Below are 56,753 nucleotides of genomic sequence, written 5' to 3' on the forward strand. Positions count from 1 at the left end.
GATCTCGGCAGAAGAGATCAACCAGAAACTGGATGAATTAGCCGAGCGCATCAATGCGCATTATGCCAATGCCGACAAGTTGCTGATGGTCGGCCTGCTCAAGGGCTCAGTGGTCTTTATGGCCGATCTCTGCCGTCGGATTAAGGGCCATGTAGAGATCGACTTTATGTCTGTTTCCAGCTATGGCAATGCCATGACCAGCTCCAGAGACGTGAAGATACTCAAAGATGTTCAGTCGGAAATCGCCGATCGTGATGTGTTGATCGTCGAAGATCTGATTGACTCGGGCAACACGCTCAACAAGGTACGCGAAATGCTGCTGCTGCGTGAGCCAAAGAGCCTGACTCTCTGTACTCTGCTGGACAAGCCGGACCGCCGTGAAGTCGACGTACCGGTAGACTTTGTCGGTTTTACTATTCCTGATGAATTCGTGGTCGGTTATGGTATCGACTACGCCGAGCAGTACCGCAACCTGCCTTATATCGCCAAGGTGATCCCGCAGGAGTAAGCAAGCTGTGATTTCGGCTTTGTTTGTATAGTAAGACGGACTCCCGCCACGGCGGGAGTCTTGCTTTTTGCGTCCCGGGCCGCTGCCGATACCTCAGGTATTGGAGGCTCTTTAGGAGAAACATCTATGACGACCAAAGCTCTGGCGTTGGAGCTGGACAATCTTAAGAAGACCTATAAGGGCGGTGTCGAAGCCGTCAAAGGGATTAGCCTGAATGTGGCTCAGGGCGACTTTTTTGCCTTGCTCGGCCCCAACGGTGCCGGTAAGTCCACCACTATCGGTATCATAAGCTCGCTGGTGCACAAGAGTGGCGGCAGTGTGCGGGTCTTTGGCCATGATCTGGATAAAGAGCTGGAGCAGGCCAAATTGTGTATCGGCCTGGTGCCGCAGGAATTCAACTTCAATCAGTTCGAGACAGTGCTGCAAATCGTGGTTAACCAGGCCGGTTATTACGGTGTGCCCAGAGACGAAGCCCACAAGCGGGCCGAGAAATACCTCAGGCAACTGGATCTCTGGGACAAGCGCAATAGCCAATCCCGGCAGCTTTCCGGCGGCATGAAGCGGCGTTTGATGATAGCCAGGGCACTGATGCACGAGCCCAAACTTTTGATCCTCGATGAGCCCACCGCCGGGGTGGATATAGAACTGCGGCGCTCCATGTGGGAGTTTCTCAAAAAAATCAACGCTGAAGGCGTCACCATCATACTGACGACCCACTATCTGGAAGAAGCGGAAATGCTCTGCCGCAACATAGGCATTATCGATAAGGGCGTGCTGGTGGAGTGCACCAGTATGAAATCCCTGCTGTCGAAACTGGATATGGAAACCTTTGTGTTGGATATCAAGCAGCCGCTTGTTGAGGTACCCAAACTTGGCGATATCACAGTCAGGCTTACCGATCCTGCGACCCTAGAAGTGGACTTGGTGAAGTCCCACAGCCTGAACGCCGTCTTCGGTTTACTGAGCGAGCAGGGGGTTGAGGTGCTATCCATGCGTAACAAGGCCAATCGATTGGAGGAGTTGTTTGTGAAACTGGTTGAAAATGCCCAAGGAGGCAAGGCATGAGAGGTCTGTATCTGGTTGCCTTCAAGAGTATTTTAATCAAGGAAATTACCCGTTTTACCCGCATTTGGGTACAGACACTGGTACCGCCGGCGATCACCATGACACTGTATTTCCTGATCTTCGGTAATCTGGTGGGCAGTCGCATCGGTGAGATGGGCGGGGTGTCCTATATGGAGTTTATTGCCCCGGGCCTTATCATGATGTCGGTGATTACCAACTCCTATTCCAATGTGGCATCTTCCTTTTTCAGCGCCAAGTTTCAACGTAACCTGGAAGAGTTGATAGTGGCGCCTGTGCCCCACTATGTGATGATAGCCGGCTATGTCGGTGGCGGTGTCGCCCGTGGATTGCTGGTGGGCCTGATAGTGACCCTGGTGGCCATGTTCTTTGTCGATCTCAGTGTGCAGCACTTGGGATTGGTGATAGTCACAGTGTTTCTGACCTCAGTGCTGTTTGCCCTTGGCGGCCTTATCAATGCCGTGTTTGCCAAGAGTTTCGATGATATCAGCATTATCCCCACCTTTGTGTTGACGCCGTTGACCTATCTTGGCGGGGTGTTTTACTCGCTGTCGCTGTTGCCTGACTTTTGGCGTGGCGTATCGGCGCTGAACCCTGTGGTGTATATGATCAACGTGTTCCGCTACGGTTTCCTGGGATTTGCCGATATGAGCGTGCCGCTGTCCATTGGTGTGATGTTGGGGTTCTGTGCGGGTCTGTGGTTGCTGGCTTATTACCTGATCTCCCGTGGGATAGGGCTGCGCAGCTGATTCAGGGCTGAGCCTCGGTTTTTTGCTGCAGCAACTGTCTGTGTTGCTGCAGCTTGGCTATCTTGTCATCATTGACGCGTTTGAGCTCATCAAAATGGGCGTTTATCTTGCCGCGTTGCTTAACAAAAGCGGGGTCTTCCCGCTCCAGTTTCTGCCAATAGCGTTGCCGCTCCTGCTTTTGTAGCTCGCTGGCCCGCAATATTTCCAGATAGCTGTTTTCCTGCTGCAGCCGATAGACTTCGGCTTCCAGTCGCTGCAATAGCTTGTCTTCTGGCAGGCTGTCGTTCTCCAAAAGGGATTGCAGCGGATCAACTCTTTCTCCCTCGGCCGTTTCCGTGGTCACGCCATACTGATATTCAATCTTGTGCTGTTTGAAGGCTTGCGGGCAGGGAAGCTGGCTGAATACTACCTTGTCCTCTTTGATACATTTATAGACGGTACCTGCCTGAACTTGCGAAGCGAGCAGCAGTGCAGCAAAGAGCCAGAGTCTGGGCTGTCCGGGCAACATTGGGGCGGGAATCCTTTCGTTACATATCTAAAACAAGTGTAACCAATATGACTCAAACCTTTATTGAAGACCAGTTTTTGACTAAGGAAATTTTTTTGGCGACCTGGAAAAAGGTCTTCGGAAGAAAGAGGGGGGAATATTTCCCCCTCCCTAAAGAAAGGATATCAGCGTGACAGCGTCATATTGTCTATGAGGCGAGCCTTGCCAAGATAAGCGGCGGCCAGGATCACCAGCGACTTGTCATCGCTGCTCACAGGTTTGAGGCTTGAAGCCTCACGCACTTCCAGATAGTCAGGCTCAAGCCCGGCGGCGCGCAGGAGCTCCTTGGCATTGCTGATGGCCTGGTCGATATCCTGCCCCAGTACAATCGCCTCGGCCAGTTTATCCATGCTTGCCTTGAGCTTGGGCGCCAGCGCCTTTTCGGCCTCGGTGAGATAACCATTGCGCGAACTCAGTGCCAGGCCGGAATCCTCGCGAACGGTTTCTACCCCTATGACCTCGATGGGCAGCGACAGGTCGGTCACCATGGTCTTGATTACCAGAAGCTGCTGGTAGTCCTTACGGCCAAACAGGGCGATGTCAGGCTGCACTATATTGAACAGCTTGCAGACTATGGTCGCGACCCCGCGAAAGTGCCCTGGACGGCTGGCGCCGCAAAGCTCATCGGAGATCCCTGGGACTTCCACAAAGGTCTGGGCATCCAGCCCTTTGGGGTAGATAAGCTCGGGTGTTGGGGTAAACAGCAGCTCGCAGCCGGCTTCGGTCAGTTTTTGCTGATCGGCGCCCAGGGTGCGGGGATAAGCATCGAGATCCTCATTCTTGCCAAACTGCAGTGGATTGACAAAAATCGAGGCCACCACGTGATCGGCGCGGCGCGCGGCTTCGAGGATTAAACTCACATGTCCCTGGTGCAGATTGCCCATGGTAGGGACAAAGGCTACGGTTTCCCCCTTTTGGCGCCATTCCCGTACCCGGGCACGGATCTCATCTATCTTGGCTGTGGTCAGCATAATCTGGCGAATCCCCGGCTCAGTTAAAGGTGTGCTCTTCTGCGGGGAATTGTCCCTGCTGAACTTCGTCGATATAGGCCTTCACGGCCTCACGGATTTCACCTGTCTGCTTAAGGTAGTTCTTGGAAAAGCGCGGGATATAGCCGCTGGAGATCCCGAGTACATCGTGCATCACCAGAATTTGGCCATCAGTATCCTTGCCGGCCCCTATGCCGATCACTGGAATTTGCAGCGCTTCGGTTATCTGTTGTGCCAGCGAAGCCGGTACGCACTCGAGTACCAACAACTGGGCCCCGGCACCTTCCAGCGCCTTGGCCTCATCCAGGATCCGCTGGGCGTTGTCGGCATCGCGGCCCTGTACCTTGAAACCACCGAACACGTGCACCGATTGTGGCGTCAGTCCCAGGTGGGCGCAGACAGGAATGCCGCGCTCGGTCAACATGGAAACCGTTTCCAGCAACCATTGGCCACCTTCAATCTTGACCATGTTGGCACCGGCCTGCATCAGCTTGGTAGCATTGGTCATCGCCTGCTCGGGAGTGGCATAACTCATGAAGGGCAGATCGGCCATCAACAAACTGCGGCTGATGCCGCGGCGAACACAACGGGTGTGATAGGCCATCTCCTCGACACTGACCGGCAAGGTATCATCGTGACCTTGCAGAACCATTCCCAATGAGTCTCCTACCAGCAGGACGTCTACACCTTCGCTGTCAAAAGCGGCGGCAAAACTGGCGTCATAAGCGGTCAGAGCGGTAAACTTTCTACCTTCCTGCTTGAATTTACGCAGGGTAGCTGTGGTGATTTTAGACATAATGCTCTTCTTATTAACCGAGTGAAGTGGTGTTATATGCCATGCGGCTTTGGACTGCAACGATCCGGCTCAGGTTCTCAGCCTGAGGGGTGGATCAGTTGCAGCGATTGGCGCATGGCATTGGTGATCAGCGTGGCTATGCCGGTGCCGCAGGGCAACACCAGCGAAGGATTGAGTTGTTCCAGTGGAATGAGGACAAACTCGCGGCTCTTGATGCCGTAGTGGGGCACTGTGAGCCTTGGGGTCTGTATCTGCTTATCGCCGTAGAGCAACAGGTCCAGATCCAGGGTTCTGGGGCCCCAGCGCACCAGGCGTTGTCGCCCTTGCTGCAACTCGATTTCCTGCAAGGCGTCAAGGAGTTCCAGCGGCGCCAGCTCGGTCTCGAAATAGGCCACCGCGTTGACATAGTCAGGCTGGGGAACATCGCCCATGGGAACCGAACGATAGTAGGATGAAACGCGAAAGCTGTTTTGCCGCGCCAGCTGTTGCAGCGCCAGGCAAGCACTGTCAAGCTGGCGCTCGGGAGAGTCCAGGTTGGCGCCCAGCGCCACATAGACTCCGGTCATCTTACTCGGCCGCCTGTGGTTTTTCGCTTGGGCGACGAGGCTTGCGGCGCCGGCGTTGATTGGCGTTACGGTTGCGGCTGCCGTTGGACTTACTGCCGCTGCGCACCAGTTGTTGCTTCTGTTCGTCATCAGACTCGACAAACTGTTGCCACCAACTGGCCTGCTTGGCCAGATTGCCGCCTTCGGCATTGGCTCTGAGCAGCAAGAGATCGTAGGCGGCGCGGAACTTGGGATGTTCCATCAGTTTAAAGGCGCGGCCCCCTTGAGAGCGTTCAAAGCGCATCTGTAACTGCCAGATATCCCGCGCCGGAGTGCTGAAGCGGCGGGGAATGCTTACCGAACGGCACTGCTGTTCGAGCACATCGCCCATGGCGGCAAAGAAGGCATCATAGGGGCTGAGACCGCTCTCCAAGGCGATATCCTGGGCGCGGTTTTGCAGCGGATACCAAAGGAGTGCTGCATAGAAGAAGGCCGGAGTCACAGGCTTGTCTTCACCAACGCGCACATCTGTGTTGTGCATCATTTCGCTCAGCAGTCTGGCAGCCGGGCCCTTGGGGTCGTCCCGCAGCAGGCTTTCCACCAGAGGGAAAATGGGCGCAAACAGTTGATATTCGCGCATCATCTGATAGTTGTTCAGCGCCTTACCGGCGAAAAACAGCTTGAGCACTTCTTCATACATACGCGCCGCCGGAATATCTTTCAGCAGCGGAGCCAAACTCTTGATCGGGGCCGCAGTGCGTTTTTCGATGGACATCCCAAGCTTGGTGGCAAAGCGCACGGCCCGCAGCATACGCACCGGGTCTTCCCGATAACGGGTCTCGGGATCGCCAATCAGTCGCAGGGTTCTTGCCTTAAGATCATGAATACCGCCGCCATAGCTGCGAATGGAGTAGTCGGCAATATTGTAATAGAGGGCGTTGACGGTAAAGTCGCGGCGCTCGGCGTCTTCATCTATGTCGCCATAAACATTGTCGCGCAGCAGTCGTCCGGCCGAATTGACCTTGGAAATCTTCTCTTCGCTGTTGCCGTGGTGGCCGCGGAAGGTCGCCACTTCAATAACATCCCGGCCAAAGACGATATGGGCCAGGCGGAAACGACGGCCAACCAGGCGGCAGTTGCGAAACAGCTTCTTGATCTCTTCCGGAGTGGCATTGGTGACCACGTCAAAGTCTTTCGGCTCCAGTCCCAGCAGCAGATCGCGTACGCCGCCACCAACCAGATAGGCGTGAAAGCCAGACTTATGCAGGCGGTACAAAACCTTGAGCGCATTCTCGCTAATCTGTCTGCGGGAAATGCTGTGGCCATCGCGCGGGATAACCTCCAGGCTCAAACCTGTGTCTGTGTTGTCTTCTTGTTGAGCCTTGGTTGTCTGACCATCGTCAAACAACTGCTTACAAAACTGACTGATACGGCGAAAAATGGGACACCTCGGAACGTTAACGCAAAATAAGGGTTAAAAACTGGCGGCTATGATATACCAAATAGCAGGCGATGAGTATATCAGCGGCCGATGAGGATCTCTGTCTGCTTGGGAATGCTGTCTGGATCAAACTGAGCCACCGCCTGGGCCAACATCTGAGTCATATCGGCTTGGGGCGTGACAGCCGCCTGGCCGAGAAACTCGAGTGCCGCCAGCATCGCCGGTTGTGGATGGCGTTTATCCACCGGCGTGGCATGGTTTTGCTTGGAAAGCTTGAGCCCTGCCTGGGTGCTGGCAAGTGGCAGATGAAAAAAGCCCGGTTCCTGAAATCCGAATTGGCGAAACAGGCTTATCTGTCGGCAACTGGCCTCCAAGAGGTCGGCGCCGCGGACTATCTCAGTGATGCCTTGAAAGGCGTCGTCCAGTACCACCGCTAGTTGATAGGCGTACAGGCCATCGCTGCGCTTGATAATAAAGTCTTCTGCGGCGAAGGCTGGGTCGACACAGACTTTACCCAGATGGCCATCGATAAACCGGGCAACCGCCAGTTGGTTGTGAATGCGAATGGCACCTTGCTTGAGTTGCAACTCCCGGCAGCGGCCGTCGTAAACACCACCTCTTTGCTGGATCTGTTTGCGGGTGCACTGACAATAGTAGGCCTGATTGGATTCCAGTAAGGCATCTATATGTTGCTGATAGTCTTGTAGACGTCGGCTCTGGTACAGCACTTCACCGTCCCAGTGCAGGCCGAAGGCTTCCAGGGTGCGCATTATGTCATCGGCTGCGCCGCTGACTTCTCTCGGGGGGTCGATATCTTCTATTCGCAGCAACCACTGCCCTTGCTTTGAGCGGGCGCGTAGATAACTGCCGAGGGCGGCAACAAGAGAGCCGAAATGCAAAGAGCCTGAAGGCGAGGGGGCGAAACGGCCTATGTAGGAAGTGTTGTTCATCAAGGGCTGAGTGACAAAAAAACGCGGGGCCAGTGTAACACTTGGCCCCGCGCTGCGGCAGATTAGATTAACCTGCCATCTGTTTTTCTTTGATCTCTGCCAGCGTTTTGCAGTCGATACACAGATCGGCTGTCGGTCTGGCTTCCAGACGACGGATGCCGATTTCGACGCCGCAGGATTCGCAGAAACCGAAGTCATCTTCTTCAATTTTCTGCAGTGTCTTTTCGATCTTCTTGATCAGCTTACGTTCGCGGTCGCGGGCGCGCAGTTCGAGGCTGAACTCTTCTTCCTGGGCGGCACGGTCAACCGGATCCGGGAAGTTTGCAGCTTCATCCTGCATATGGGTAAGAGTGCGATCCACCTCTTGACGCAACTGATTCCTCCATGCTTCAAGAATGGTCTTGAAGTGGCTCAGTTGTTGTGAGTTCATGTACTCCTCACCGGGTTTTTCCTGGTAAGGGTCTACACCAGCGATAGCGAGTACACCAAGTTTTTTAGTGCCTTCAGGCATAACGCATCTCCTGTTTCCATTTGCGTCGTAGGGCATTCTTATGAACGGCCGCTATCTATATCAGAATCTCTCTACCTAGGCAAATATTTCGATTTACTTATTGCTAATTATTTGAATATGTCTGCTAAACCCGATTAAATCAACTTTTTATCACTTTTTGGGGCTTGTCTGACGAACAAATTCGAGCCTTGATTCCACCCTGAAGCCTTCAGGTGAAAGGCTTGTGGCATAGGCCAGTACTTCGACCCCGGCCTCTATGGCTTCGTTCAATAAGTCGGCATATTTTGAATCTATATGGCGGGCCGCTGATACGGTTTTTATCCCTGTATGTTGCACTAAAAACACCAATACCCCACGTTGGCCACTTTTGACCACTGACATCAGTTCCCGCAAGTGTTTTTGACCACGGCTGGTGACAGCATCGGGAAAGTAACCATGACCCTCTTCCAAGAGTGTGGTGTTCTTCACTTCGATATAGCAATCAGCTTCTGCCCCTTCGCTGAGAAAGATATCGATACGGCTGTTTTCATCACCGTACTTTACTTCCCGCGTGAGGTTTTGGTACCCCTGCAGTTCCCTGATGACACCCGTTTGGATCCCTTCCTCTACCAGGGCATTGGCCCGCCCTGTGTTGACACCGATCAGGTCGCCTTCAGGGGTTTGCATCAGCTCCCAGGTGTGGGCGTATTTACGCTTGGGATTGTCCGAACAGGAGAACCAAACCCGCTCGCCGGGGAACTGGCAGTTCTTCATTGAACCCGTATTGGGGCAGTGCAGGGTAATCTCAGTGCCATCATCCAGCCTGATATCGGCCAGAAAGCGTTTATACCTTTGGATCAAAATGCCGGATTGCAGTGGCGGGATAAACTCCATCCCCATCTCCCTGAAGTTGTTGAAAACCTCAGAGCCTAGCAGGCTTTACAGTTGGCAACAATTCTCATTCGGCGCGGGGCTTCAAGTGCCGGGCAGGAATGCAGTACACTGGGACCAATTGTGGCGCGAAGGCGCTCACTGCATAAAGAAGAAGGAATCGAAATGAGTCAATCCATGAAGATAGTGCTGACCCATGAGGCCCCTGCTGCCCATTGGGGCAAGGCCGATGTAACCTACAATGCTGAGCAGGCTCAGATCCACCTGCAGGGAAACGATGTTCTGCGGCAAATCCAGATGGCCGCCCGCAAGCTGCGTAACCAGGGGATCAATCAGGTTTCTTTGGTGGGAGAGGGTTGGGACCTCAACAGTCAGTGGGCCTTTGCCCAGGGCTTTGTCACTGCCAAAGGCGGACATGAGATCCAGTGGGCCGGTGATGAGGCGCTCAAGGGCGCGCTGACCAGCAGGGCTTACAGCGCATCGTTTGCCCGCAGTCTTATCAATGAAACCCCGGAAAACCTGCCACCACTGAAACTGGCGCAGCAGGCTGCCAATTGGCTGGCCGAACTCGGCGGTGACAAGGTCAGCTACCGGATAGTTGAAGGGGAAGCCTTGTTGCAGGAGCAGTGGATAGGCATTCATGCGGTTGGCCGCGGCAGCGAAAGGCCACCTGCATTGCTGGAACTGGACTTCAACCCTCTGGGTGAAGATGCTCCCGTGTCCGTCGCGCTGGTAGGTAAGGGGATCACCTTTGACTCAGGCGGTTACAGCATCAAGGCTTCCGAAGGCATGCTGGGCATGAAGGCGGATATGGGCGGCGCGGCAACTGTTACTGCGGCGCTGGGGCTGGCGATTCAGAACGGTCTCGACAAGCGGGTCAAACTCTATCTCTGCTGCGCCGAGAACCTGATCAGTGGTCGTGCCTATAAGCTGGGAGACATACTGACCTACAAGAACGGCACCACGGTTGAAGTGGTCAATACCGATGCCGAGGGACGCCTGGTGCTGGCCGATGGTCTGCAGGCCGCCTGCGCCAGCGGTGCGACTCGGGTTATCGATGCCGCCACCCTGACCGGCGCCGCCGTGATGGCCGTTGGTCGCAACTATAACGCCATCTTCTCCCCCAGCCAGCCACTGCTGGCGTTGACGCAGCAAAAGGCGGCTCTAGTGGCCGAAAATGTTTGGCCTTTGCCGCTGGAGCCTTGGCATAAAGAGATGTGCCCTTCTGCCTATGCCGATACCGCCAACAGCCGCCCTGTAAAAGGTGGCGGCGCCGGTGGCGCTTCCAATGCCGCCGGTTTCCTGTGGCGTTTTGTCAATGAAGGTGTGGATTGGCTGCATATCGATCTGGCCGCCGCATTTGAAGACAACGCTTCGGCCCTTTGGGCTGCAGGCGCCACGACTCATGGTATGTTGACCATAGCCGAACTGTTGGCGGACTGAGTCATAGGGAATTAATGCCCAAACCAAGCCGCCCACTGGGCGGCTTTTTAATGCCGGTGTATCGCTATTTTTTCAACAAAGGGAAGTGCAGGATGAAGTTACGCAAGGCAAGAAAGGAAGACGCACAAACTGCCTGGGATATCCGTAATCTGGCTATTCAAGCCGGTTGCCGGGGATTTTACGCAGATGAAGAGCTCAGAATTTGGACCCAAGGCGAGATGCCCTATGTCTTTATCACCATGGTGGAGAGAGACTTTTATCTGCTCGAACATCAGGGAAAAATACTGGCGACCGGCATGCTGGATAACGACCGAATTGAAGCCCTGTTCGTGCATCCACAAGCCATGGGCCAAGGGCTCGGGCGTGACTTGCTCGCTCATCTCGAGTCTTTGGCGCGTGAAAGAGGCGTGACTGTGTTGACGCTGGAGTCTACCCTCAATGCCGCCGACTTCTATCGCAGTTGTGGCTTTTGCGGTGAGGGGATAAGCCAATACCACTCCCCAAGAGGTATAGTGCTCGACTGCGTGGTGATGCACAAGGCGCTTAAGTGATTCAGTCGCTTAACGGCCAACTGGCCAATATCCGGTACTCGACGCCGGTTGGAGTACTCAAAGACTCGTAGAGTTGCAGCTCGCTTGGCGTTAAATCGATAATCGGAATATGTTCGAGTTTCGGTAGGTTGCCGGCCCTTCGCATCAAGGTGATATGGGGGCGGTAATCATATTCGCTGCTATGCAGCCCAAGGTTTGTCGCCAGTTGTTGCGCCGCCCCGGCAAGCGCCATCAGTGCCGGATCCTCGGCTGTGCCGGCCAGGCAGAGTATTTTCGGCCCGGGCCAGAAACAGAGATGCTCGAGCCGCACCCGAAAGCGTTTCAAGGGCAAGCCGGGAATGGCAGCGAGTAAATCCCCATGCTGTTCTGCCGTCACCTGGCCGAGAAACGCCAGGGTAAGGTGCAGATTGGCCTCAGTCATTTTCTTGAGACCGGGGGCTGACGGTTCATCAGCTTGTTCACAAGCTTGCTGCAACGTCAGCAAGCTCGCTCTTTCTGCCGTGGTTGGCGCGAATCCCAGAAATAGCCTTTTAGGCGTAATTGAGCTCATTTTTCGTTCCCGGTTAAGACCTTGGCCTATACTGTGACTTGTACCATTGTACACAGGAGTCGATTCACTCGGTGAGAATGAAAAGCAATGGTATCGGATGGATTCTTCGGATCAAAAAACAGTCGTAAGGAAATGACCCCATTATGCCCGCGAGTCTTGCCAATCAATTACAACATGCTCTGGTGGATGTCTTCAGCGATTCTCCGCTGATCACCCTGGAGCAGAATGTTGATCGCGCCCTGGAGATCATCACCCGACAACTGGATTGTGACGGGGTGTTTGTGCTGGCGGCCGGTAAGACACCGGGGCGACTCAAGACCCGCAATCTCTACCTCAAACCCCAATTCAAGACTCAGCAAGCTTCCCGGGAGTGGGGGCTGGGGAACATGCCTTTTTTTCGCAATCTGTTACGCCACCCCAAACTCCTGACCTTGGACAGTATTGAAGAGCTTCCCAAGGAAGCTCAGGAAGAGAAACGTTTCTTACGCCAATGGCAGGTGCGCAGCCTGTTGGTGCTGCCGCCACTGCATCTGGGGGATACCCATATCGCCGTTGGCGCCCTGCAATGCGGCGGCGAAAAGCGCTGGCAGGAAGACTTTGTCAATGAACTCAGCCATGCGGCGGCCATGATAGGCTCGGCAATGGAGCTGACCCGTATCGCCTTGGCGCTGCTGGCCAGTGAGCGCAAGTATCAGGAGCTGTTCCAACAGTTACCCCTGGCTTGCGGGCAGTTGGACAGCAGTAACCAACTGACCATGATGAACCGGATAGCCAAGCAGACACTGGTGGCCGGTGACAGCAAGGATCTGCTGGCGTTGGTGCGTGAGGATGACAAGGGGATTTTGCTTGATACCCTGGCCGTGGTACGCGATGGGGTATTGAATCAGGCCTGGTGTGAGGTTGGTTTTCTGCATGGACAGGAGCTCTCTTGGCAAAAACTCAGTTTCAGCCGCAGTAAGGCTGATAAGCGTACCCTGGTGCTGATGGCTGAGGATGTCAGTGAACGCCACAGATTGGCCAGCGAGCTGTCATTTCACGCCAATTATGATGCGCTGACCGGCCTGCCCAACCGGGTGCATTTCGAAGCCCTGCTGGCCAAAGTGCTCGGCGAGGAACAGGCGCCGCCTGTGTGTATTGCCTTTGTGGATCTGGACCAGTTTCGGGTGATCAACAATGTCAGCGGTCATATCGCGGGTGACAGGCTCTTGTGTCAGGTGGCGCAGCGGCTCAAGCAGCTGGTGCGCAAGGGGGACGTGGTGGCTAGGCTCGGCGGCGATGAGTTCGGGATCCTGATGCATTTTTGCAACCCAGAGTCGGCTAAACATATCGCCGAGCGTATCTGTCAGCAGCTGTTCAATCACGAATTCAACTGGGAAAACCGCAAACACGGGGTCTCGGCCAGCATAGGCATAGCCCAGTTGGATCCGGCAGCCCAGGACATTTATACCGTCATGGGCCAGGCCGATGCCGCCTGCCGCCTGGCCAAGGAGCAGGGGCGCAACGGCTGGTTACTCTACGACAGCAGCGATCCCCGCCTCAAGCGGCTCTACAGCGAAATGACCGCCTCTGTCGATGTCCTCGGGGCTCTTGCCAATGACAGATTTGAGCTCTATTTCCAGGAGATCCGCCCGCTGGAGGCTACAGATAGCGGCATGCATCTGGAGATCTTGCTGCGTATGTATCAGGAGGAGGGAGAGATGTTGTCTCCGGCGATATTTCTGCCAGCGGCCGAGCGTTATAACCTGGCATCCAGGGTGGATCGCTGGGTGATAGATCATCTGCTGCTCTGGGGCAATAGGCATCTTGAGTTGTGGCAATCCCTGTCTTTGGTGTCGCTGAACCTTTCGGCGTCCTCGCTCGAGGATGAGGAGTTTATGGACTGGCTTGAGATGCGCCTGCTGGCCGAACCCGAATTGGTCGATAAGCTGTGTATCGAAATCACCGAAACTTCGGTTCTCAGCCAGCTCGAGCAGGCCCACAGGTTGATTGAGCTGCTTAAACCCCTGGGTTGTAAGCTGGCGATGGATGACTTTGGTGCCGGCTTTTCCTCTTTTGCTTACCTTAAACAGTTGGCGGTGGATTATGTGAAGATTGACGGCCAGTTTGTGCTCAATCTCTGTGAAGACAAGGCGGATCAGGCGATTATTGCCGCCATGTGCCAGTTGGGAAGGCAGATGGAGTTTCAAACTATTGCCGAGTTTGTGGAAACCGAGGCCATAGTGGCGAAACTGCAGGAGCTGGGGGTGGATTATGCTCAGGGCTACGCCATAGGCAAGCCCAGGCCCTTACTTGAGCTGAGTGAGTCCAACCGCAGTTGTGCCAATGCTTATTGATTCATACAGGCTGGCACAGACTGACATCAGGATACCTGGTGTAGTTTGCAGGACATGCTCAGGGCCTTCCTGTTAGCCACGGCGGCTGAAACTGGTTACACTGAGCGCCTGTTTTTGTAAGCCATGCCCTGAATCTTGAACGACTTACCCATTCAATCCCTGTTGCCTCAACTGCGCCAAACCTTGGCCACTTGTCGGCAAGTTATCCTCGAGGCGCCTACCGGAGCCGGTAAATCCACCGCGCTGCCCTTGGCACTGCTCGACTGGCCGGAAATCGACGGCAAGATCCTCATGTTGGAGCCCCGGCGGGTTGCAGCGCGGGCCATCGCCGGCTTTTTGGCGCGCCAAAGAGGGCAGGCACTGGGGCAAGAGGTGGGGTTCAGGGTTCGCGGTGAGAGTCAGGTCAGCGGCAACACCCGACTCGAGATCATCACCGAGGGGGTACTGACCCGCATGATCCAGCAGGACCCTGAGCTCAAGGGCGTTGCCATGATCATTTTCGATGAGATCCATGAGCGCCATCTGAGCACAGATCTCGGTCTGGCGCTGGCACTGGAAGTGCAGGCCTCATTGCGGGACGATTTACACTTGCTGGCCATGTCGGCAACGCTCGAAGGCTTGCCGTTACAAACCTTGATGCCGGATGCCAAGCTGCTTGCCAGTGAGGGCCGCAGCTACCCTGTGACTATCGCCTACAGCGCCGCTTTGGCGCAGAGGCGCAGCGGTTCGGGTTCCGGCACAGGCATGGTGCCTTGGCTTGAACATATGGGGCGGCAGTTGCTGGCGCTGCTGGACCCTCAGCAGGCCTGCGCTTTGGGGGTTAGCGAAGCGCAGCAACAGGGCTCGATACTCGCCTTCCTGCCGGGACAGGGGGAAATTCAACGCCTCAAGCACTATCTGCAATCCAGAGTTGCAGCCAATGTGCGCATTTGTCCTCTCTACGGCTCATTGAGTGCAAAAGAGCAGGATGCGGCGATTGCCCCGGCCAATGCCGGTGAGCGTAAGCTGGTACTGTCCACCAACCTGGCGGAATCCAGTCTGACCATAGAGGGGATTACTCTGGTGGTGGACAGTGGTTACAAGCGCCAGGCCAGTTTCAACCCCCGCAGCGGCGTGACCCGTTTGGGACTCAAGCGTATCAGCCAGGCATCGGCCACTCAAAGAGCCGGGCGGGCTGGGCGCACCAGTGCGGGTTTTTGCTTAAGGCTTTGGGGCCAGGAGGAGCACGGCCGCTTGCCGCAGGCGGATGAACCGGAAATCTTGCATGCCGACTTGCTCTCCATGGCCCTGGATGCGGCCTGCTGGGGTGTGCGCAGCCTCAGTGACTTGCCTTTACTGACGCCACCGGCCAGAGCCAATGAGGCGGTGGCCTGGCAGCTGTTGCAGTCGCTGCAATTGGTAGACCTGCAACGTAAGCTTACCGCCCATGGCCGCGCGGCCTATGCACTGGGGGCGCAGCCGCGGCTGGCGCACATGTTGCTCCGGGCGCAAAGCCTGGGGCAGGCGCGCGGCGAACCCGAGCTCGCCGGTCTGGCTTGTCTGCTGGCAGCCTTATTGGAGGCCAGAAGCCTTGCTGGCAACGGCGCCGACATCATGGATAAACTTTCTCAGGCCACTCAAGGCCTTGAAGCCAGACAAGTCGGCAACTGGCTCAGACGCTTAGGGCTTAACGGCAAGGCGGCGGATTTTCTGAAATTGGCGAATCGTGCCGATTGCGCCCTGTTGTTGGCGCTGGCATTTCCTGACAGGATAGCCAAGGCAAGAGGCGTCGAGGGTTACCAGTTGGCCAATGGCAGTGGCGTGGTGCTCGATGCCAGTGACAGCCTCAGCGGCTGCGAGTTTCTGGTGGTGGCCGATTACCTGGAGACCGAGGGCCGCAGCGCCGGCCGCATCTATCTGGCGGCCGAATTACCGGCGGGGTTGCTGGAAAATGAGCTGGCCTTTCTCTGTACCTGGCAACAGCAGGCGGGCTGGGATGAGTCCAAGGGACGTTTCTTTGCCGAGCGCCAACTGCGTCTGGGGGAGATAGTACTCAAGCGGGAGGCCGAGAAAGAGGCGGATCCCAAGCTGAGGGCTCAGGCGATTATGGTGCTGCTGCGCAGTAAAGGCTTGGCACTGCTCAATATGGATGAGGATGTCAGGCAGCTCCAGTTCAGGCTGGCACTGGCAAGATCCAAAGATCCGAACCTATTTCCGGACAACAGCGATCCGGCGCTGCTGGATTCTCTCGAGGAGTGGTTGGAACCATTTTTGAGCGATATCAAGCAGCTAAAGGGATTAATGGCATTGGATATCAAGCAGCTGTTGCTCAATCGCCTCGAGTGGCAGGCGCAGCAGACACTGAATGAATGGCTGCCGAGTCATTGGAAAATGGCCACGGGCACCCGGGCACCGATCCGCTATGATGCCGGCGGTCGGGCGCTGCTGAGTGTGCGTCTGCAGGAAGCGCTGGGCATGGCCGAAAGCCCGCGGCTACTGCAAGGGGAGTTGACCGTAACCATGGAACTCTTGTCTCCGGCGCAGCGCCCTTTGGCGCTGACGGCCGATCTGGCCAGTTTTTGGCAAGGACCCTATGTCGAAGTGAAAAAAGAGATGCGTGGGCGCTACCCTAAACACCTGTGGCCCGACGACCCGGCCAATACTTTGCCGACTAAATTCACCAAGAAAAAGACCTTGAATATCCAGTAGTAAATTTTGGGATAAGCATGACCACCAAGAAAAGTACCACGAAAAAAAGTACCAGAAAAACCAGCAGCAAGAGCAAGCCGGCGCAGCAAAACCCCGGGCTATGTCGCAGGTTATGGTCGATAACCTGGAAGCTGGCCCTTATTCTGGTAGCGGCGTTGACTATCTATTGTATCTACCTGGATCAGATCATCGCCCGTAAGTTTGAAGGGCAGAAGTGGCACCTGCCGGCGCAGGTGTTCAGTCGCTCCATGGCACTCTATCCCGGGGCGGCGGTGAGCCATGCCCAGCTGATGGCCGAACTTAAGCTGCTGGGCTATCGCAAGGTGGCCAATCCGCGCCAGGTGGGGGAGTTTTCTGCCTCCAGTACCCGAATCGAGCTGTGGCGTCGCCCCTTCCTGCATCCTGAGGGTAGCCAGGCAGAGCAGCGGGTGATGATAAGTTTCGACTCCAACGGCGTCACTTCAGTGGCGCGCATGAGCGACAAACGCCAACTGGCGGTGTTTCATCTCGAACCTGTACTGCTGGACAGGATCATCGCCGGCGATGGTGAGGACAGGCTTTTTGTACCAACCGAACAGATCCCCGAAAACATAGTCGAAGCGCTTATTCTGGTGGAAGACCGCAGCTTCTATGAGCACCACGGGGTGAACCCCTTTGCCATCGCCCGTGCCCTGCTGGTCAATATCAGCGCCGGTCGCACGGTACAGGGCGGCTCTACCCTGACCCAGCAGCTGGCGAAGAACTTCTTCCTCTCCAGTGAGCGCTCCTTGATCCGTAAGGCCAGAGAGGCCTTGATGGCGCTGATTATCGATTTTCGTTACAGCAAGGATGAAATCCTCGAGGCCTATCTCAATGAGGTCTACATGGGACAGGACAAATCCAGAGCCGTGCATGGCATGGGGCTGGCATCGCAATTCTATTTTGGCCGCCCCGTAGGAGAGCTGACCCTGGCGCAGCAAGCCTTCCTGGTCGCCGCTATCAAGGGGCCATCTTACTACAACCCCTGGCGCTATCCTGACAGGGCTCAGGAGCGGCGCGATCTGGTGCTCCGGCTCTTGATGGAAGGCAGCAAAATTTCTGTCGACCAATACAAGGCGGCAGCGGAGTCGCCGCTGGGATTAAGGCGCTCGGACAAACCTGTGCACCAGAAACTGCCGGCCTTCTTTGCCGTGGTCAAACAGGAACTCAAGGATCGCTACGGTGCGGCGCTGCTGAAGCAGTCCGGTGTCAAGGTCTATACCACCTTGGACCCCATGGCGCAGGAAGCAGCCGAAAACGCTGTTGAGCGAACCCTGAAGGAACTTGGCAAGAAAGATAAAGAGTTGCAGGTAGGCATGGTGGTGACCGACAAGTACAGCGCCGGGATCGCCGCCATGGTGGGCGACAAGGTGCCGGGCTACGAGGGCTTCAACCGGGCGGTGGAAATTCGCCGTCCCATAGGTTCACTGGTCAAGCCCTTTGTTTATGCCACGGCGCTGGCTCAGGGCAGCAAGTTCAATCTCGCCAGCCCCCTCAGAGATGAGGCCATTACCCTCAAGAATGAGCAGGGCAAGACCTGGTCGCCACAGAATGTGGATCGTAAGTTCCGTGGCCAGGTGCCACTGTTGACGGCGTTCAAGAAATCGATGAATGTGCCGACCGTTAATTTGGGGATGAATGTCGGTGTCGATGCCGTGGCCGCGACGCTAAAAGAGGCCGGCTGGAATGAAGCTGTATCGGCTTATCCTTCCATGTTGCTCGGCGCCGTGAACGGTTCCCCCTTGATGGTGGCGCAGGTATATCAGACCCTGGCGGACGGTGGCCGTTATCGTCAGCTCAATGCGGTGACTGCCGTGCTGGACAGCGACAACCAGCCCCTGCCTGTGGCCAGTATGCCACGCCATGAGGCGATAACGCCTGCGGCCAACTATCTGGTGCAGTACGCCATGACCAAGGTGGTGGAGTCCGGCACGGCTTCGCGTCTAGGGGCGGCCTTCCCCGGCGTGATGCTGGCGGGCAAGACGGGCACCAGCAACGACCGCCGCGACTCCTGGTTTGCCGGGTTTGACGAGCGTAACGTTGCCGCCGTTTGGGTTGGCCGCGATGACAACGGCAAGACCCAGTTCTATGGCAGCAGTGGTGCCATGACGGTTTATCAACGCTTCCTCGCCGAGCGGCCGCCACTGGGGCTGAGGTTGCCGCCGGTCAACGGCGTGGTGCAGGGCTATTTCGACCGGGATACAGGCGCGGCGAAACAAGCCGATTGCCGTAATGTGGTGGCGGTACCTGCGCTGGCCGACAGTTATCACCCGGCGCCCAACTGCGGTGAACCTCTGCCTTGGTGGAAGCGGATCCTCGGTGGTTAACCGTGTAGAGGCTAATAGATACTAGATAGCAAAAAGGCCACCTCCGGGTGGCCTTTGACTTGTTTGAGAATATCGCGTTTTATCGCTATACCGTCTGATTTCAGCGGCGACGTCTGGTGACGGCGGCGACACCGGCAAAGGCCAGGAACAACCAACCCAGACTGCCGCCTTCATCTTGCTTGGCATCTTTTTCGGTAGCCAGGAAATTGATCAGATCGGTCAGTTCGCCCAAGGTGCGAATTTCTCCCAGGTTAACCAGATATTTGTCGTTTACCACGAAGCTTGGCACGCTCTGGATGGCAAATTCATTCTGCTGCTTACGCCACAGGGCGATGACATCATTGATTTTCTTGCTGTCGGCCAAGGCATCGTACTGGCTGACATCGACGCCGTTGGCGGCAAACAATTGCTTGATATCGTCGCGGCTATTGATGGCAGAGGTGTGCTTGTGTCCAGGGGCGGAATGGTCATGGCCATGGGCCCCTTCCTCGCCCTGAATGGCGGCAAACATAGGATGAACCAGCTTATCAGTCGCGCCCAGCTCCTGCATGATGGCCAGAGACTTCATCACCTCAGTGCCCAGATCGCTGTTCATAAAGTCGACATGCTTGCTGTCAAAGCTGACTTCTTTATTGAGACCAGCCTTGATGTCCGGCAGATACTGGGTTTCCATGCTGAAGCAGTTATGACAATAGAAAGAGTAGAACTCGGTGAGTTTGGGTTCTTCACTGCCTTTCTTGGCTATCTGGGTATAGTGTTTACCTTCGATAAAGTCGGCGGCGTTGGCGGCCAGCGGGATCAGGGTAAGTGCCATTGCGGCAACCAGTGGCTTGAGCAAAATAATCTCCTCAGAATTGACCGGGCGCAGCGCCCTTTGCTGTCAGGTTAATGTGACTGGCTTAATTATGACTTAAGCGTCGGCACCTTTGGCGGCCATTTCTGTGAGCGAGGCTAAGCTTTGACGGTTTGCCTGGTTATTCAACCTCGCAGGGCTTGCCAGGCTTCGCAGATCTGTCTGAATTTGGCGGCATCACCACCTTGCCTGTCCGGGTGCCACTTCAGCGCCAGTTTACGCCACTGGCGACGGATCTCCTTGTCGCTGGCGTCGGCTTCCAGCTCCAATACCCGCAGTGCCTCTCGTTGGGCAAAACGGCCGGGACGCACGCCAATATAATCCTGATAACTGTTCCAGAAGGACTCCAGCATCTCACGAACAACATTGACGCAGGTGTCGTAGTTGTTCCAGTCGAGGTAGTAGTCTCTAAGCGCTGAGTCACCCTGTTGCAGTTGCAGCACATTGGCCGGTGGGATCCGCAGCAATATGATATCCATGGCCTGTACCTGCAGCCATTGGCCCGGCAACAGCATGTGTTGCAGTTCATAGAGGGCATTCATCAACAGGAAGTTGCGTTTGAACAGATCTTTCTCGGGCAGAGGATCCAAGTCGTGCATCAGTCCCTGCTGTTGTAATTCGGTGGCGAGGTGATGCACCTTCCAGGAGCGGTTGCTGCGTTTGAGCAAGCTGAGCAGCGGCCAGATAAGCGGGTTATCGCCCTTGAGTCGGGTCGGCTTGACCTCAGTGGTCTCTGGCTGGGCCAGCGCGGGTTTGGCAAGCAGCATGGTAGCAATCATTCATCCTGAACTGACGATAAAATCTACTATGCCACAGGTGTCCGTGGGTGCAAGGTGAAAATAATGGAACCCGGCGTGGAGCCGGGTTCTGAAAGGGATGATGCAAACTCGTTCCTCGTTAGATCTTGGTAAACAGCTCTTCCTGAGGCAGGCGAGATTTGGGCAACTTGGCGTTGAAGTCAGACTCGTCATGGTAGCCAAGAGCCACAACCACGCTGGCGGTCAGGCCCTGTTCTCTCAGACCCAAAACCTGATTGAGTTTGCTGGCATCGAAGCCTTCAATAGGGGTTGCATCTATGTCCAATACGCTGGCGCCCAGCAGTAGAGTACCCAGCGCCAGATAGGTTTGTTTCTCCATCCAGTGCTGCAGATCCTTAAGTTCGAACTTGTGCATATTGGTGAAGAAAGAGCGGCCGTTGTGTTGGCCTTGCTTGGCGTTTTCGTCGGCGAAGCGGCCATCGGCATCTTCTTGCTCAAGCAGACGCAGCAGATGGGCTTCGTCCATGTTGTTGCGGGTACAGAGTACTACCACGTGGGAAGCGTTGAGGATCTTTGGCGTGTTGAAGCCATAGTCTGCGGTAGACTCGGCAATTTTGGCTTTGCCTTCATCTGTCGCGGCCAGTACAAAGTGCCATGGCTGGGAGTTCACCGAGGAGGGGCTGAACTGCAGCAGACTCTGCAGATCTTCAATTTTATCCTGGGGGATCTTCTTGTTGGGATCAAAAGCCTTGGTGGTATAGCGCTTTTTGGCAAGGTATGTCAGATCTGTCATGTCACTGCTCCGGACAAATTAGGCTGAAATTGTTTTGGCATTCTACGATCTCTGTTGCGCTTTACAACAGTGTTTCTGCTGCAAGCTATATCAAAAATAAATTGAAAGTACGCTGGTGGGGAACCACCTCTCGGTGCCAACAAGATTGCGTTTGCATGTTTTTTGGCTGTTAAATTGCGTTTGCTGTATATTTTGGTTAATATATGGACAGGTTTATGGCGGAGCAGCAAAGATGAATACCCTAGAGAAAGCCAATGCAGCCGAGGTATTATTCAAGGCGTTTTCCAATGCTTGCAGCGAGTTACAACTTACCCAGGCCGAGGCCAGCCGTATCATAGGTGTTAATCCCAGCACCTTGAGCCGTAACAGCGGCAAGGGGTTTAAACCCGATTCCAAGCAGGGGGAACTGCAGTTGCAGCTTATCCGCCTGTATCGCTCGTTGTATGCCATAGCGGGTGGTGAAAAAGCCTTTATGCGTCACTGGCTCAACAGCCCCAACAAGGCGCTGAATGGGACCCCCAAGACTTTATTGCAAACCGTGGTTGGCCTGGTGAGTGTTAACCAATATCTGGATGCGATGCGAGGCAAGGTCTGACAGCCATAGCCGGTGACAGGAGACAAATAACTGAAAATGGATTTTAGCGCGTTAGAGCCGCAGGACTTTTTCCCTCGCCCTTACCTTGGCCGCGGTTATCGCCTGGTCGAGTCCCAGGAAGAAGCCGCCACCCTGAGCCTGGTGGATGATTTTGACGAACAGATGCTGCTTGAGTCTCTGCTCGATGAGGTTAAACCGCCTTACCGAAGTGGAACAGAGCACTTGCATTATCTGCTCAAGACCCCGTTTCGTTATCCGCCGCTGCGCCATGGCTCGCGCTTTGGCAGTATCACAATGGAAAGCTTCTTTTATGCCAGTGAATCCTGGCAGACCTGTTTGGCCGAAGTTGCTTACTATCGTTTTGTCTTTATGGCCGACATGCTGGAGCCTTATCTGGAGCCGCTGCGCTCTGAGCATATGCTGTACTCTGTGGATATCAATGCCCGCGATTGTGCCGACCTGACGCTATTGCAGGGGCAGGAAGTGCAGCAGCAACTGACTCACAAGTCGAACTATACCTATACCCAGGCTATGGGGGCCTGGCTGCTGCAACAGCAGGCGCAGATGATCCGCTACACTTCGGCCAGAGCCGAAGAGGGCGTTAACCTGGCGCTGCACGATCCTTTGGTGTTGCAATCAACCGAGCCGCAGGAGTGTGAATACTGGATCTGCCAAAGCTCGGCCGACAAGGTGGCTTTCAGTCGTCGTAATAGCCGTAGCATGCCATTGACCTGGTTTTTAAAAGACTTTTTGCAGGACGGGCAGTTGCCGCGTCCCGCCTGAGTGCAGAACTTAGTCAGGATTGCGTGGTGATAAACAGCGGGTTGGAATAGAACCAGAGATCGCCGTAGTTACGCTCATTGATGTCGTTGTACCATTGTTGCACCAGCTCCCCTTCGGCCTGTGGCAGCACCTCTGAACGCAGAGGCGTGCCCTTGTTGGTCAAGCCGCTGACGTTGTAATCCAGGTTAGTACCACGCAGGCGGAAATACTGCTTGCCATCGGCGATAAAGCTGAAGCTCATGTTGTAGAAGCCATCACTGTCTTTTTGCCAGTCGGCCTGGGTAAATGACTTGATCACCCGGGTGCTGTCGTTGGTTTCCTTTTGCCAGGCAGCCGTTCCCGGCTTGGCCCGTTCACCGATATCGCCGGCAATCAAATCGATATGATGTACTCCCGGATTAATGCCGGCGTAGTGTTCATTGCCGATATCGCTTTCCTTGTTATTCAGCTCAGGGCTGCGGAACCTGATTTTGATAGTGACCTTGTCACCGGCCTTGGCGCTCAAGGTTTGTCCCATAGTGATGGTTTGATCACCTGTATTCATCTGGAAATCCAGCCCATCGATGAGATCGCCAAATACCGCAAAGCTGTTCCCCGAGCGTAGCCCTTCCAGCAGGGCCTGGGTGCATTCACCCTCAACCCAGGTGTAATTCTTGGCGTATTCGCCGGGATAATAACTGCTGGCGTAAGGTGGCCTGGTCTTGAAATGAATATCCGAGTTGCCCATGTTCCAAATCCTGCGCCCTTCGCCCAGCAGCGCATCCCACCAACCGCCGACTTCGGCCACGACGGGATCGACACCGCCGTAAACACCGCTCGATCTGTCACCATAGTCACCGCGGTTGCCACTGAACTGGCCGCCAACCATGCCTTCCACCAGGAAGAAGACCTCAGGCGCGGCATCGTGAAGCTCCCTGACTTCGGCTATGGTGTAGCTGTCGAGATAGCGTCTGGGGTGATTGAGCATGCCGTAGCTCTGTTTGGGGAAGTGTTGCTGTAGCCAGGCGAGCGCCGCTACGGCATCTGCATGGGTTTGATTCTGACGCTTGACGCCAGCGGTCTCCCAGGCGGCAAGATCTTCGGCTGCGAAATCCTCCGGCTCATTCTTGGCACTGAAGCTGTACTCGAAGGTTTTAATCGCATCCAGAGTCTGCTGTTCATCGGCCAAGATGGCGATATTGAAGTGTTCGTGAGTCGGCATATCCCACTCAAAGCCGGAGTAAACCAACTTGCCCGGGTAGTTGGGCATCAGGCTGGCGAGTCCGGGTTTTTCGTAGCGGGTGAGGGCATCATAGAAGAGAATGCCGCCTAGATCGTTATCTTCATTGTCCTGGCTGTTGTTGCGCATATGGTTGGTCAGGCTCATATAATCCAGACCAAAGTCCTCGAAGCCCCACTTGAGAATATCGGCCTGGGTCTCTCTGGCATCCTGGGAAACCGCAGTGTGAACATGAAGATCGCCTTTGAGCCAGCGACCCGTTACCGGCTCGGGAGTTTGAGTGTCGTTATCTGAGTTACAGCCGGCCAGCAGGGCCAGAGACAGCAGTGACAATGCTGCGACTTGATGGGATTGACGCACGAATAACCTCTCTATATTGGGCGTTTGGGAAAGCACCCAACATAGAGAACAAAGATGGCAGATTTATGGCACTTTTGTACTAAAAAGTTACCCTGTGATCAGCGCAGCACCTTGGCAAGGAAGCCTTGAGTACGGGGATTTTGCGGCGCATTGAAGATCTGCTCCGGCGTGCCCGCTTCCTGGATCACTCCTTCATCCATGAAGATCACCCTGTCAGACACCTCGCGGGCGAATCCCATTTCGTGAGTGACTATCACCATGGTCATGCCGTCGCGAGCCAAAGATTGCATCACGTCCAGCACATCGCCGACCATTTCCGGATCCAGCGCCGAAGTGGGTTCGTCAAACAGCATCAGTTCGGGAGACATGGTCAGGGCTCTGGCAATGGCCACCCTCTGTTTCTGGCCGCCGGACAGACTGGATGGATAGGCATCTTTCTTATCTGCCAGGCCAACCTTACCCAGCAGTCCCAAAGCCTTGGCTTCGGCCTCGGCCGAACTCATCAACCCCAGCTTGACCGGTGCCAGCGTCAGGTTGGCCAACACTGTCTTGTGGGGAAACAGGTTAAAGTGCTGGAATACCATGCCCACTTTCTGTCTGAGCTTGTCGACACAGGCCCCCGGAGCCGTTATCGATTCACCGGCTATCCGTATTTCGCCTTCAGTCGGTTGCTCCAAAAGGTTGATACAGCGAAGAAAAGTACTCTTGCCACTACCACTTGGGCCTATAATACTGACCACTTCTCCCTTGGCGATATGCTGATCTATGCCCTTGAGTACTTCCAGTTTGCCGTAGTACTTATGCAGGTTGGTTATCTCAATCACTTTGTTTCAGCCTCGCTTCAAACTTACCCAACAGCCAGGTGAAGCTGTAGGTCAACAACAGATAGATAAGGGCACAAGTCAGCAGCGGCACCACATCTTCGAAGGTTCGGCTGCGGATGATTTCACCGGCACGCATTAGATCCACACCACCGATAAAGCCGATGACGGCCGTTTCCTTCAAAAGCACGATAAATTCATTGCCGAGCGCCGGCAGAATATTCTTGATTGCCTGCGGCAACACCACCTCACGCATGGTCAGTGAATGGCTCATCCCCAGAGAGCGGGCGGCCTCGGCCTGGCCCTTGTCGACCGCCTGGATACCGGCACGGATGATCTCACTGATATAGGCGCCACTGTTGAGGCCAAAGGCGATGATGGCGGCTGTCACCTTGTCGACATCCATGGCGGCCAACACGATAAAGTAGAGGATCACCAGTTGAACCACTACAGGGGTACCGCGGATCACCCCGACATACAGCTTGGCCGGCCAGCGCAGATACCAGCGCTCGGACATACCCATCAAGGTGGTGAGCACCCCGAGAATGGCACCGAGGATCATGGCGAAGAAGGTCACAGTCAAGGTGACCTTGAGGCCGTTTAGGATCAGCAAAATACCGATCATGCCGTCTTCCCCTATGGGGGTAAACAGCGAAGAGATTATTGCATCCATCTAAGATTACTTCTGATACTTTTCAAGGAGTTGTTGGTATTCACCTGAGCTTTGCAGCCGTGACAGGGTGGCATTGATCTGGCCGAGCAGTTCGGGTTGATTCTTGGAGACTGCAATACCGTAAAACTCGGGTGAGAAGTCGATATCCAGCTGTTTGAGAGTGGGGTTCTTGGCCAGATAAGTGGCCGCCGGTTGGCTGTCGAACAGTACCAGGTCTACCTTGTGGTTTTTCAGCTCCATAAAGGCTTCAAAACCCGTATTGAATGCCACGACTTCGGCCTTGAGTTCCTTGGCCATGATGTCGCCGGTAGAGCCCAGCTGCACCGCAATCTTCTTGCCGGCAAGATCAGCCGGAGTGCTGAATATCTGGCTGTCCTGATTGACTATCACCACTTGGGTGGCTTCGTAGTAAGGCGTGGAGAAGTTGACGCTCTTTTGCCGTTCATCCGTGATTGTCATGCCGGAGGCGATAAAATCGATTTTGCCTGAGTTCAGTGCCACTATCAGAGAGTCGAACTTGAGGTTTTCTACCTTGAGGGTTTTACCGGCGTCGGCGGCAATCGCCTTGGCAATATCGATATCCAGCCCTTTTACCTCATCACCATTGGCACCCCCCATATATTCAAATGGAGGGAAGGCAGCATTGGTACCGACGACCAGTACATCTTGATCTTTACCGCAGCCGGTCAACAGCAAAGCCGTGACAGTGGCCAGAAGCAGGGATTTTTTCATCATTGAAGATACTCTTGAAGAACCGTATGGCTGGCACTATAGCCAGTTCGAACGCATCAATCAATAACTAATCATAAAAAATGACTAATTATTCATTTGTTGGTTTTGTCTTGTTAGAAAATCTTTGTTAATTAGTTTGTTATTTATTAATTGAACATGCTTAAGTGAATAAAGTAGATATTGCTCAACTAGAGCTGAGCGACTAGAGAAGATTTTTTGTCGCCTGAGACACAAGAATGTGCATTTGGCACAGCGCCAAAGAAAAATTTGTTATAAAATGCGCGCCCAAAATCCTCTGCCTGCCTACAATGGTGGAAGCCACTCCGGATTTTGGAACCGGCCTCCAATTCAGTACCTGCCAAAAGCAGACAGCGAAGCACACAAAATAGAACAAGATGGGGTCGCATACCTATGACAGAAAAACGCTTTATTACCGCACAGGAATTGCTGGAGGACTCATTTCGTCTGGCAGCACAGGTCTATGACAGTGGCTTTCGGCCACAGTTTATTGTTGGGATCTGGCGTGGCGGCGCCCCGATAGGGATTGCGGTACAGGAGTTTTTCGACTTCAAAAAAGTGGAGACCGACCATATTGCGGTGCGTACTTCATCCTACTACGGCATAGGCACAGACAAGCAGAGCAAGGAGATCAAGGTTCATGGTCTGCACTACATTGTTGAAAATGCCAATGCCGATGATGGTTTGCTGATTGTTGATGATGTTTTTGACTCCGGCCGCAGTATTTTTGCACTGAAGGAGAAACTCGGTCAGCTGATGCGACTGAACATGCCTAAGGATATCCGTATCGCTTGCCCTTACTACAAGCCACAGAACACTGCGGTGCCACTGAAGCCCGACTACTATATCCATGCCTCGGATGAATGGCTGGTATTCCCCCATGAAGTTTCCGGTTTGAGCCCGCAAGAGCTGGCTGAAGGCAAGGGCGATTTGAGAAATATCAAAGAGTTGTTCCTCTGATAATCGGTTTCTATCATCAAATACTGAAGAGGGCGCCAATGGGCGCCCTCTTTGTTGCTCACACCCGTTATATGTCCATGCAGTTGGCGTAATAAGTCACAGTTGCCGGCCAATCGGAGAAGACACCCAAGACCTCTACCTCTTTGGCCAGTACATCCAGCAGTTGATAGACATCGCCATCGTTGTTGATGCCATCGCTGATGCTCTGATAGTACCAACCACCGCCTTGCGCCAGGGGGCCAGAGCGTTCCAGTGACCAAGTGATTATTTTAAGCCCGGCTTCCTTGGCCGCCAGAGCATAGGCCGAGGGAACTATCTTGCCGCTGTCATCCAGAGCTACCAATACCCACAAGGGCGGCGCAATGATTTCGACTCCCAGTGCCTTGAGCCTTTGCATATCGGCCTGCCAATGGGCCATATCATTGGGGTTAAAGCTGCTGTCTGAGTCATACCTGTCATCCAGATAGACGGCCTGCTTGCCAAAATCGGCGTTATTGGCCAACCAGTATTGCACATCCTCCAGATTAAATGACTGGGGATAGACATCTTTTGCCGGTACCCCGGCGGCCTGATATTCGTCGATCATCTTCTGAGCATAGTCCTGTTGGCTAAAGCCATCGAAGGGCATGGTCACACTGGCGGCCTTGAGTTCAGGCGTCATCTTGACCTTGGCTTCTTTAAACAGAGCTATGCTCTCGGCGTGGGTCATCAATGTGCCACAACTGGCGTAGAGATCCGTGCGCCAGGCAGGAGTGCCCTCCATAAATTCATGCGCCGTGGTGGCCTTGGGATTAAAGCCATCCATCTTGCCGCAAAGCTGTTTGAATTCGTCCAGGGTTATATCACTGGTACAGCACTCGGCGCTGGCGTTAACACCATTGGCAGCATCGGCGGGAGAGAAAGGCTGACGGCATTTGGCTGCCAACTCAGGGATACCCAGGATATTGGTGGTTGTGGCCAGATCGCATTGGGAGTGCCGACAAACCAACTGTTTATCGGCGGTGAAGGTGACATCGCATTCCACTATTCCGGCACCGGCATCTATAGCTGCCAAATAGGCTTCTTTGGTGTGCTCAGGGAACTGCATGGAGGCGCCGCGGTGGCCTATGCTGAAGTCGGTGCGATAAAAGGGCCCCTTGCTGCATTGTGCCAGTTTATCTTTGAGCGGCCCTTCATCCATGTCATTTACCAGAAACAGGGGGCGGGGGCCCAGATTGGCGCCAACTTTCTCCTGCTGATCCTGTGTCGGGGTTGAAGTATTGGCGTTGTTGTCATTGCTGTTGCAGCCACCGAGCAACAGGCCAAACAGTACAGAGCCAAGTAATACCGACGTTGTTTTGGAGTGAAAAGCCTTCATTAAGCAGATCCTTATACTATTTCGCACAGCAGTTTACTCACTTGGCGAGAATGGTATTTAGTCATAAACAGGCCGCTTAAGCTAAAGACGGTTGATGACAGCCGGATAGCAAAATCATGACAGTTAACTTAATTAATACAGTATCTTGTTCCGGATATACTGAAGAGAAACCTATTGCGTTAGCCCTTAGAGCCGATTGATCTTGTCCTTCAGATCGTAGCTTTTGTCCGTGACTATGGTTTCCAGATTGGCAATTCGCTGCCTCAATTCATCCACTTCCCGTTGCAGTTTTTCAACTTCGCCATTTTGGTGGTATTGCTGCTTGCGGTTGTAATCCTTGATGAGTATCACGGCAAAGATGCCTATGACTATCACAAGCATCAGACTGATTAATCCCATAACGACTCCTTGGTGTTAAGCATGTTGAACATTCTGGCACAGTATAGGGGGACAGGAAAATCAAGGGCCTCATTGAGGCCCTTGTTCTGTCTTTCGGCTAAGGTTTCAGGGTATCTTTTATCAGTACGCAGCGCTGCTCTCTCTCTATGGCTTGCTTGAGATTACGCTGGGTCATGGCCGATAGCTCAGGGTTGGCCTGTAAGGCTTTTTCGAGCTGCAGCACTGAGGCGTGACTGCATTGACGCGGTAATAATGCCGGTGCGTAACTGCGCATAAATACCGGGCCTTTTTCGGCGTCCAGGGTGGCCAGCTGACTCAAGCGCTGCTCTGCGGTGCTGGCCTGGAGTTGCCCTTGGCTGCTGGGATAGAGGTTTTCCATTGCCACCCTCAGCTTGGCAAACGGCAGCGCCGAATGGTTGATTTTCTCCAGCCAGCGGCGTTTACCGGCGGTGTCCGGGCGCACCACTTCGGCAGCGATGGCTGCCTTTTGCCCCGAATCGCTGTTATCAAGTTTGGCTTCTTGCTGCAGCAGATATTTGCTGGTGGGATAATCGTAACGGTTCAACTGATAGATAAGTTGCCAGCGGGTATCCTGATCCAGCTCTATTCCCTTTATTTTACTGTAGCCCTGCAGCAGTGACAGCAGGTGATCCAGCGAGTCACCGTCGCGGGCAAAGTCCACATAGGCTTCGAACCAGCGCCGCTGCAGATCTTTATTATCCGCGTTTTGCATGGTCAGACGCAGGCTCATCTGCGCCAGCGCTCTGATGGCGCGCTCGGCATAGGCCGAGTGAATGGGAGCCATCGATTCGAGCAAGGCCTTGCTGTAGCGCATATTGCCGAGAATTTGCCCCAGCAGGGTGTAATCCTTCTCTTGGGGAGCATTGATAAGCACTGTTTCCAGATACTTGTTCAAGGGCAAGTTACCGCTCTGGACACTGTCCCATAGGCTTTGCCAGAGCATGGCACGCAGAAGGGGATCTTCTACCTTGGCCAGGTGATTGAAGGCGGTATCGAACGAGCGTGGGTCGAGCTCGACTTTGACATAGCCCCAGTCCTGATAGTTGGGATAAACCAAATCAGGACAGGACGCGCCTTTAAGTTGCGGCACCAAGGTCTTTTCACCTTGGTAGGTAACGGCCAGAGTTTGCAGCAGGTGCATCTCATGGCGGCCCTTGCTCAGTAAGGCCAACTGAACTTTTTGCTCTCTGAGCGTCGGATAGGCGGGATCGCTTGCCGACTGCAACAGGGCAAATTCACTAATGCGGCCATCTTGGCACTGGAACTCGGCCTTGAGGCTGTTGACACCGGCGCTATAGAGCCAATCCCGGGTCCATTGGCTCAGATCCCGCTTGGCGGCCTGGCCGAGACTGGTAATGAAGTCTTCCAGTGTGGCGTTTTGCCAGGAGTACCGTTTGAGGTATTCACTGACGCCACGGCGGAAGGTTTGCTCCCCAAGCAGGTGGCGCAGTTGAATGAGAACCGCGGCCCCTTTCTGGTAAGTGATGGCATCGATATTATCGAAGGCGTTGGCACTGCTGGCCACTGGCACTTCTATGGGGTGGGTGGTAACGCCAGAGTCCTGTTGATAGGCACTCTGTTTGCCCCTGGCGTAAAAACTGCGCCAGGTATTGTCAAACTCAGTGGCTTCGGCGCTCGCCAGCATGCCCATGAAGGAGGCGAAGCTTTCATTGAGCCACAGACCGTTCCACCATTTCATGGTCACCAGATCGCCAAACCACTGGTGCGCCATTTCATGCATGATCACCGACGCCAAGCGCTGGCGCTGATTGGCTGTCATCTCACCACTGCCAAGAAAACGCCCTTCGGCAAAGGTGATGGCGGCGGCATTTTCCATGGCACCATAGAGGAAGTCAGGCACCAGCAGTTGATCGTATTTTTTAAAGGGGTAGTCGATACCGAAATAGTCGTCAAAAAACTTAAGCCCGGCGTCTGTGTATCTGAACCAGTCGGCGGCATTGACCTGGGCCGCCACTGATTGGCGGGCAAACAGGCGCATGGGGTATTTGCCGCTGTTGTCTTGCCAGACATGGTAAGGGCCTGCATGCATGGAAAAGTTGTAGGGGCTCAACTTGGGTGTTGCCGGAAACTGCCATAGCTGGCTGTCACCCTCCGGGGTCACACTCAATTCTTGGGTGGCGCTGATCACCTGCCAGTCTTTGGGGGCTCTGACAGTTAACTTGTAGCTGGCCTTGAGATCCGGTTGGTCGAATACGGCAAACATCTGCTGCGCGGCGGCGGGCTCAAAGTGGGAGTAGAGATAGACCTTGCCATCGACGGGATCCACAAAGCGGTGCAGCCCTTCACCATTGCTGGAATGCTGGCGTGTGAAGCTGACTTCTATCTCATTGTCGCCTTTGAGCAGCAACTTGGCACTGATCTCCAGATAGGCGCCATTGTATTTGGGATAGAGCCTGTGGCCGTTGATCTTAAGGCTGGTGATCTGCGCCTTGCTCAAGTCCAGTGTCAGGGGCTGTTGGTTATCGCTGAGACTGAAACGTACCAGGGTGCGGTTGGCAAATCGCTCGCTGCCATCCAAGGTAAAGTCCAGTTCATAGCTGACATTGCTGACTCTGGTAGAGCGAGCCATCGCCTGTTGCTCACTGATATAACCGCTGCCATCCCGCACACCTGCAGAGGATTGAGTGCTGCTGCAGCCGCTGAGTGATAGCAGTCCGGCAGCCAACAGGCTGAGACCAAACAACCGGGGAAGAGATTTCACAAACAGATTCCTTGCTTTTTATTGTTTTACCATTGGGTGTCGGTGTTTTCCCTCACAACAGGAATGAAAGGGGAGGGATACACCTAGAGTTAATACCCTCTCAGGCTTGGCGCCCGCGGCATAAATTACGCTATTTGCCGACAAAGAACAAAGGAGAAATGTTACAAAAAAGCCGCTGTGACAGCGGCTTTTGGGAAGGAGTGTGGTGCTTGGTTAGAGCCCGAGGAAGGACTTGGACTTCACTTTGCGGATCTCTTTTTCATCGGACCATTCGATCAAGCCGGTTTCCAGGTCCATCAGGCGCATGGTCATCTTGTAGTAGACATCACGGGTGCTGCCATCTTGTTTGACTATGCTGGAAAGGTTGCCGTAGAGCATGTATTGAGCGCCTATCTGACGACCGAACTTGATGGCGGTGGATGGGTCAACCATGCCGGCGTTGTTCTGGTAGTCCAGTTGCTTGCGCACTGAATCCACCTTGGTCATATCGATAAAACGGAACTTGCCTGAGCGCAGCAGCTTGTTGCTGATGGAGTCGGTCACTGACTCAGTATCTATATGCTCAGAGGTCTTGTTCTTGATCTTGTCGACAAAGATGATAGGTCTGTCGTTGGCTGTCATGGCCACCACAGGCGGGAAAGTCAGCATGCTGTCGACCATTTTGGCGGCAATGGCTTGCAGATCTGTCGAACCGAAGTTTTCATTCACTGTCTCTACCTCAGTGGCATCACCGTATTCCACTTTGGATTGACAGGCTGCCATGCCCATAGCCATTGCCAGTATCAGTATCAGCTTCAAGTGTTTCATAGTCAGTTCCATTTCAAGGTTATCAAATCAATTTTGTATAAAAACGTGTGACATTGCCAGTGTCTATTGCCCAGACCAGAGTGGTCTTGCCACTCTCAACCTGAATTTCCGTGCCCTGATTGTCCAGGGTTAGTTGATAGCTGCCGGCATCGACAAACTGCCTTGCTATCTGTGCCTGCCTAGGTAACGTGAGCCAACTGCGGCGATCGGCTTGCTCTGTGACCACGTTGAATATCTGCATGGCTATCACCCCAAGGTCCGAACCGTCTTTGCGTTCGGCCTTGCGGGCCATTTCCGACTTGGCATAGACCCTGGCGGCCTGGCGCACCAGCAGATAGGGTAGTTCCTCCTTGAGCGCCGTGATGGCCAAGGCATCTATGTTGGCTATCGGGGCTGCGGTCATAGGTTTTGACAAGCCGCGGATATGGGCACTGCTTACCGGCACTCTGGATGGCATATAGGTGGGCAGAGAGACAGTTTGCCAGTTGCCGTGAATGGTGAAGGGAACTGTTAGGCTCTCCTTGGCGGGCACAAAGCCACGCTCCAGCAGCAAGATGACCTGGCCTTGCCCCTTGGCGGGCGTGGGCGCTTCTCCCCAACGGCGTTTGAACTCATCATACTGAGGCATGGCAAGCTCTTTGGCCAAGCGCACCAGATCCTGCTGCAAATAAGGATTATCCGGCATAATCTGCGCCGCCTTGCGATAGTCGATAAAGGCATCGTTGCGCTCACCAAGGATTTCGTGCAGTACCCCTGTGGTGTAGTAACTGTAGGCGTTCAAAAACGAGCTGGTGACACTGCCGGCCGCCTTGCCCAGTTTATCCATTTCAGCGCTGATAGTGCCGTTGGCCATCTGCTGCACAGCGCTGCTGGATTTCTCGTACCTTTGCTGTTCCAGCGATTGCAGTTCATTGCTGCGACGCACCTCCACCAACGCGCCTTCGGCATCGCCGGCAAACAGATAATTGAGAGCCTGATATTGGTGCAGCATGATGCGCTCATACCCGGGACCACGATAGGGAATGATATTGTCGTTCAGCAGCAGGCTGCCGCCCTGTGAACCCAGCTCGGACAAACTGAGCTTGGCCTTGTCGTCGAATGCCTGATAGGCGGCTATGGCGCTTTGGTAATAGTCTTTGCTGGCGGTGAAATCGCCGCTTATCTGCGCGGCGCGCCCCGCTTCCTGGGCATAGAGCAGGCCATCGCGGCTGCTGATCCCGCCTGCCAACTCCTTGGCGGCATTGCCCGGCATTGATGAGTTGAGTTCGGCGCGAACGCCGGCCAGTTGGGATGGATAGTTGACCAATACACTGTTGAAGGCGCAGCCAGTGAGGCTCAGAGACAACAACAGTGGCAGCAGTAACTTGCCTGACTTCAAGAGTCGGCTCCTTGGTTTTGGATCTCCAGTCGTTCTCTCAAGGTGAGTCCTTCCAGATGATCATATTCATGCTGAAAAATGCGCGCGACAAAGCCTTGTAACCATTCTTGCTGCCACTCGCCGCTGAGATCCTGATAACGTACCTCAATGCTTTCATGGCGCAGAATCTGTACTCTTTCACCGGGCAGAGACAGGCAACCCTCTTCTCCGGCCAGCATCTTGCCTGAGCGTTTGAGTATCTGCGGGTTGATCACCACCTGGGGCGCCATCAAAGGCGCATCCGGATATCTGTCGTTGGGATGGGATGCCATAATAAACAAGCGGATACCTTGGCCTACCTGAGGCGCGGCTATGCCTACGCCCTGTGCCAGTTTCATGGTCTCGAGCATTTTCTCGGCCAGGGCCGCCAAAGGTTCATCGAACTGTTGAACCGGCTGGGCAGCCTGCCCCAGAATACGTTCTCCGTAGGTTGCTATGGCTAACATCCTTATCCCCCCTTTATTCGACTCAGTAGTGAGGCGGCGGCGTTTCTTCCGATTGAGACGCGATATTGCTCGGTTCTATCGCTTTGAGTTTACTGATTAACAACTGGATCTGAAACTGCTGCTCGGCCACGACTTTATTGAGTTCGAAAATCTCCTGACTCAATTCTTCCAGTGTGGCTTCCTGAAATGACAGCTTGGTTTCGAGCTCTTCGATCCTGTCCGGGATTGCTTGCATTACTTACCTCTGTGTTGGCGCCGACCAGCGTTCCAGCAAGCTGGCACTGCTGATACTCTGAAGTTGGCCGTTGTCGGATTCAGACACTGAGTATACTACGGCGCTTTGGGGCAAAGGCTTTTTTGGCAGTGAAACTTGCCAGTTGGCGACTTTTTTCCCCGAATCGACCTGCCACAGACTCAATTCTCTGGCCGGCGTGCCGGTCAACAAGGCCTGCTCCTGTTGGATAAAGCGCGCTGCCGAAAAGTTCATTTGCCGCCGGACTATCGCCAGCGAGCTGGCCAGTTTCCCTGAGTCATTGTGCCAAATGTCGGCATTGCCGGTACTGTCGGACACTAAACTGAGGTTACCGCTGCGGCTGAGGACAACCTTCAGTACCCTGGAGTCCATCTGCCAGCGCCTCAGTACTTGAGCATCCTGGGTGCGCCACAGCAGGGCGGTGGCATCGTTGGCGCCGGTCAATGCCAGGCGGCCATCGGCAGAGAGGGCAACGCTGTTGACCTTTTCGCTGTGGCCAAGAAATTTCACCAGCACACCTGTGGTCGGGGTCAGCGACATCACCGCGCCATCGGCCAGCCCTACCAGCAACTGGCCGTTGTCGGCCACGGCCACAGTCTGGGCTACTGCCGGCAGTGACCACCAACCCGCCGCCCGGCCGTCGGCGATTTTCCACAGTGCAACTGAATCGCGGCTTAACGTCACCGCATATTCTCCATTGGCCGAGATATCTGTGGCGATGACATCATTGGCTTCACTGCCTTGAGCCCACTGATACTTGACCGCGCCTTGTCTGAGATCCCAAAGCCTGATCCCCTCCTGGCTGCTTATCAAAGCGTAGCGGCCATCGGCAGAGAGGCTGGCGCTGTAGCTGGGATCGGCCGCCAGGGATTGGCTGCTATTGGGGCCTGGATGGCAGGCACCAAGGCCAAGCAAAGTAAAACTGAGCGTGCAAATAAGTAGCAATCTGTTTATTGCCATGAACTTATACCGCCTCGACTTGTCATTTTGAGTAAGGGTAAAACGCTGTCGCTTCCATGCAAGGGTTAACGGTTTGTCGGCCGCTTTCCCTTGTTAACCAGTATGGATAATCTGCTTTGTATCTCAAAGTTAACTGGTATAAAGTGAGTCGTCTTACATATTTTGGGTTAATTGTAACCATTTGAAGATCCTGAGGATGCCTTTAATGAAACCGATTTACAAAATTTCACTGGTCGCACTGGCCCTGATCGGCCTTTCCGCCTGTAACCAAGAACAAAAAACAGCGAGTGCCGACAAAGTGGAACTGAGCTCTGTCGAGCAGAAAGAAGCCTATAGCGTGGGTGCCTCTATTGGCCGCTACATGGCCGGCCATATCAAGGAGCAGGAAGAGCTGGGTTTCTCAGTCGATCGTGCTTTGATTGTGACTGGTTTCCAACAGGGGCTGAAAGACGAGCTGCAACTGACTGAAGATGAGATGCAGAAAGTGCTTGAAGGTCTGGACCAGAAGCTGAATGAAAAACGTATGGCCAAGGTCCAGGAGATGGCGGCCAAGTCGATGCAGGAAAGCAAGGCTTATCTGGAACAGAACAAGGCCAAAGAGGGTGTGATCACCACTGAGTCCGGTCTGCAATACGAAGTATTGACTCCAGGCGAGGGTGAGAAGCCGGCCGCCGAAGACGTAGTGACAGTTCACTACCGTGGAACTCTGATCGACGGCACTGAGTTTGACAGCTCCTACTCCCGCGGTGAACCGGCAGAATTTGCCCTGAACCGGGTGATCCCGGGCTGGACCGAAGGGGTTCAGCTGATGCCGGTAGGCGCCAAGTATCGCTTCGTTATCCCATCTGAGCTGGCCTATGGCGAGCGTGATATGGGCACTATTCCTGCCAACTCCACACTCATCTTTGAAGTCGAGTTGCTCAAGGTCAAGAAGGCCGATGCCCCCGTAGAGCCGACCGAAGCCGAGGCTTCTGCCAAGTAATCCCTTGTTTCACGGAAAGTGGATACCCGATATTGAAAAGGACGCCGCCGGCGTCCTTTCCTTTTCCCGTTACAGCCACTTATAGCGATAGAACAGCCACAACTGTCCCCCTACCAATAGCAACAGGAACAGGCAAAAGGCTCCGAAGGCCCAGCCGACATCGGCGCCCGGGATCCCGGCGATATTGACCCCGAGCAGACCGGTAAGAAAACCCAGTGGCAGAAAGACGGCGCTGATCAGCGACAGGAAATAGAGGCGGCGATTGACGGCCTCGGCCTGACGGTTTTGTAACTCTTCCTGGGTGACGCTGGCCCTATCTCTGATGGCATCCAAATCTTCGATGCAGCGAATGAGTTGATCATTGATTTCGTTGAATTTAAGCCGCTGCTGTTCATCAAATACCTTAGCCGAGTCTGCCAGCAGGCGGGTAAAGGCTTCCCGCTGCGGCGCCAGGTAGCGCCGGACCACCACTATCTGGCGCCTGAGCTCGGCGATATCGCTGCGTAGATCCCTGTCGTTACCGGCCATGACCTTGTCTTCCAGATCGTCAACAGTTTCTTCCAGCCGGTCGATAAACTCCGTCTTTCGCTGGGTGAGACGCTGCGTCAGCGCCAGCAAAAACTCCCCGGTATTGCCGGGGCCTGCTCCTTGGCTGACGCTCTGGATGATGTCTTTGACCGATAACAGCTCGCGACTGCTGGTGCTGATAATTCTGTGATTGTCCAGGTAGAGGCGTATCGACACCATGTCTTCAGGGTCGGCCCCGGGGTTGTGATTGACCCCTCTGAGCGCCAGCAGGAAACCCTGGCCGGATTGTACCACCCTGGGGCGAGTGTCCTGCGCCAACAGTGCTGCCACTTCCAGCGCGTCCAGGCCGCTGTGTTGTTGCAACCACTGACGGTTGGATTTCTTCTTATAGTCCAGATGCAGCCAGAGTATGCCCTGCTCCGGGCGCCAGTCGCTGACCTGTTGCTGCGTCAACTCCTTGCCTGCCATCTCCCCGCTGAGCAGCAAGGCACAAAATTGTTTTTCGGCCATAGATTCACTCTCATAGGTTTGCTTTAGTTCAAGCTAACCTAGTTATACCACTGGGCATAGGAATTTACTCACTCAGTGACAATGAAAAGCAGGGCAGGCAAGTAAAGTAATAGGATATCGGGATAAAGCGACATTGGCTTGCACCGCATACGTGCTTTTTCAACACGCCCTTGGGGAGCTTGTCAGCCACCCGATGACTACACCAACTTGTCTCACCGTAGCATCACTATGCCATCGCCAATCTGGCTTGAACCCCAATGGTTGACACAGTTCTGAGCAAGTCAAACTTCTATAGGGAATGATATTACGATAGAAAGTAAAGCCCAGGCATAACTATGGGCAATCCCCTGGGCTCTGGGTTAAAATTAGGATAGGTTTGATTACAGCAAAAGAAGTGGCACCATGGAATACGAATTTCGGCGCAATTCACTGACGGGAACCGCAATGGCCCGCTTCAGTATGGAGCATCATGTACTGGGGCAATGGTTCTCTGAAGAGTTGGCGGATAACGCCGAGATCTGCACTCAGGTCAAACAGGCATTGGCGGATTTACAGTCAGGGCGCATTCGCGAATGGCAGTTGATTGGCCGGGATCTGACGCTGCAACTGGATCAGGAGCAGGTGCGGGTTTACGCCAATGTGCTCGAATTCGGTGAGAGTCAGGAGTTGGATGAGTCCCTCTCTCTATATGATGCCGAGTCAGAAGCCTGGTGCGGCTTGGAAGATTTTCAGGATGTGCTTGAGAGTTGGTGTGACTTTCTGCACCAGAGCCGCTGAACAAGCGGCATTGGCAGAAATGAGAAGGGACGCGGTAGCGTCCCTTTTTCGTGGCTTAACGGTTGAGATAACGCACCGCCATTTCGGTGCGGGACTTGGCATTGGCCTTGCGAAGCAGGTTTTTGACATGCACCTTGACCGTGCCTTCGCTGATATGCAGTTCCTCGGAGATCACCCTGTTGCTCTGGCCTTCAGCCAGATGCTGCAGTATCTGCAACTCTCTCGGTGTCAGGCTGTCGAGCCAGGCTTCCTCGTCGGCGGCATTTTTCAATTCAAACAGATAGTCTTCCACTTCGGCGCTGATCACTCGGTGGCCGGACATGGCTTCTTTCAGCTGCCCAAGCAGCAGATCGGGTTCGGTATCCTTGAGCAGGTAACCATCGGCGCCGGCTCGCAGCAAACGGATAACATCCTGTTTGGCATCGGAAACCGTCAGGATAACGATTCTGGAGGTGACTCCCTCCTGACGCAGGGCGTTCAGGGTATCGAGACCCGTCATGCCTTTCATATTCAGATCCAGCAGGATAATGTCCGGCTCGTTTTCGGCGGTAGCCGCCAAGGCGTCGAGCCCGGTACCGGCTTCACCGAAGAGACTAAAGTCAGGATCGGATGCCAGTAACTGACAGATACCGCGACGCAGTAAGGGATGGTCATCGACTACCAGAACTGAATAAGGTTTACCCATGATGTGGCTCCTGCTGAGGTGGGAAAGTCAGGACAACACTGGTGCCTCCCGACGCATTGCTGGAAAATTCAACCATACCCGAGAGGCGGCTGGCTCGCTCGTGCATTATCCCTATGCCGAAATGTTGATCCCTTTCCTTGATATGCGCCAGGCCTATGCCGTTGTCTTCGACACTGATAACCACCATGTTATCAGAGTTCTTTTCGCAGCTGATACAAATACGACTCGCATTTGCATGTTTAATGGCATTGAGGGTGGCTTCTCGGGTGAGCTGCAGAATGTGAATATGTTGGTGCGCCGCCAGTAACTGTGGCGGCAGGCGATAGCTGAGTTCCAGCTCCGTGTCTGTTTGGCTGCGCAGTTGCTCCAGCATGGCCTCGAGGGCGTTGCGGAGATTGGGTTCTTTAACGGTCAGGCGGAAGGTAGACAGCAGTTCTCTGAGCTGGGCGTAGGCTGTGGTCACCCCCTCATTGAGTTCTTCGAGCTGTTGGGTCACCGCCGGGCTTTTGCAGCTCTGGTCGAGGCCTTTACGCAACAAACTTATCTGGATTTTCAGGAAGGACAGCAGTTGCCCAAGAGAATCGTGCAGCTCCCTGGCGATAACCGCCCGCTCTTCCAGCAGGGCCAACTGTTGGCGTTGTTCGGAGGCGTTGTGAATCACTATCGAGCGAGCCAGCATGATGGCGAAGTTTTCAAACAGGGGCACATTGATATCGTGCTCGCCTATCACTTCCAGAAAGCCGAGTTCCTGTTGTTCAAACTTGAGCGGAAACTGCATGGTCTGTCCGGATTGCGGCCAGATATCCTCGTCGGTGGCGATCACCTCCATGGCATCTTCATCCTGCTGAATAATCAGCCGCAGATGTTGCAGGTGCTCATACTCCTTGAGTTGCAGCAGCGACTGCCGCATCACCTCGAAATTGAGTTTGCCCGAATGCAGCAACACCAGATTGTCATAAAGAAATTTGAGCTCACGGTTGGCACGGGTCAACGCCAGAGTCTTCTCCTTCACCTGAGTTTCCAGGTTGCCGTAGAGAGTTGCCAGCTCCTGAGCCGTACTGTCGAGGGCATCGGAAAGAGCGCTGAGCTCAATATATTCCGTCTTCGGCATTTCGACGGCAAAGTTACCCTTGGAAATAGTGTTGGCCGATTCCATCATCTGTTGCAGCGGTACCACCACCTTGCGTTTGGTAAAGCGCACGGCGATAAAGGCAATCAGCAGCATCAACCCCAAGCCTACTATCTGGCTGACGGCCAGCAATCTTAGTTTGAAGGCGGCGTGGTGCTCCATCTCCAATACCAGCAAATCTATGGTATCGACAAAGTCTTTCAGCGAGGAGGCATAGTTGCGCGAGTCTTCCTGCTCTATGTAGTACTTCATGACCTTCCACTTGCTGATCACCAGTTGGTATTGCTGCCCGAGCCTGGCCGGCGATGACCAGTCCATAGAGCGTACCAAGGCATCTGAGTAGAGGGTGTTTTCAAATTCGCGAATTTTTTGCAGCGCTTCTTCACTGCCGGAGTTGGCATAAAACATCAGCCGGTAGCTCTGCATTCGCAGTGAGCCGGAAGCGTTGATCGCCCTGGCATCTCCCAGGCTGTATGACAGATTGATAATGGCAAAAGTGGCCAGACCGCTTGAGAGCAGGATAAGGGTCAGCATTAAGCCTAAAATGGTAGAGGTCAAACTGCCTCGTTTCATGAAATATTCACTCACTTTTGCTAAGGTTTCCTCAGTCCCTGCAGCGTTACTCTCGATTATCGGAAAGGAAACGCGCCGATAAGATTGTCGAGAATAAAAAAGGACTTGGGTCTCAGAGTTCTACATTAGCCAGCGCTTGAATACATTAACAAGAGTACAAAAATGTGAACAACATCGCCTTCACATTTTGATCTGGCGCAAACTTCGCCCCGGATACCTCCTAAGAGGTATATTTTTGGCGTATTCAAGCGGCTACTTTTGACCTTGGAGATGTCGTGGTTATTGCAAATAACGATAAAGTAACACGGAGATGAGATGGTGAAAAAATTAAGCCAAAAATCCTTTGCACTCAGTGCATTGGTCGCGGCAAGCGTAATGGCTGCCGGTGCGTTTGCGAGTGACAAGACCGAGCCTCGCAACGAAGTCTACAAAGACAAGTTCAAAAATCAATATGCCAGTTGGCATGACACTGCAAAGAGTTCTGAAATTGTTGACGTATTGGCAGAAGATCCCAACCTGGTGATCCTGTGGGCCGGTTATGGTTTCGCCAAGGACTACAATGCTCCTCGTGGCCACATTTATGCCGTGACCGATGTGCGTAACACCCTGCGTACCGGTGCGCCAAAGAGTGCCGAAGATGGCCCAATGCCAATGGCTTGCTGGAGCTGTAAGAGCCCGGATGTTCCTCGCCTGATAGAAGAGCAGGGTGAAGATGGTTACTTCACCGGCAAGTGGGCCAAAGGTGGCCCTGAAGTGGTTAACGCCATAGGTTGTGGTGACTGTCACGAGAAAGGTTCGCCTAAGCTGCGTCTGGGCCGTCCTTTTGCCGAGCGCGCCATGGAGACCCTGGGTACGCCATTTGATAAGGCTTCCCGCAAAGACAAGCAATCCATGGTTTGTGGCCAGTGTCACGTAGAATACTACTTTGAGAAAGTGGAAGGCCGTAAGGGCTTTGTTAAGTTCCCATGGGATCAAGGCACTACAGTGGAATCCATGGAAGCTTACTACGATGCCATCGAGTTTGCCGACTGGACTCACGCTCTGTCCAAGACTCCTATGCTGAAGGCACAGCACCCAGGTTATGAAACCTGGCAGCTGGGGGTTCACGGTAAGAACAACGTGACCTGTGTTGACTGTCACATGCCGAAAGTAACCAACGACAAGGGGCGTAAGTTCACCGATCACAAAGTGGGTAATCCTTTCGACCGCTTCGAAGAAACCTGTGCTCAGTGCCACACTCAGAGCAAAGAGTTTATGGAGAACCTGACTGCCGAGCGTAAAGCCAAAGTTAAAGAGCTGAAGCTGAAGGCCGAAGATCAAATCGTCAAGGCGCACTTCGAAGCTGCTGCCGCTTGGAAAGCCGGTGCGACCGAAGCCGAGATGAAGCCAATCCTGACTGATATCCGTCATGCTCAATGGCGCTGGGATTATGCTATCGCCTCTCACGGTGTCGCGGCTCACGCTCCTGATGAAGCGCTGCGGGTACTGGGTACTGCGGTTGACAAGGCTGCCAACGCCCGGGTGAAACTGGCGCAGCTGCTGGCTAAGAAAGGTATCGTTGAGCCTGTCGCTCTGCCTGATATCTCCACCAAGGCCAAGGCTCAGGCTGCTCTGGGTATGGACATGAAGAAGATGGTTTCCGACAAGGAAGACTTCAAGAAAAATGTTCTGCCTAAGTGGGATGCTGAAGCCAAGAAGCGTGAAGCAACCTACAAGTAACAGTCGTTAACATAACGAAATGAAAAATCCCCGCACCGCGGGGATTTTTTATCTTACAAGCCAGCAGTGGTAGCCAGTGAGTGATTACAGGCTTATTTGATCAGCTTAAGCAGAGCCTTAAAGCGTTCACCTTCTGCCTGATGTTGCAGTTCAAACAGTAAAGATTCGCTGTTGTTGAGCCTGGCTCCCTGCTGCTTCATCATCTCTATTCCCAAGCGTTTGTTGCTTTCACTGCGGGAGCTGACGGCATCGGCTATCAAGTGCACATCGAAACCCTGCTCAATAAGATCACCACAGGTTTGATAGACACAGACATGGGTCTCTATCCCGGCCAGCAGTACCTGTTTGCGGCCCGTGCTCAACAGTGCCTCACGGAACGCCGGGCAGTGCCAGCCACTGAAGTGATGCTTGGCAATCGGCGAATTGGTCTTGGATAGCAGGGCGGCCAGCGACTCTGTAGTGGGGCCGAGCTTCTGCGGCAACTGTTCCAGCCAGAGCACTGGGATATCAAACAAGGCCGTGCCTTCTATCAGCATGGCCAGTTGTTGATGCAGCTGTTCACTCTTGTCCATTATCTGCGCCAGTTTGCCCTGAACATCCACTATGACCAGCACACATTCTTCCGCTTTTAGCATCTTGTTCTCCTTCAGGTTGGTCTTAGGACAGGTGCAAACGAGTCCTTCTTTCACTTCAGTCAACGACAGGACATTCAGTTAACGTCAGTACAGGGCTTAAGCCAATAGGCCTTAGGTCGTAGATGATTGCGCTTTTTTTGTGCGCCCAAGCCTTACTTGCACTTAATTGGTGCATATCTGCAGCTCTCAACCTGGCCCGTAAAAGCTAACTCTTTATAAAACAAAAAATTAACATTTTGGCCTGATGCTTGAATTGCTTTTGGCATAACACCAATACAGCAAGGCGATTCTGGAGGTCTGGATGAAATTAGTCAGCGCAATCATTAAGCCGTTCAAGCTTGATGATGTCCGCGAAGCGATTGCGGGCATAGGCATTGAGGGGATGACGGTCACCGAAGTCAAAGGTTTTGGCCGACAAAAGGGGCATACAGAGCTCTATCGGGGAGCCGAGTATCAGGTGGACTTTCTGCCCAAGGTTAAGCTCGAGATCGCCACCAAGGCGGAGAATCTTGAGCACCTGCTGGAGGTCATCACCAACGCCGCCCATACCGGCAAAATAGGTGACGGCAAGATCTTTGTGACAGATCTGGAACAGGTTATCCGTATTCGTACGGGCGAAACAGATACAGAAGCGCTGTAAGGGGGAGAAGATGGAAGAACTGAGCAAATTGGGTACTACGGTCACAGAGTTGCGTTTTGCGCTGGACACCTTTTACTTTCTGATCTCCGGCGCGCTGGTGATGTGGATGGCGGCGGGTTTCGCCATGCTGGAGGCTGGGTTGGTGCGTTCCAAAAACACCACAGAGATACTCACCAAAAACATCTGTCTCTATTCAATCGCCTGTATCACCTACCTGATAGTGGGTTACAACATCATGTATGTGGACAATGGCGAGGGCGGCTGGCTGCCGAGCATCAGCACCTTGATAGGATCTCAAGCTGCTGACGCCGACCATGCGCTGGAGTCTGATTTCTTCTTCCAGGTGGTATTTGTGGCTACAGCCATGTCGATTGTTTCCGGCGCCGTGGCCGAGCGCATGCGCCTGTGGGCTTTCCTGGCATTCAGCCTGGTAATGACGGCAGTCATCTATCCGGTGGAAGGTTACTGGACCTGGGGCGGTGGTTTCCTTTCCGAAGCCGGCTTTGTCGACTTTGCCGGTAGCGGCATAGTGCATATGGCCGGTGCGGCCGCGGCCTTGGCCGGCGTCTTGCTGCTGGGGGCCCGTAAAGGTAAATATGGCGCCAATGGCCAGGTTAACCCTATCCCGGGATCCAACCTGCCGCTGGCAACCCTGGGGACTTTTATCCTCTGGATGGGTTGGTTCGGTTTCAACGGTGGTTCTCAGTTACTGGTCTCTGATGCCGAGAATGCCAGCGCCGTGGCCAAAGTCTTCGTCAACACCAATTCGGCGGCGGCCTTCGGCGCGGTATCTGCACTGATCGTCTGTAAGATGGTGTGGGGCAAGGCCGACTTGACCATGATACTCAATGGTACTTTGGCTGGTTTGGTGGCTATCACGGCCGATCCATTGTCGCCCTCTCTGCCTATGGCGGGTGTGATAGGCCTGGTAGCCGGCGGTTTGGTGGTGTTCTCCATCGTGGGCTTTGACCGCATCAAGGTAGATGATCCTGTCGGGGCTATCTCGGTGCACGGGGTCGCCGGTTTCTTCGGTTTGATGATGGTGCCTCTGTCCAATGCCGATGCCAGTGTGACAGGGCAACTGTTTGGCGCTGCGGTGATCTCTGCCTGGGTGTTCCTGGCGTCATTGCTGGTGTGGGGCGCCTTGAAAGTGACCATGGGGATCCGGGTGACCGAAGAGGAAGAATACAACGGTATGGACGCGTCGGATTGCGGTATCGATGCCTATCCTGAGTTTGTGACTGTCAAGAACGCCAATTGATAAGCCAAGAACGCCATGATAAGCCATGAGTGTTCTTGAGAGATCAAGCAAGCTTCCTTAATCTTTAAGCCATCTCTTGTGAGATGGCTTTTGGTTAGAGCTGGCTTTGGGGTTACCGGCCTTGTTGTTACCTGGCTTGGCGGGAGTCGGCCAGGAAAAGCGCATTTTGGGGCTATGGCGCTTGATGACAGACGCTCTTGGGGGCAGACTGAAAGCAGAAACAGCCTGGAGCCTAAGGGGATGGCGATGAAGACTCTCAGTGTAATGAAGCTGACCGGTACTTTTCTCTGCACTTTGTGCAGTACCTTGCTGTGGCTTGGCAATGCCGAGGCAGGACAAGTGGTGGTTCGTGATGCCAGTGAGCCCTTCGATGCCTTTGCCGTCAGGGATGAATTACTGCGTCAGCATGAGTGGCAGGAACTACTGCGCTCGCAGCAGCAACTGGAGATCCTCCGCAGCCTGCCTGCTATATGTGTTCCTTACATGCGCCCCTATCGCTACTTTTCCTGCGATGGCCATTTTTATCGCCCCTATCTTTACCGGCAACAGCAGCTCTATATAGGGATCCCCAAGCCGGATTCCGAAGTTATCGCTCCCGGAAATGAAGGCTTGAACTAGGGGATATTCACATTTTGTCACCCTTTGGCGCGGCAGGAGTGGCCAGTCTGACTTAAGCTTTCAGTAAAGAAGCCTTAACTCAGGAGGCCTTATGTTCTCAGGCACTCTCACTCGTGCTCTCTTTGGCGCTCTACCCGCTACCATGGTGATTCGCCTATTGGGTGCGGTTTTGCTGCTGCTATTTTGCGGTTGCAACAGTACCCCGGTGCCAAGCAAGATGGCCCTGGGCAGCCTGTTTCAGGATAACCAATTCAAAGAGGTTGGGAATATCCCCGAGCCCGCCGAGTTATTCGCCTTGCCTCCCGAGGCGGTGCAGTTACTCAGAGGTGCCTATAGCCGTGGGGCACTCATCTCCAATCAGGTGTTGGCCCACGAGTGGTTGGCTGACTATATCCATGCCGACAAGGGCGGCTTTCGCTATCAGGACAACTACACCCGCACCGCCGCCGAAACCTTTCACGACAGGGCCGGAAACTGCATGTCACTGGTGATCCTGACGGCGGCCATGGCGCAACAACTGGGGATAGAGGTTGAATTTCGTGATGTGGAAGTGCCCCCGGTCTGGGATCGCCAAGGCGCCTTTTATCTGGTCAATGGTCATATCAATCTCAAGTTATACCCGCCCAAGAATAATCATGTCTTCCATGTCACCGAGCGTTCCATTCTGGTGGATTTCCTGCCCGAGCGTGCTGTGCGCAGCTATAAGGTCAATAAGATCAGCCAAGGTACTGTGGTCGCCATGTATTACAACAATACGGCGGCCGAGGCATTGATCAATGAGAATTGGGATCTCGCATACGGCTTGCTGAAAAAGAGCCTGCAACAGCAGAGTCTGTTTATTCCGGCGCTCAACAGCCTGGCGGTGCTCTATCGCGCCAGGGGCATGGAACAGATGGCCGAGCGGGTCTACCGCTATGCGTTGACGCTTGAGCCGGAAAACATGACTACCCTCTATAACCTGGCGGTCATGCTGAGTAGCCAGGATAGACTGGATGAATGGGCCGAAGTGCACAAGGTACTGGAGCTTGCCCGGATCCGTAATCCTTATTACTACTATGATATGGCGCAGCAAGCCTACATGGATCGCCAATATGACGAGGCGCTGAGTTGGTATCGAAGAGCGATTGAGAAGGCGGATTATCGCCACGAGTTTTACTTTGGTTTGTCCAGAACCTATTGGGCAAAAGGGGACTCCGACCGGGCGAAGAGCAATCTGCAAAAGGCGTTGGCGCTGGCCGGTGACGGCGAGCAGAAAAAACGCTATCAGGCCAAGTTGCATGCGATGGAAGGGCATTGATTCAAAAGCTTGGCTGAAAGAGTGGGGTTATAAAGGCGCAATTGGTTAAGCCAAGCTGCAGAGTAAAAAGCCCGATGCTGACATCTGCATCGGGCTTTGCTGCTTTTGGGCTATAAGTTGCTTTCTGGCTATAAGTTTCTCTCTGCCTGAAAGCTGGCTTTAAAGGGCATCTAAACTCAGCGCCTTGTCGCGGTAACTCAAGCGCGCCATCTGCCCCATATCCTTGAGCTCAACTGCCCTGACACCATAGGGCGGCTTTAAGCCCGAATTTTGGATTAGCTCAAGGTTTAGAGGCAACTGCAGACTGTTTTGCTCTTGTGTCAGCCAGGCTGCGCTTTCACTCTGCAGTATGGCGATTTCCCGCCCCTGGGAGTCCATCCCTGTCAGTATTGCCGACACCCCAAAACGACCACTTTGGGCCAGCTCCAGCGTAAAGTTGAGGGCGCTTGGCAGACCATTTTGCCAACCAACTTTGATTTCGGGTGCCAGCCGCGCCGATGGATAGAACTGCTTGAAGGCGGTCTTGACGGTACGTCGTACCAAGGTGTTATCCACCTGGGTCTCAATATCGACCACCAGTTCACTGAACCCCGCATTGCTTGAGGGCATGGGCAGCTGCTCATTTTGCAGTCGCCAGCTGTCGCCACTTTTGCTGAGTTGCAGTGGGGTTTGCTCGCCGCTTGCTTGCTGCAGCCGGGCACTGGCCAAACGAGGTGAACCCATGGCCTTATCGTTCTCAAGCGCCAGCTCCAACTCGAGATGGGTGTTGGCCTCGAGTGATGATGGGGTGCTTAACTTGAGACGATAGGCAGACCCTTTCTCTTTGACATTGACGAGATAGTTGTCAGTGGCGGTCAGCGCTGCGGCGACCTGCAGGCGATAGAGACCGGGCTTGATATCTGAGCTCAGCAACAGGGCACTGGAGTCATCATCCATCCCGGCGCTGGCCAGAGACTCAGAGTCTACGGCGCGGCGGATAAGACGCTTGTTCTCAGTTTTGCCTGCGGCCGAGCTGAGTTGAACTGCGTCCGGAGCAATGCTCTTGGGGGCAGTCGGGGCGCCGCTGCTTTTATCCCAGCGAGGAGCCAGACGGATAACGCTGCTGCCTTGGGTTAATGGCAGCTCTATGCCCTGGTTAAGCTCGGCGCCTGTAACCATCAACCAGTATTCATCACTGCTGGCACTGGCGGTTTTGTCCGGCAGCTGGGCTTGATACTCCCCTGACAGCGCCCTGACAAAGCTGACATCTTCCCTGGAAGTATTCAAGGGCGGCAATTGCCCTGTATCTAGCTCTTCTGAAGCCTTGATATCGCTTGTCTGGGGCGGCACCATGGCCAAGGTCAGGCTTTTGGGCTGCTGGTTCTGTTCTACCTTGGCATCATCCTGGCAACCCGTGAGGCTCAGGAGTATCGCTGCCAGCAGCGGTGTCTTGCTGATATGCATCTTCATACTTACGTCCTCAGATATGATTGCGCAGAAGGGTGTCGAGATTAAAACAGGCCCGGCGGCTTTGATGGTGACTCAAAGGTTCTCTGTCACGGGTTTTCTGCTTATCGGTAAACCAGACACTGCCGGCGGCACTCTGGGAGCTGCACTCAAGAAAACCGTCGGAGCAGTTATCCAGCCAGTTTTGGGTAGTCTCCAACCCGACCTGGTACTGATAGCCGCCGCAATAGCTGTCGCTGTCCCAAACTGCCGACTCCACGTCCGAGCCGACAACAGCTTCAAAAGGCTTACCCAGAGAAGGGCGCCCGGCTGTGCCGTACAGCCATTGACTGTTGTATTGCGCCATCCAACCCACTTGCTGCTGTTTGACGGCATCGCTGTCGTAACCGAGCAGCCAGCCGAGACTGGTTTCAAACACATTGCCTTGAGTGACGGCATCGGCCAGTGGGGTACCGGCACTGGAAGGAGCCAGCGCTATCACTCGGCTGATGCTGTTGATCACAGCTGGATAACGCCCATCCCAGGTGGGATTGGACAAGACCCAGCGCACTATGTTGCCGCCATTGGAGTGGGTGATGAGGATCAGTTGATCCAGATTGCGGGCGTTGATAAAGCTCTGCAGCTGATCGACCAGACAGCCGGCAGCGGCCTCATCCCACATATATTGTTCGAAGTCACAGTTGATGACCTGATAGTTACTCGGGGTGCTGATACCTTGACGAACTGAATCGACAAACTCGCGGGTCCAGTAATCGTTCAGGGCATCGGTTTGTTTTCCTGTTCCATGGACAAAGGCGACGCCGGTGGCGCCATGACTCAGGGAGCAGACACTACAAAGACCCAACATCATTAGGGTGGTGGATATTTTCATGTCGCATTTCTCTTGTTGATTGTCATTATTTTGTTGAACGGATAAGTATGCTCATCCACTAATTAAGCTAACTTCGATATGTTAAGGCGGCAAGACTTTATGCGGAATATTTGATTGTCTGAAGAGGGTTTAATGTGGGATTGTGTTTTAATTTCAGCTTTGACTTTATTTATCTGCTGCTTTTTCAGATAAATAAAGCCTGATGGAAAACTACTCGGGTTTGAATATTGTCAGTCATCAAACTGTGGTGGTTCGGCCAGAATACGCTCGGCAACTCCCTGCTCATAAAGCCACTCGATACCGGCGGTTATTTCGGCGGCTATCTCAGGATCCCGGCAAGCCAGAAAGCGTGGGGCCTCTTCGAACAGCGATACTTCCCTTACAGGAGGAAGTGAGTCCTTTTTCTCAGCAAGTTTTTGATAGTTATAGGCAAAAATTCGCCTTTCCAACACTATTGCCTCAACTCTATTCCCCAGCAACATAGCCACCTGATTACTCTGATTGGCAATTTCACTGTAATCCGGATTCAGGCGGGCCATCTTGGCAAATTCCGCTCCCAGGTAATGGCTGGCATTTTGAAAGGCCGCCAGGCGTATATGGGCGAGATCGGCGACTTGCTCAATGATTCTCTGGTTATCGGCGAGCAGAAAGATGCTGTTTTGGTAACTGAGCAGGCTCGGGGTGTAGTGCATCCCTTTGAGTCCGGGCGGAGCATTGATAAGACAATCGACCTGGCCGGCCAACAGCAGCCGCAAGGCGCGTTTGGGGGGCGTAAAAGCGATATCTCCCAAGGTGAGTTGCCTGTGTTGCAAGGCTTGTTTCAGTAACTGGTATTGGATGCCGTTGTGGCGGTCTTCAGTAAAGAAAGGCGCGATGGAGAAACTGGTGGAAAAGGTCACCGACCGATTGGCCTGCGACTTGGCTTGGGCAAGAGGCATCAGCATGAGTACAGATAGCAGACAGAGTCGGATCACAGTTGGCCTTGGGTTACTGGGTATCAGGTGTAATTATAATTCGGTTCCTGGGGCCTATAGGCTGTTTGCCTGTTTTACTGCCCATTGGTTGCTGAACATCTCTTTCGTTTGCAATATCACACTTAAAGAATTTTTTATTAAATCATAAGATTGCCATACAAAAAACAATAAAAGGGCAGATTTGCCTGTAAACCCATATAAGTCAATTGCATTGGTTGAATATAACGGATAGATTGAAACTGTTATCCAAAACAAGAGATTCTTATCAATAGCCGGAGTAGTGTGACATTTATGTATTACCAGAATGATGATGTACGGATTAATGAAGTTAAAGAGTTACTGCCACCGATAGCCATTCTGGAACGATTTCCGGCAACCGAGCGCGCTTCCTCAACTGTCTTTAAGGCCAGGGAAAATATTCACAGAATTCTTCAGGGACAGGATGATCGCCTGCTGGTGGTGATAGGGCCATGCTCTATTCACGACCCTGAAGCGGCGTTGGAGTATGGTGCGCGTCTGGCCAAGCTCAGAACGGCCTATCAGGATCAACTGGAAGTGGTGATGCGGGTTTATTTTGAAAAACCCAGAACGACAGTGGGCTGGAAGGGGCTGATTAACGATCCATACATGGATAACAGCTTCAAGCTCAACGACGGCCTGAGAACTGCCCGCAAATTGCTGCTCGAATTGAATGACAACCAGGTGCCAACCGCGGGTGAGTTTCTCGATATGATTACCCCGCAGTATATGGCCGACCTCATGTGTTGGGGCGCCATCGGAGCCCGTACCACAGAGTCCCAGGTTCATCGGGAGTTGGCATCGGGCCTCTCTTGCCCTGTGGGATTCAAAAACGGTACAGATGGCACCATCAAGGTGGCGATAGATGCCATTGGGGCCGCCAGTGCGCCACACCATTTCCTGTCTGTGACCAAGTTTGGCCATTCGGCGATTGTGTCAACCAAGGGGAATGATGACTGCCATATCATTCTGCGCGGTGGACGCGAGCCCAACTACAGCTCGGCCCATGTGGCCCAGATATGTTCTCAGCTTGAGAGTGCCGGTCTGAAACCCAAGGTGATGATTGATTTCAGCCATGCCAACTCCAGTAAGGACTTCCGGCGTCAGATGTTGGTCGCTGAAGATGTTTGCGGCCAGATTGCCGCCAAACAGCAGGCAATTTTTGGGGTGATGGTGGAGAGTCATCTGGTGGAAGGACGTCAGGATCTCAAACCCGGACAGCCACTTTGTTATGGCCAGAGCATTACCGATGCCTGCATAGGTTGGGATGATACAGAGAGACTGCTGTCAATGCTCAACGACAGCGTGCTTAAACGCCGTCAGGGTTGAATGTTTCTACTACAAAAATAAAGGCGCCATCGGCGCCTTTATTTTTGGGCTTGCTGTGCCAAATATTCGTTGGCTTTGGCCAGACTGCCAAAGGAAGCTATCAGGTTGTTACGGCCTTTTTCCTGGATCTCGGGGTTGCCTGATTCGATCATCATCCATACCCAGGTTTGGATCAGCGGCAGGGGCGGGTATTGAACTTTTGAATCCAACATAAGATTTCCTTCAAAATATACGGTAAAAATCGGTGCGGGCCGGTTTGTTTGACATTTTTTGAACACTTGTTGCTGCCCGTACTCAATAGCTGGAAAGAGTACCAAATTCTTTTTTCATGCATAACCATCTTTCGCTTCTTTGAGGTGATTTTGGCGATAAAAATTCCGTTACTAGTTATTTAGTCTAGGTCTAATGTTATTTTTGTAATTCTAAAGTGCTAGTTGCTGTGATTATTTCCGAGTGGGCAGCCAAACAGATCGCAGACTTGAGTCCTGGTCACTGTTACACTCGAGTCACTCTTTTCCCCTGGCAAGATGTATGCGTCCAACTCTCTACTTTGAAGGTCCCGTCGATAAGCTCAACTGGCAAGTGCTCAAACTTCTCTGGCCCTATCTGCTGGAATACAAGGGCCGGATTATCCTGGCGCTGTTGTGTCTTGTTGTGGGAAAGCTCGCCAGTGTCGGCTTGCCTTTCCTGTTGAAGCATTTGGTAGATGGCCTTGGCGGCGAACAAACTGCGCAGCTGTTGGCCGTGCCCTTGGCGCTGGTTTTGGCTTATGGCGGCTTGAGATTGGTTAATGCACTCACAGGGGAGATCAGGGATACCCTCTTTGGCAGGGTAACAGAGAGAGCGATACGGCGCCTGGGGTTGCAGGTATTTGAACATCTGCACCGGCTGGATCTTGGGTTTCATCTCGACAGACGCACCGGCGGATTATCGAGGGACATAGAGCGTGGCACCAGCGGCATCAGTTTTCTGATGCGCTTTATGGTGTTCAACATAGTGCCTACCCTGCTGGAAATCCTGATGGTGGTGGCCATTTTGCTGTGGAATTACGGCATCTGGTTTGCGCTGATTACCTTCTGCTCCGTGTTGGCCTATGGCATGTTCTCTGTGATAGCCACCGAGTGGCGCACCGCCTATGTACGTGAGGCGGCAAAGGCCGACTCTGTATCCAATACCCGTGCTATCGACAGTTTGCTTAACTATGAAACCGTCAAGTACTTCAATAATGAAGCCTATGAGGCGAATGAGTATGACAAGGCTTTGGCGGATTGGGAGGTGGCCAAACGCAAGAATCGCCTGTCGCTGTTTGCTCTCAATGCCGGTCAGGCCACAATTATTGCTGTTGCCATGACCTTGATGCTGGGGCTCGCGGCTTTTGAAGTGACCCGGGGGCAGATGACAGTGGGTGATTTTGTGTTGATCAATGCCTTTATGATGCAACTCTTTATGCCGCTCAACTTCCTGGGTTTTGTGTATCGTGAGATTCGTGGAGCCTTGGCCAATATTGAAAGGATGTTCTCGCTGCTGGATAAGACTCCGCTGGTAAAAGATAACCCAGTGGCCAAGGATATCGTGCCGACAGAGGGCAGAGTCAGTTTTGACTCGGTTGGCTTTGGCTATGGTGACAGGGAGATACTCAAGGGCGTGAGTTTTGAGATAGAACCCGGGCAGAAGGTGGCTGTAGTGGGTGAAAGCGGCGCCGGTAAATCGACGTTGGTACGCTTGCTGTTCCGTTTTTACGATGTCAGCCAAGGGGCGATTCGGGTCGATGGTATAGATATTCGCGACATGACCCAAGATGCACTGCGCCGGGCCATCGCCATAGTGCCTCAGGATACAGTGCTGTTTAACGATACTCTGTTTGAAAACATTCGCTATGGCCGCCCCGATGCTTCTGACGCCGAGATTTGGCAGGCGATAGAGTTGGCCCATCTGAAGCAGTTTGTTGAGACATTACCACAGCAGGCTCAGACCAAGGTGGGTGAGAGAGGCATGAAACTCTCCGGCGGTGAAAAGCAGCGAGTGGCTATTGCCAGGGCGATATTGAAGCGCTCGCCGATACTGATCTTCGATGAAGCCACCTCGTCACTGGACAGCCGCTCCGAGAGGGCTATTCTCAAGGCGCTCGATGAAGTTGCCAAGGGCCATACCAGTCTGGTGATTGCCCACAGGCTGTCGACTGTGGTGGATGCCGATAAAATCTTAGTGTTGCATCAAGGTCGGTTGGTTGAGTCCGGCACCCACGACCACCTGTTGGCCGCCGATGGATATTATGCTCGTTTGTGGCGGATCCAGCACACAAAACAGGCAGATGAGTCGGTGCAAGTTCAGCATTGATTCAGGCTGGCTGCCGCATACTTGATGCTCCGAAGTAGCGTCAGCCTGGGGGCAGCACAGATGGAAAACATTGTATTGCAGGTCAATATCGAAGGAATGCAGGACAAAGTCCGTACAGACTGGAACAGTTTGGCAGATAATCTGAAAAAGCGGGGTATGGACGAAGTTGCCCTCAATCAACTGCATACTGAGTTACGTGCTGGACTGAGAGTTTCCACCCGCGGCCTGACTCTGTCTATGGTATCTGCGGAAACCTTTAATGCGGCGTTGGAAGGGATTATCAGTGAGTCAAGAAAGCAGGCTCAGTCGCAAGGGGTTTTGCGCAGCTGAGCCTGAGTTGATCCTATTTCTTGGTTTGGTTGCGGTCGGCTTGCCAGCCGTCGCACAGTAGGTTGAAACCATTTTTCGCTTCGTTTACCGGCGTCAGTTCAGTTATTTTACCGCCGCGATAACAGAGCATCTCTCCCTCAATCTCAATCAAACGGCTGCAATTCTTGCAGCTGAGCGATGCAGTTTTGCTCGTTTCCGGCTTGGGGACCTGACTGACAAATGTCATTTTCACTTCAAAATCCTCTGGAAGTGGCAAGTCTTGACTAGGAGTAAGATCTTACCACTTTTGTGACATAACGCACAATCTACCCACTATTATACTTTAGTGACAGCTAAATTATCTTTATTGATCGAAGTGAGCGTAATATTTATCCAAGGACACAGACAGACCATTTTGAGTGACGACTCTGACATGATGTGGCTTGAGCTGTCTTGGGTCACTGACTCCACAGGAATGGGCCAGCATCCCCAGGTCATGGTGTAATGCCTTGTTGTAGTTGGCGACTCGGGTGGATTTGTCTCTGGGATCCAAACCCTGTTGCAGCTTCTTGTTGTGGGTGGTTATCCCGGTAGGGCAGGTATCCTTGTTGCACTGCAATGCCTGAATACATCCCAGCGCAAACATGTTACCTCTGGCAGAGGCGATGAAGTCTGCGCCAAGAGCCAGTGCCCAGGCGACTCTGGAAGGGGTGATCAGCTTGCCCGAGGCAATCACTTTAATCCTCTGCTTCAATCCATGGCGGCGAAGATGATCCACCAGCAATGGCAGACTCTCTTTCAGCGGCAGGCCAACGTAATCCATCAGAGTTTGCGGCGCCGCGCCTGTGCCGCCATCGGCGCTGTCGAGGGTGAAGAAGTCGGGAGCCGATTCATGGCCGCGTTGGTTAATCTCTTCCAGAAAATCTTCCAACCAGTGGATATCACCCAAGACTGCCTTGATCCCTGTGGGTTTGCCTGTCACTTGCCTGACTCTGGCTATCATGTCGAGAATGTCGCCGACATGGTGAAATTCAATATGACCATTGGGACTGATGGAGTCCTGTCCGACAGGGATGCCGCGAATGGTGGCTATCTCTTCGGTTACTTTCACCCCGGGAAGAATTCCGCCTTTGCCTGGCTTGGCTCCCTGACTGAGTTTGATTTCGAACATCTTCACCTGAGAGTGAGCGGCCACTTCCCTGAGCTTGTCATCATCCAGGTGGCCTTCGGCATTGCGAACACCGTATTTGGCGGTACCTATCTGAAACACCAGATCGCAATTTCCCTTGAGATGGTGGGCGCTGAGGCCGCCTTCCCCTGTGTTGAGCCAGCATCCTGCCTGAGCCGCACCATGGGAAAGGGCGGTAACAGCCGGGCGGGAGAGGGCGCCAAAGCTCATGGCGGAAATATGGCAAATGGCGCTGGTGGCAAAGGGATGTTCACAGTCCGGGCCAATAACCACAGGCGTTGGTGGCACAACGTCTTGATCCAGCGTTGGGAAGGCCGTATTCATAAACATGATACTGCCGTTGGCTTCCAGTGGCCTGGTGGAGCCGAAGGCTATGGTGCGATCAACATTTTTCGCCGCCCGATATACCCAACTACGCTCGGCGCGATTAAAGGGAAGTTCTTCCCGATCGAGGGCAAAAAAGTACTGGCGGAAGAATTCGCCCATTTTCTCGAAGAAATATCTGAATCGGCCTACAACAGGGTAGTTATGCCGCACCGCCTGCTTGGTTTGCATCACATCGGCGATATACATGTAAGTGATCACCAAAAGCCCTAAGCCGACGACTATCAGAAACAGGCCGGAAAACAGTTCCAGCCCCCACATAAACCAGTTTTGCTCGCGCATCTTCTATCCTTATTGACTGCCAAAGTGGGTGGTTACCAGGCCTGTGGGCCCCTGTTCTCCCAAGGTGAGAATAAACAGTTGGTCGTATTGCTGCTCATTCAGGCTAACCAGGGGGCCACCCAGAGCCTTAATGATGGCCGGAACTGTATTGCTGTGGCCGGCGATCAGCACATTGCCTTGGCTGGCTTTAACCGCATCAGCTATGGCATTGATGTGAGCCTCCAAGCCGGCTTTGGCTGGAAACACTTCTATCCTGAGTTGTTTGGCTGTTGCAATCGGCGCCAGGGTTTCCTGAGTACGGCGAAACTCACTCGACATTAGCCTTTGCAGTTGGGTGTCCCGTAATGCCTCGGCTAGAGCCTCGGCTCGCGCTTTACCGGCGGCTGTCAGCCCGGGATCGGTTCCCTGGGCTTT

Annotated in this window: 56 protein-coding genes (2 of these 56 only partly in view); 21 read left to right on the forward strand and 35 right to left on the reverse strand. The window is 53.7% G+C overall.

The window, feature by feature from the left end; translation table 11 throughout:
• From hpt to HCX89_RS17125, 3 genes are all read left to right on the forward strand, one after another.
• On the forward strand, positions 1-508 hold the 3' portion of the coding sequence (gene hpt / locus HCX89_RS17115) for a hypoxanthine phosphoribosyltransferase (RefSeq protein WP_025010043.1). 23 nt of this gene lie to the left of the window's left edge; the window shows 508 of its 531 coding nt (coding positions 24-531); its start codon lies off the left edge, out of view; the stop codon is at positions 506-508.
• A gap of 126 nt (positions 509-634) precedes the next feature.
• Positions 635-1,573 (forward strand): ABC transporter ATP-binding protein, encoded by a 939-nt coding sequence (locus HCX89_RS17120; protein WP_025886960.1) that lies wholly within the window; start codon positions 635-637, stop codon positions 1,571-1,573.
• Complete coding sequence (locus HCX89_RS17125) at positions 1,570-2,340, forward strand: ABC transporter permease (RefSeq protein WP_025010045.1); 771 nt, start codon at positions 1,570-1,572, stop codon at positions 2,338-2,340. Before HCX89_RS17120 ends, HCX89_RS17125 begins: the two co-directional genes overlap by 4 nt.
• 1 nt (position 2,341) lies before the next feature.
• On the opposite strand, the gene HCX89_RS17130 is transcribed toward HCX89_RS17125, so the two are convergent.
• The 8 genes from HCX89_RS17130 to sfsA form a co-directional block, all read right to left on the reverse strand.
• Positions 2,342-2,848 carry a DUF4124 domain-containing protein gene (locus HCX89_RS17130; protein ID WP_071238548.1) on the reverse strand — a complete coding sequence of 169 codons (507 nt, stop codon included), beginning with the start codon at positions 2,846-2,848 and terminating at the stop codon, positions 2,342-2,344.
• A gap of 164 nt (positions 2,849-3,012) precedes the next feature.
• Positions 3,013-3,858 (reverse strand): pantoate--beta-alanine ligase, encoded by an 846-nt coding sequence (gene panC / locus HCX89_RS17135; protein WP_025010047.1) that lies wholly within the window; start codon positions 3,856-3,858, stop codon positions 3,013-3,015.
• 19 nt (positions 3,859-3,877) lie between these two features.
• Complete coding sequence (gene panB / locus HCX89_RS17140; RefSeq protein WP_025010048.1) at positions 3,878-4,672, reverse strand: 3-methyl-2-oxobutanoate hydroxymethyltransferase; 795 nt, start codon at positions 4,670-4,672, stop codon at positions 3,878-3,880.
• Between the two features lie 77 nt (positions 4,673-4,749).
• A complete protein-coding gene (gene folK / locus HCX89_RS17145; RefSeq protein WP_167716796.1) occupies positions 4,750-5,238 on the reverse strand; it encodes a 2-amino-4-hydroxy-6-hydroxymethyldihydropteridine diphosphokinase in 489 nt (162 codons plus the stop codon).
• A 1-nt stretch (position 5,239) separates the two neighbouring features.
• On the reverse strand, positions 5,240-6,553 hold the full coding sequence (gene pcnB, locus HCX89_RS17150) for a polynucleotide adenylyltransferase PcnB (RefSeq protein ID WP_025010049.1): 1,314 nt from the start codon (positions 6,551-6,553) through the stop codon (positions 5,240-5,242).
• A 185-nt stretch (positions 6,554-6,738) separates the two neighbouring features.
• Complete coding sequence (gene gluQRS, locus HCX89_RS17155; protein WP_167716798.1) at positions 6,739-7,608, reverse strand: tRNA glutamyl-Q(34) synthetase GluQRS; 870 nt, start codon at positions 7,606-7,608, stop codon at positions 6,739-6,741.
• A gap of 67 nt (positions 7,609-7,675) precedes the next feature.
• Positions 7,676-8,119 carry an RNA polymerase-binding protein DksA gene (gene dksA, locus HCX89_RS17160; protein WP_025010051.1) on the reverse strand — a complete coding sequence of 148 codons (444 nt, stop codon included), beginning with the start codon at positions 8,117-8,119 and terminating at the stop codon, positions 7,676-7,678.
• Between the two features lie 150 nt (positions 8,120-8,269).
• A complete protein-coding gene (gene sfsA / locus HCX89_RS17165; protein ID WP_167716800.1) occupies positions 8,270-8,992 on the reverse strand; it encodes a DNA/RNA nuclease SfsA in 723 nt (240 codons plus the stop codon).
• 162 nt (positions 8,993-9,154) lie between these two features.
• On the opposite strand from sfsA, the gene pepB reads away from it, so the two are divergent.
• Positions 9,155-10,432 carry an aminopeptidase PepB gene (pepB, locus tag HCX89_RS17170; RefSeq protein ID WP_062793417.1) on the forward strand — a complete coding sequence of 426 codons (1,278 nt, stop codon included), beginning with the start codon at positions 9,155-9,157 and terminating at the stop codon, positions 10,430-10,432.
• 92 nt (positions 10,433-10,524) lie between these two features.
• The gene (locus tag HCX89_RS17175; protein WP_167716802.1) at positions 10,525-10,983 is read left to right on the forward strand and encodes a GNAT family N-acetyltransferase; all 459 of its coding nucleotides are present in this window, start codon (positions 10,525-10,527) and stop codon (positions 10,981-10,983) included.
• Position 10,984: 1 nt separating this feature from the next.
• On the opposite strand, the gene thpR is transcribed toward HCX89_RS17175, so the two are convergent.
• Entirely contained in the window at positions 10,985-11,533 is a 549-nt protein-coding gene (gene thpR, locus HCX89_RS17180) for an RNA 2',3'-cyclic phosphodiesterase (protein ID WP_144226812.1), read from the reverse strand.
• A 143-nt stretch (positions 11,534-11,676) separates the two neighbouring features.
• Here thpR and HCX89_RS17185 point away from each other — a divergent pair, with 143 nt between their 5' ends.
• The 3 genes from HCX89_RS17185 (at position 11,677) to mrcB (ending at position 18,899) form a co-directional block, all read left to right on the forward strand.
• Positions 11,677-13,866 carry a bifunctional diguanylate cyclase/phosphodiesterase gene (locus HCX89_RS17185; RefSeq protein WP_044733830.1) on the forward strand — a complete coding sequence of 730 codons (2,190 nt, stop codon included), beginning with the start codon at positions 11,677-11,679 and terminating at the stop codon, positions 13,864-13,866.
• Between the two features lie 135 nt (positions 13,867-14,001).
• Positions 14,002-16,554: an ATP-dependent helicase HrpB gene (gene hrpB / locus HCX89_RS17190; protein WP_167716804.1), complete on the forward strand. Its 2,553-nt coding sequence runs from the start codon at positions 14,002-14,004 to the stop codon at positions 16,552-16,554.
• Between the two features lie 17 nt (positions 16,555-16,571).
• Positions 16,572-18,899 carry a penicillin-binding protein 1B gene (mrcB, locus tag HCX89_RS17195; RefSeq protein WP_167716806.1) on the forward strand — a complete coding sequence of 776 codons (2,328 nt, stop codon included), beginning with the start codon at positions 16,572-16,574 and terminating at the stop codon, positions 18,897-18,899.
• 100 nt (positions 18,900-18,999) lie between these two features.
• On the opposite strand, the gene HCX89_RS17200 is transcribed toward mrcB, so the two are convergent.
• From HCX89_RS17200 to HCX89_RS17210, 3 genes are all read right to left on the reverse strand, one after another.
• Positions 19,000-19,737: a DsbA family protein gene (locus HCX89_RS17200; protein ID WP_123115805.1), complete on the reverse strand. Its 738-nt coding sequence runs from the start codon at positions 19,735-19,737 to the stop codon at positions 19,000-19,002.
• A gap of 140 nt (positions 19,738-19,877) precedes the next feature.
• Complete coding sequence (locus HCX89_RS17205) at positions 19,878-20,519, reverse strand: DNA-J related domain-containing protein (RefSeq protein WP_025886966.1); 642 nt, start codon at positions 20,517-20,519, stop codon at positions 19,878-19,880.
• Positions 20,520-20,649: 130 nt separating this feature from the next.
• On the reverse strand, positions 20,650-21,303 hold the full coding sequence (locus HCX89_RS17210; protein WP_025886967.1) for an oxygen-insensitive NAD(P)H-dependent nitroreductase NfsB: 654 nt from the start codon (positions 21,301-21,303) through the stop codon (positions 20,650-20,652).
• Between the two features lie 232 nt (positions 21,304-21,535).
• Here HCX89_RS17210 and HCX89_RS17215 point away from each other — a divergent pair, with 232 nt between their 5' ends.
• Positions 21,536-21,898 carry an MbcA/ParS/Xre antitoxin family protein gene (locus tag HCX89_RS17215; RefSeq protein ID WP_025011540.1) on the forward strand — a complete coding sequence of 121 codons (363 nt, stop codon included), beginning with the start codon at positions 21,536-21,538 and terminating at the stop codon, positions 21,896-21,898.
• Between the two features lie 36 nt (positions 21,899-21,934).
• Positions 21,935-22,681: an RES family NAD+ phosphorylase gene (locus HCX89_RS17220; protein ID WP_054744620.1), complete on the forward strand. Its 747-nt coding sequence runs from the start codon at positions 21,935-21,937 to the stop codon at positions 22,679-22,681.
• A gap of 13 nt (positions 22,682-22,694) precedes the next feature.
• Here the strand turns inward: HCX89_RS17220 and HCX89_RS17225 are convergent, their stop codons facing one another.
• From HCX89_RS17225 to HCX89_RS17240, 4 genes are all read right to left on the reverse strand, one after another.
• Complete coding sequence (locus HCX89_RS17225; protein ID WP_167716808.1) at positions 22,695-24,260, reverse strand: hypothetical protein; 1,566 nt, start codon at positions 24,258-24,260, stop codon at positions 22,695-22,697.
• A gap of 98 nt (positions 24,261-24,358) precedes the next feature.
• Positions 24,359-25,084, reverse strand: a complete 726-nt coding sequence (locus HCX89_RS17230; RefSeq protein ID WP_025886969.1) for an amino acid ABC transporter ATP-binding protein — start codon at positions 25,082-25,084, stop codon at positions 24,359-24,361.
• On the reverse strand, positions 25,077-25,754 hold the full coding sequence (locus HCX89_RS17235) for an amino acid ABC transporter permease (RefSeq protein WP_025011537.1): 678 nt from the start codon (positions 25,752-25,754) through the stop codon (positions 25,077-25,079). Before HCX89_RS17235 ends, HCX89_RS17230 begins: the two co-directional genes overlap by 8 nt.
• Positions 25,755-25,760: 6 nt before the next feature.
• Positions 25,761-26,486, reverse strand: a complete 726-nt coding sequence (locus HCX89_RS17240) for a basic amino acid ABC transporter substrate-binding protein (RefSeq protein ID WP_025011536.1) — start codon at positions 26,484-26,486, stop codon at positions 25,761-25,763.
• 411 nt (positions 26,487-26,897) lie between these two features.
• On the opposite strand from HCX89_RS17240, the gene HCX89_RS17245 reads away from it, so the two are divergent.
• Positions 26,898-27,464: a phosphoribosyltransferase gene (locus HCX89_RS17245; RefSeq protein ID WP_025011535.1), complete on the forward strand. Its 567-nt coding sequence runs from the start codon at positions 26,898-26,900 to the stop codon at positions 27,462-27,464.
• A 67-nt stretch (positions 27,465-27,531) separates the two neighbouring features.
• Here the strand turns inward: HCX89_RS17245 and HCX89_RS17250 are convergent, their stop codons facing one another.
• From HCX89_RS17250 to HCX89_RS17285, 8 genes are all read right to left on the reverse strand, one after another.
• Positions 27,532-28,821 carry a glycerophosphodiester phosphodiesterase family protein gene (locus HCX89_RS17250; RefSeq protein WP_167716810.1) on the reverse strand — a complete coding sequence of 430 codons (1,290 nt, stop codon included), beginning with the start codon at positions 28,819-28,821 and terminating at the stop codon, positions 27,532-27,534.
• A 186-nt stretch (positions 28,822-29,007) separates the two neighbouring features.
• Positions 29,008-29,220 (reverse strand): hypothetical protein, encoded by a 213-nt coding sequence (locus HCX89_RS17255; protein ID WP_025886971.1) that lies wholly within the window; start codon positions 29,218-29,220, stop codon positions 29,008-29,010.
• Positions 29,221-29,317: 97 nt separating this feature from the next.
• Positions 29,318-31,963 (reverse strand): aminopeptidase N, encoded by a 2,646-nt coding sequence (pepN, locus tag HCX89_RS17260; protein WP_273643653.1) that lies wholly within the window; start codon positions 31,961-31,963, stop codon positions 29,318-29,320.
• A 213-nt stretch (positions 31,964-32,176) separates the two neighbouring features.
• On the reverse strand, positions 32,177-32,770 hold the full coding sequence (gene lpoB / locus HCX89_RS17265) for a penicillin-binding protein activator LpoB (protein WP_170946744.1): 594 nt from the start codon (positions 32,768-32,770) through the stop codon (positions 32,177-32,179).
• Between the two features lie 22 nt (positions 32,771-32,792).
• Positions 32,793-34,148 (reverse strand): COG3014 family protein, encoded by a 1,356-nt coding sequence (locus tag HCX89_RS17270; protein ID WP_144132774.1) that lies wholly within the window; start codon positions 34,146-34,148, stop codon positions 32,793-32,795.
• Positions 34,145-34,633 (reverse strand): peptide deformylase, encoded by a 489-nt coding sequence (def, locus tag HCX89_RS17275; protein WP_025886974.1) that lies wholly within the window; start codon positions 34,631-34,633, stop codon positions 34,145-34,147. The genes HCX89_RS17270 and def overlap by 4 nt, the downstream gene beginning before the upstream one ends.
• 22 nt (positions 34,634-34,655) lie before the next feature.
• On the reverse strand, positions 34,656-34,868 hold the full coding sequence (locus HCX89_RS17280) for a SlyX family protein (RefSeq protein WP_167716812.1): 213 nt from the start codon (positions 34,866-34,868) through the stop codon (positions 34,656-34,658).
• A 3-nt stretch (positions 34,869-34,871) separates the two neighbouring features.
• Positions 34,872-35,846: a WD40 repeat domain-containing protein gene (locus tag HCX89_RS17285; protein WP_167716814.1), complete on the reverse strand. Its 975-nt coding sequence runs from the start codon at positions 35,844-35,846 to the stop codon at positions 34,872-34,874.
• Between the two features lie 205 nt (positions 35,847-36,051).
• Between HCX89_RS17285 and fkpA the strand changes: the two genes are divergently transcribed.
• A complete protein-coding gene (gene fkpA, locus HCX89_RS17290) occupies positions 36,052-36,828 on the forward strand; it encodes an FKBP-type peptidyl-prolyl cis-trans isomerase (RefSeq protein WP_028780139.1) in 777 nt (258 codons plus the stop codon).
• Positions 36,829-36,897: 69 nt separating this feature from the next.
• Here the strand turns inward: fkpA and HCX89_RS17295 are convergent, their stop codons facing one another.
• Positions 36,898-37,866: a zinc transporter ZntB gene (locus HCX89_RS17295; protein ID WP_025011526.1), complete on the reverse strand. Its 969-nt coding sequence runs from the start codon at positions 37,864-37,866 to the stop codon at positions 36,898-36,900.
• Positions 37,867-38,268: 402 nt separating this feature from the next.
• Between HCX89_RS17295 and HCX89_RS17300 the strand changes: the two genes are divergently transcribed.
• On the forward strand, positions 38,269-38,643 hold the full coding sequence (locus HCX89_RS17300; RefSeq protein ID WP_025011525.1) for a YacL family protein: 375 nt from the start codon (positions 38,269-38,271) through the stop codon (positions 38,641-38,643).
• Positions 38,644-38,698: 55 nt separating this feature from the next.
• Here the strand turns inward: HCX89_RS17300 and HCX89_RS17305 are convergent, their stop codons facing one another.
• Together HCX89_RS17305 and narQ are read right to left on the reverse strand one after the other, a co-directional pair.
• Positions 38,699-39,328 (reverse strand): response regulator, encoded by a 630-nt coding sequence (locus HCX89_RS17305; RefSeq protein WP_025011524.1) that lies wholly within the window; start codon positions 39,326-39,328, stop codon positions 38,699-38,701.
• A complete protein-coding gene (narQ, locus tag HCX89_RS17310) occupies positions 39,321-41,030 on the reverse strand; it encodes a nitrate/nitrite two-component system sensor histidine kinase NarQ (RefSeq protein ID WP_028780137.1) in 1,710 nt (569 codons plus the stop codon). The genes HCX89_RS17305 and narQ overlap by 8 nt, the downstream gene beginning before the upstream one ends.
• A 315-nt stretch (positions 41,031-41,345) precedes the next feature.
• Between narQ and nrfA the strand changes: the two genes are divergently transcribed.
• A complete protein-coding gene (gene nrfA, locus HCX89_RS17315; protein ID WP_062793833.1) occupies positions 41,346-42,749 on the forward strand; it encodes an ammonia-forming nitrite reductase cytochrome c552 subunit in 1,404 nt (467 codons plus the stop codon).
• 92 nt (positions 42,750-42,841) lie between these two features.
• Here nrfA and HCX89_RS17320 read toward each other — a convergent pair whose 3' ends face one another.
• The gene (locus tag HCX89_RS17320; protein WP_167716816.1) at positions 42,842-43,384 is read right to left on the reverse strand and encodes a hydrolase; all 543 of its coding nucleotides are present in this window, start codon (positions 43,382-43,384) and stop codon (positions 42,842-42,844) included.
• 301 nt (positions 43,385-43,685) lie between these two features.
• Here HCX89_RS17320 and glnK point away from each other — a divergent pair, with 301 nt between their 5' ends.
• From glnK to HCX89_RS17340, 4 genes are all read left to right on the forward strand, one after another.
• Positions 43,686-44,024: a P-II family nitrogen regulator gene (gene glnK / locus HCX89_RS17325; protein WP_025011521.1), complete on the forward strand. Its 339-nt coding sequence runs from the start codon at positions 43,686-43,688 to the stop codon at positions 44,022-44,024.
• Between the two features lie 10 nt (positions 44,025-44,034).
• Positions 44,035-45,285 (forward strand): ammonium transporter, encoded by a 1,251-nt coding sequence (locus HCX89_RS17330; RefSeq protein ID WP_044733846.1) that lies wholly within the window; start codon positions 44,035-44,037, stop codon positions 45,283-45,285.
• A 246-nt stretch (positions 45,286-45,531) separates the two neighbouring features.
• Positions 45,532-45,903, forward strand: coding sequence for a hypothetical protein (locus HCX89_RS17335; protein WP_231473557.1), 372 nt, complete (start codon positions 45,532-45,534; stop codon positions 45,901-45,903).
• A gap of 142 nt (positions 45,904-46,045) precedes the next feature.
• Positions 46,046-47,200: a hypothetical protein gene (locus HCX89_RS17340; RefSeq protein ID WP_101058278.1), complete on the forward strand. Its 1,155-nt coding sequence runs from the start codon at positions 46,046-46,048 to the stop codon at positions 47,198-47,200.
• Positions 47,201-47,359: 159 nt separating this feature from the next.
• On the opposite strand, the gene HCX89_RS17345 is transcribed toward HCX89_RS17340, so the two are convergent.
• From HCX89_RS17345 to HCX89_RS17355, 3 genes are all read right to left on the reverse strand, one after another.
• Positions 47,360-48,649, reverse strand: coding sequence for a DUF4785 domain-containing protein (locus HCX89_RS17345; RefSeq protein ID WP_167716818.1), 1,290 nt, complete (start codon positions 48,647-48,649; stop codon positions 47,360-47,362).
• A 10-nt stretch (positions 48,650-48,659) separates the two neighbouring features.
• The gene (locus HCX89_RS17350) at positions 48,660-49,517 is read right to left on the reverse strand and encodes a hypothetical protein (RefSeq protein WP_025011517.1); all 858 of its coding nucleotides are present in this window, start codon (positions 49,515-49,517) and stop codon (positions 48,660-48,662) included.
• Between the two features lie 230 nt (positions 49,518-49,747).
• Positions 49,748-50,491, reverse strand: coding sequence for a transporter substrate-binding domain-containing protein (locus HCX89_RS17355; RefSeq protein ID WP_144132784.1), 744 nt, complete (start codon positions 50,489-50,491; stop codon positions 49,748-49,750).
• 291 nt (positions 50,492-50,782) lie between these two features.
• Between HCX89_RS17355 and aroG the strand changes: the two genes are divergently transcribed.
• Positions 50,783-51,838: a 3-deoxy-7-phosphoheptulonate synthase AroG gene (gene aroG, locus HCX89_RS17360; protein ID WP_044733847.1), complete on the forward strand. Its 1,056-nt coding sequence runs from the start codon at positions 50,783-50,785 to the stop codon at positions 51,836-51,838.
• A 38-nt stretch (positions 51,839-51,876) separates the two neighbouring features.
• On the opposite strand, the gene HCX89_RS17365 is transcribed toward aroG, so the two are convergent.
• Complete coding sequence (locus HCX89_RS17365; RefSeq protein WP_096142315.1) at positions 51,877-52,050, reverse strand: hypothetical protein; 174 nt, start codon at positions 52,048-52,050, stop codon at positions 51,877-51,879.
• Between the two features lie 319 nt (positions 52,051-52,369).
• Between HCX89_RS17365 and HCX89_RS17370 the strand changes: the two genes are divergently transcribed.
• Together HCX89_RS17370 and HCX89_RS17375 are read left to right on the forward strand one after the other, a co-directional pair.
• Positions 52,370-54,175, forward strand: coding sequence for an ABC transporter ATP-binding protein/permease (locus tag HCX89_RS17370; RefSeq protein ID WP_107353212.1), 1,806 nt, complete (start codon positions 52,370-52,372; stop codon positions 54,173-54,175).
• Between the two features lie 60 nt (positions 54,176-54,235).
• Positions 54,236-54,505: a hypothetical protein gene (locus HCX89_RS17375; RefSeq protein ID WP_025011513.1), complete on the forward strand. Its 270-nt coding sequence runs from the start codon at positions 54,236-54,238 to the stop codon at positions 54,503-54,505.
• 13 nt (positions 54,506-54,518) lie between these two features.
• On the opposite strand, the gene HCX89_RS17380 is transcribed toward HCX89_RS17375, so the two are convergent.
• The 3 genes from HCX89_RS17380 to HCX89_RS17390 form a co-directional block, all read right to left on the reverse strand.
• On the reverse strand, positions 54,519-54,737 hold the full coding sequence (locus HCX89_RS17380) for a hypothetical protein (RefSeq protein WP_025011512.1): 219 nt from the start codon (positions 54,735-54,737) through the stop codon (positions 54,519-54,521).
• 111 nt (positions 54,738-54,848) lie between these two features.
• Positions 54,849-56,339: an FMN-binding glutamate synthase family protein gene (locus HCX89_RS17385; protein WP_025011511.1), complete on the reverse strand. Its 1,491-nt coding sequence runs from the start codon at positions 56,337-56,339 to the stop codon at positions 54,849-54,851.
• A 9-nt stretch (positions 56,340-56,348) separates the two neighbouring features.
• Positions 56,349-56,753, reverse strand: partial view of a phosphoglycerate mutase family protein gene (locus HCX89_RS17390; protein ID WP_037466670.1) — the 3' portion only. 102 nt of this gene lie beyond the right edge of the window; only the last 405 of its 507 coding nucleotides appear in the window; its start codon lies beyond the right edge, outside the window — the gene reads right to left on this strand; its stop codon occupies positions 56,349-56,351.

This window comes from Shewanella sp. Iso12, from assembly GCF_012030025.1.
Classification (GTDB): Bacteria; Pseudomonadota; Gammaproteobacteria; order Enterobacterales; family Shewanellaceae; genus Shewanella; species Shewanella algae.

Excerpts from the sequence above, each read along its gene's own strand:
- HCX89_RS17120 (WP_025886960.1), top strand. The coding sequence starts at position 635 with ATGACGACCAAAGCTCTGGCGTTGGAGCTGGACAATCTTAAGAAGACC.
- HCX89_RS17125 (WP_025010045.1), top strand. The coding sequence starts at position 1,570 with ATGAGAGGTCTGTATCTGGTTGCCTTCAAGAGTATTTTAATCAAGGAA.
- HCX89_RS17130 (WP_071238548.1), bottom strand. The coding sequence starts at position 2,848 with ATGTTGCCCGGACAGCCCAGACTCTGGCTCTTTGCTGCACTGCTGCTC.
- panC (WP_025010047.1), bottom strand. The coding sequence starts at position 3,858 with ATGCTGACCACAGCCAAGATAGATGAGATCCGTGCCCGGGTACGGGAA.
- panB (WP_025010048.1), bottom strand. The coding sequence starts at position 4,672 with ATGTCTAAAATCACCACAGCTACCCTGCGTAAATTCAAGCAGGAAGGT.
- folK (WP_167716796.1), bottom strand. The coding sequence starts at position 5,238 with ATGACCGGAGTCTATGTGGCGCTGGGCGCCAACCTGGACTCTCCCGAG.
- gluQRS (WP_167716798.1), bottom strand. The coding sequence starts at position 7,608 with ATGAACAACACTTCCTACATAGGCCGTTTCGCCCCCTCGCCTTCAGGC.
- dksA (WP_025010051.1), bottom strand. The coding sequence starts at position 8,119 with ATGCCTGAAGGCACTAAAAAACTTGGTGTACTCGCTATCGCTGGTGTA.
- sfsA (WP_167716800.1), bottom strand. The coding sequence starts at position 8,992 with ATGGAGTTTATCCCGCCACTGCAATCCGGCATTTTGATCCAAAGGTAT.
- pepB (WP_062793417.1), top strand. The coding sequence starts at position 9,155 with ATGAGTCAATCCATGAAGATAGTGCTGACCCATGAGGCCCCTGCTGCC.
- HCX89_RS17175 (WP_167716802.1), top strand. The coding sequence starts at position 10,525 with ATGAAGTTACGCAAGGCAAGAAAGGAAGACGCACAAACTGCCTGGGAT.
- thpR (WP_144226812.1), bottom strand. The coding sequence starts at position 11,533 with ATGAGCTCAATTACGCCTAAAAGGCTATTTCTGGGATTCGCGCCAACC.
- HCX89_RS17185 (WP_044733830.1), top strand. The coding sequence starts at position 11,677 with ATGCCCGCGAGTCTTGCCAATCAATTACAACATGCTCTGGTGGATGTC.
- mrcB (WP_167716806.1), top strand. The coding sequence starts at position 16,572 with ATGACCACCAAGAAAAGTACCACGAAAAAAAGTACCAGAAAAACCAGC.
- HCX89_RS17205 (WP_025886966.1), bottom strand. The coding sequence starts at position 20,519 with ATGCTGCTTGCCAAACCCGCGCTGGCCCAGCCAGAGACCACTGAGGTC.
- HCX89_RS17210 (WP_025886967.1), bottom strand. The coding sequence starts at position 21,303 with ATGACAGATCTGACATACCTTGCCAAAAAGCGCTATACCACCAAGGCT.
- HCX89_RS17215 (WP_025011540.1), top strand. The coding sequence starts at position 21,536 with ATGAATACCCTAGAGAAAGCCAATGCAGCCGAGGTATTATTCAAGGCG.
- HCX89_RS17220 (WP_054744620.1), top strand. The coding sequence starts at position 21,935 with ATGGATTTTAGCGCGTTAGAGCCGCAGGACTTTTTCCCTCGCCCTTAC.
- HCX89_RS17235 (WP_025011537.1), bottom strand. The coding sequence starts at position 25,754 with ATGGATGCAATAATCTCTTCGCTGTTTACCCCCATAGGGGAAGACGGC.
- HCX89_RS17240 (WP_025011536.1), bottom strand. The coding sequence starts at position 26,486 with ATGAAAAAATCCCTGCTTCTGGCCACTGTCACGGCTTTGCTGTTGACC.
- HCX89_RS17245 (WP_025011535.1), top strand. The coding sequence starts at position 26,898 with ATGACAGAAAAACGCTTTATTACCGCACAGGAATTGCTGGAGGACTCA.
- HCX89_RS17250 (WP_167716810.1), bottom strand. The coding sequence starts at position 28,821 with ATGAAGGCTTTTCACTCCAAAACAACGTCGGTATTACTTGGCTCTGTA.
- HCX89_RS17255 (WP_025886971.1), bottom strand. The coding sequence starts at position 29,220 with ATGGGATTAATCAGTCTGATGCTTGTGATAGTCATAGGCATCTTTGCC.
- lpoB (WP_170946744.1), bottom strand. The coding sequence starts at position 32,770 with ATGAAACACTTGAAGCTGATACTGATACTGGCAATGGCTATGGGCATG.
- def (WP_025886974.1), bottom strand. The coding sequence starts at position 34,633 with ATGTTAGCCATAGCAACCTACGGAGAACGTATTCTGGGGCAGGCTGCC.
- HCX89_RS17280 (WP_167716812.1), bottom strand. The coding sequence starts at position 34,868 with ATGCAAGCAATCCCGGACAGGATCGAAGAGCTCGAAACCAAGCTGTCA.
- HCX89_RS17285 (WP_167716814.1), bottom strand. The coding sequence starts at position 35,846 with ATGGCAATAAACAGATTGCTACTTATTTGCACGCTCAGTTTTACTTTG.
- fkpA (WP_028780139.1), top strand. The coding sequence starts at position 36,052 with ATGAAACCGATTTACAAAATTTCACTGGTCGCACTGGCCCTGATCGGC.
- HCX89_RS17295 (WP_025011526.1), bottom strand. The coding sequence starts at position 37,866 with ATGGCCGAAAAACAATTTTGTGCCTTGCTGCTCAGCGGGGAGATGGCA.
- HCX89_RS17300 (WP_025011525.1), top strand. The coding sequence starts at position 38,269 with ATGGAATACGAATTTCGGCGCAATTCACTGACGGGAACCGCAATGGCC.
- HCX89_RS17305 (WP_025011524.1), bottom strand. The coding sequence starts at position 39,328 with ATGGGTAAACCTTATTCAGTTCTGGTAGTCGATGACCATCCCTTACTG.
- narQ (WP_028780137.1), bottom strand. The coding sequence starts at position 41,030 with ATGAAACGAGGCAGTTTGACCTCTACCATTTTAGGCTTAATGCTGACC.
- nrfA (WP_062793833.1), top strand. The coding sequence starts at position 41,346 with ATGGTGAAAAAATTAAGCCAAAAATCCTTTGCACTCAGTGCATTGGTC.
- HCX89_RS17320 (WP_167716816.1), bottom strand. The coding sequence starts at position 43,384 with ATGCTAAAAGCGGAAGAATGTGTGCTGGTCATAGTGGATGTTCAGGGC.
- glnK (WP_025011521.1), top strand. The coding sequence starts at position 43,686 with ATGAAATTAGTCAGCGCAATCATTAAGCCGTTCAAGCTTGATGATGTC.
- HCX89_RS17330 (WP_044733846.1), top strand. The coding sequence starts at position 44,035 with ATGGAAGAACTGAGCAAATTGGGTACTACGGTCACAGAGTTGCGTTTT.
- HCX89_RS17335 (WP_231473557.1), top strand. The coding sequence starts at position 45,532 with ATGAAGACTCTCAGTGTAATGAAGCTGACCGGTACTTTTCTCTGCACT.
- HCX89_RS17340 (WP_101058278.1), top strand. The coding sequence starts at position 46,046 with ATGGTGATTCGCCTATTGGGTGCGGTTTTGCTGCTGCTATTTTGCGGT.
- HCX89_RS17345 (WP_167716818.1), bottom strand. The coding sequence starts at position 48,649 with ATGAAGATGCATATCAGCAAGACACCGCTGCTGGCAGCGATACTCCTG.
- HCX89_RS17350 (WP_025011517.1), bottom strand. The coding sequence starts at position 49,517 with ATGAAAATATCCACCACCCTAATGATGTTGGGTCTTTGTAGTGTCTGC.
- aroG (WP_044733847.1), top strand. The coding sequence starts at position 50,783 with ATGTATTACCAGAATGATGATGTACGGATTAATGAAGTTAAAGAGTTA.
- HCX89_RS17365 (WP_096142315.1), bottom strand. The coding sequence starts at position 52,050 with ATGTTGGATTCAAAAGTTCAATACCCGCCCCTGCCGCTGATCCAAACC.
- HCX89_RS17370 (WP_107353212.1), top strand. The coding sequence starts at position 52,370 with ATGCGTCCAACTCTCTACTTTGAAGGTCCCGTCGATAAGCTCAACTGG.
- HCX89_RS17375 (WP_025011513.1), top strand. The coding sequence starts at position 54,236 with ATGGAAAACATTGTATTGCAGGTCAATATCGAAGGAATGCAGGACAAA.
- HCX89_RS17385 (WP_025011511.1), bottom strand. The coding sequence starts at position 56,339 with ATGCGCGAGCAAAACTGGTTTATGTGGGGGCTGGAACTGTTTTCCGGC.